This window comes from Peribacillus aracenensis, from assembly GCF_025175645.1.
Taxonomy (GTDB): Bacteria; Bacillota; Bacilli; order Bacillales; family DSM-1321; genus Peribacillus; species Peribacillus aracenensis.
Map to the genome: position 1 here is coordinate 1 of NZ_JANZMJ010000026.1, position 57,671 is coordinate 57,671.

General features: G+C 39.5%; 50 protein-coding genes. 39 read left to right on the forward strand and 11 right to left on the reverse strand.

Annotated elements, in window-relative coordinates:
- Window positions 1–337 precede the first annotated feature (337 nt).
- From N0M92_RS21020 to N0M92_RS21045, 6 genes are all read left to right on the forward strand, one after another.
- On the forward strand, window positions 338–1,291 hold the full coding sequence (locus N0M92_RS21020; RefSeq protein WP_260287656.1) for a 2-hydroxyacid dehydrogenase: 954 nt from the start codon (window positions 338–340) through the stop codon (window positions 1,289–1,291).
- Between the two features lie 23 nt (window positions 1,292–1,314).
- Window positions 1,315–2,481, forward strand: a complete 1,167-nt coding sequence (locus tag N0M92_RS21025) for a saccharopine dehydrogenase family protein (RefSeq protein WP_260287657.1) — start codon at window positions 1,315–1,317, stop codon at window positions 2,479–2,481.
- A 457-nt stretch (window positions 2,482–2,938) separates the two neighbouring features.
- Window positions 2,939–4,306 (forward strand): MFS transporter, encoded by a 1,368-nt coding sequence (locus tag N0M92_RS21030; protein ID WP_260287658.1) that lies wholly within the window; start codon window positions 2,939–2,941, stop codon window positions 4,304–4,306.
- A gap of 1,118 nt (window positions 4,307–5,424) precedes the next feature.
- Window positions 5,425–6,141 (forward strand): FadR/GntR family transcriptional regulator, encoded by a 717-nt coding sequence (locus N0M92_RS21035; RefSeq protein ID WP_192205259.1) that lies wholly within the window; start codon window positions 5,425–5,427, stop codon window positions 6,139–6,141.
- Between the two features lie 1,074 nt (window positions 6,142–7,215).
- Window positions 7,216–8,409 (forward strand): M14 family zinc carboxypeptidase, encoded by a 1,194-nt coding sequence (locus N0M92_RS21040; protein WP_260287659.1) that lies wholly within the window; start codon window positions 7,216–7,218, stop codon window positions 8,407–8,409.
- Between the two features lie 252 nt (window positions 8,410–8,661).
- Window positions 8,662–9,726, forward strand: coding sequence for a M14 family zinc carboxypeptidase (locus N0M92_RS21045; RefSeq protein WP_260287660.1), 1,065 nt, complete (start codon window positions 8,662–8,664; stop codon window positions 9,724–9,726).
- A gap of 191 nt (window positions 9,727–9,917) precedes the next feature.
- Here the strand turns inward: N0M92_RS21045 and speB are convergent, their stop codons facing one another.
- Window positions 9,918–10,886 (reverse strand): agmatinase, encoded by a 969-nt coding sequence (gene speB / locus N0M92_RS21050; RefSeq protein WP_260287661.1) that lies wholly within the window; start codon window positions 10,884–10,886, stop codon window positions 9,918–9,920.
- A 416-nt stretch (window positions 10,887–11,302) separates the two neighbouring features.
- On the opposite strand from speB, the gene N0M92_RS21055 reads away from it, so the two are divergent.
- Window positions 11,303–12,649: an APC family permease gene (locus N0M92_RS21055; protein ID WP_311202588.1), complete on the forward strand. Its 1,347-nt coding sequence runs from the start codon at window positions 11,303–11,305 to the stop codon at window positions 12,647–12,649.
- 75 nt (window positions 12,650–12,724) lie between these two features.
- Here N0M92_RS21055 and N0M92_RS21060 read toward each other — a convergent pair whose 3' ends face one another.
- Window positions 12,725–12,874 (reverse strand): hypothetical protein, encoded by a 150-nt coding sequence (locus tag N0M92_RS21060; protein WP_260287662.1) that lies wholly within the window; start codon window positions 12,872–12,874, stop codon window positions 12,725–12,727.
- Window positions 12,875–13,217: 343 nt separating this feature from the next.
- Here N0M92_RS21060 and N0M92_RS21065 point away from each other — a divergent pair, with 343 nt between their 5' ends.
- Genes N0M92_RS21065 through N0M92_RS21075 form a run of 3 tightly spaced genes read left to right on the forward strand, consistent with a single transcriptional unit; the run spans window position 13,218 to window position 15,086 of the window.
- Window positions 13,218–14,495 (forward strand): Glu/Leu/Phe/Val family dehydrogenase, encoded by a 1,278-nt coding sequence (locus N0M92_RS21065; RefSeq protein WP_260287663.1) that lies wholly within the window; start codon window positions 13,218–13,220, stop codon window positions 14,493–14,495.
- Between the two features lie 34 nt (window positions 14,496–14,529).
- A complete protein-coding gene (locus N0M92_RS21070) occupies window positions 14,530–14,820 on the forward strand; it encodes an SAV0927 family protein (RefSeq protein ID WP_076365856.1) in 291 nt (96 codons plus the stop codon).
- A 17-nt stretch (window positions 14,821–14,837) separates the two neighbouring features.
- Complete coding sequence (locus tag N0M92_RS21075; protein WP_260287664.1) at window positions 14,838–15,086, forward strand: hypothetical protein; 249 nt, start codon at window positions 14,838–14,840, stop codon at window positions 15,084–15,086.
- A 76-nt stretch (window positions 15,087–15,162) separates the two neighbouring features.
- Here the strand turns inward: N0M92_RS21075 and N0M92_RS21080 are convergent, their stop codons facing one another.
- A complete protein-coding gene (locus N0M92_RS21080; protein ID WP_260287665.1) occupies window positions 15,163–15,903 on the reverse strand; it encodes an IclR family transcriptional regulator in 741 nt (246 codons plus the stop codon).
- 175 nt (window positions 15,904–16,078) lie between these two features.
- Between N0M92_RS21080 and N0M92_RS21085 the strand changes: the two genes are divergently transcribed.
- From N0M92_RS21085 to N0M92_RS21115, 7 genes are all read left to right on the forward strand, one after another.
- Window positions 16,079–16,957 (forward strand): dimethylarginine dimethylaminohydrolase family protein, encoded by an 879-nt coding sequence (locus N0M92_RS21085; protein ID WP_260287713.1) that lies wholly within the window; start codon window positions 16,079–16,081, stop codon window positions 16,955–16,957.
- Window positions 16,954–18,570, forward strand: coding sequence for a M20/M25/M40 family metallo-hydrolase (locus N0M92_RS21090; protein WP_260287666.1), 1,617 nt, complete (start codon window positions 16,954–16,956; stop codon window positions 18,568–18,570). The genes N0M92_RS21085 and N0M92_RS21090 overlap by 4 nt, the downstream gene beginning before the upstream one ends.
- 166 nt (window positions 18,571–18,736) lie before the next feature.
- On the forward strand, window positions 18,737–20,080 hold the full coding sequence (locus tag N0M92_RS21095) for a YfcC family protein (protein WP_397443894.1): 1,344 nt from the start codon (window positions 18,737–18,739) through the stop codon (window positions 20,078–20,080).
- A gap of 51 nt (window positions 20,081–20,131) precedes the next feature.
- Window positions 20,132–21,310, forward strand: a complete 1,179-nt coding sequence (locus N0M92_RS21100) for an amidohydrolase (protein ID WP_397443893.1) — start codon at window positions 20,132–20,134, stop codon at window positions 21,308–21,310.
- Window positions 21,311–21,535: 225 nt separating this feature from the next.
- Window positions 21,536–22,297, forward strand: coding sequence for a dimethylarginine dimethylaminohydrolase family protein (locus N0M92_RS21105; protein ID WP_260287669.1), 762 nt, complete (start codon window positions 21,536–21,538; stop codon window positions 22,295–22,297).
- 50 nt (window positions 22,298–22,347) lie between these two features.
- Window positions 22,348–23,763, forward strand: coding sequence for an amino acid permease (locus tag N0M92_RS21110; RefSeq protein WP_260287670.1), 1,416 nt, complete (start codon window positions 22,348–22,350; stop codon window positions 23,761–23,763).
- Window positions 23,764–23,973: 210 nt separating this feature from the next.
- Window positions 23,974–24,312, forward strand: coding sequence for a VOC family protein (locus N0M92_RS21115; protein ID WP_260287671.1), 339 nt, complete (start codon window positions 23,974–23,976; stop codon window positions 24,310–24,312).
- 287 nt (window positions 24,313–24,599) lie between these two features.
- On the opposite strand, the gene N0M92_RS21120 is transcribed toward N0M92_RS21115, so the two are convergent.
- Entirely contained in the window at window positions 24,600–26,432 is a 1,833-nt protein-coding gene (locus N0M92_RS21120; RefSeq protein WP_260287672.1) for a sigma-54 interaction domain-containing protein, read from the reverse strand.
- 169 nt (window positions 26,433–26,601) lie between these two features.
- On the opposite strand from N0M92_RS21120, the gene N0M92_RS21125 reads away from it, so the two are divergent.
- The 10 genes from N0M92_RS21125 (at window position 26,602) to N0M92_RS21170 (ending at window position 38,844) form a co-directional block, all read left to right on the forward strand.
- On the forward strand, window positions 26,602–26,832 hold the full coding sequence (locus tag N0M92_RS21125; protein ID WP_260287673.1) for a hypothetical protein: 231 nt from the start codon (window positions 26,602–26,604) through the stop codon (window positions 26,830–26,832).
- 84 nt (window positions 26,833–26,916) lie between these two features.
- Window positions 26,917–28,329 (forward strand): purine-cytosine permease family protein, encoded by a 1,413-nt coding sequence (locus N0M92_RS21130; RefSeq protein WP_260287674.1) that lies wholly within the window; start codon window positions 26,917–26,919, stop codon window positions 28,327–28,329.
- 46 nt (window positions 28,330–28,375) lie between these two features.
- Window positions 28,376–29,362: a heme-dependent oxidative N-demethylase family protein gene (locus N0M92_RS21135; RefSeq protein WP_260287675.1), complete on the forward strand. Its 987-nt coding sequence runs from the start codon at window positions 28,376–28,378 to the stop codon at window positions 29,360–29,362.
- Between the two features lie 16 nt (window positions 29,363–29,378).
- On the forward strand, window positions 29,379–29,897 hold the full coding sequence (locus N0M92_RS21140; protein ID WP_260287676.1) for a hypothetical protein: 519 nt from the start codon (window positions 29,379–29,381) through the stop codon (window positions 29,895–29,897).
- A 5-nt stretch (window positions 29,898–29,902) separates the two neighbouring features.
- On the forward strand, window positions 29,903–30,868 hold the full coding sequence (locus tag N0M92_RS21145; RefSeq protein WP_260287677.1) for a PDR/VanB family oxidoreductase: 966 nt from the start codon (window positions 29,903–29,905) through the stop codon (window positions 30,866–30,868).
- A gap of 50 nt (window positions 30,869–30,918) precedes the next feature.
- Window positions 30,919–32,412 (forward strand): aldehyde dehydrogenase family protein, encoded by a 1,494-nt coding sequence (locus N0M92_RS21150; RefSeq protein WP_260287678.1) that lies wholly within the window; start codon window positions 30,919–30,921, stop codon window positions 32,410–32,412.
- A 706-nt stretch (window positions 32,413–33,118) separates the two neighbouring features.
- Entirely contained in the window at window positions 33,119–34,723 is a 1,605-nt protein-coding gene (locus tag N0M92_RS21155) for a sigma-54 interaction domain-containing protein (RefSeq protein WP_260287679.1), read from the forward strand.
- A 130-nt stretch (window positions 34,724–34,853) separates the two neighbouring features.
- A complete protein-coding gene (locus N0M92_RS21160; RefSeq protein ID WP_260287680.1) occupies window positions 34,854–36,005 on the forward strand; it encodes an iron-containing alcohol dehydrogenase in 1,152 nt (383 codons plus the stop codon).
- Between the two features lie 14 nt (window positions 36,006–36,019).
- Window positions 36,020–37,408: a hypothetical protein gene (locus tag N0M92_RS21165; RefSeq protein ID WP_260287681.1), complete on the forward strand. Its 1,389-nt coding sequence runs from the start codon at window positions 36,020–36,022 to the stop codon at window positions 37,406–37,408.
- Window positions 37,405–38,844: an NAD-dependent succinate-semialdehyde dehydrogenase gene (locus N0M92_RS21170; RefSeq protein WP_260287682.1), complete on the forward strand. Its 1,440-nt coding sequence runs from the start codon at window positions 37,405–37,407 to the stop codon at window positions 38,842–38,844. Before N0M92_RS21165 ends, N0M92_RS21170 begins: the two co-directional genes overlap by 4 nt.
- Before the next feature lie 332 nt (window positions 38,845–39,176).
- On the opposite strand, the gene anmK is transcribed toward N0M92_RS21170, so the two are convergent.
- Window positions 39,177–40,337: an anhydro-N-acetylmuramic acid kinase AnmK gene (gene anmK, locus N0M92_RS21175; RefSeq protein WP_260287683.1), complete on the reverse strand. Its 1,161-nt coding sequence runs from the start codon at window positions 40,335–40,337 to the stop codon at window positions 39,177–39,179.
- Window positions 40,338–40,498: 161 nt separating this feature from the next.
- The gene (locus N0M92_RS21180; RefSeq protein WP_260287714.1) at window positions 40,499–42,109 is read right to left on the reverse strand and encodes a glycoside hydrolase family 10 protein; all 1,611 of its coding nucleotides are present in this window, start codon (window positions 42,107–42,109) and stop codon (window positions 40,499–40,501) included.
- Between the two features lie 330 nt (window positions 42,110–42,439).
- Here N0M92_RS21180 and murQ point away from each other — a divergent pair, with 330 nt between their 5' ends.
- The 10 genes from murQ to N0M92_RS21230 all read left to right on the forward strand — a co-directional run bounded on the left by murQ (window position 42,440) and on the right by N0M92_RS21230 (window position 50,976).
- A complete protein-coding gene (gene murQ, locus N0M92_RS21185) occupies window positions 42,440–43,324 on the forward strand; it encodes an N-acetylmuramic acid 6-phosphate etherase (protein WP_192205235.1) in 885 nt (294 codons plus the stop codon).
- 41 nt (window positions 43,325–43,365) lie between these two features.
- The gene (locus N0M92_RS21190) at window positions 43,366–43,671 is read left to right on the forward strand and encodes a PTS sugar transporter subunit IIB (RefSeq protein WP_061463755.1); all 306 of its coding nucleotides are present in this window, start codon (window positions 43,366–43,368) and stop codon (window positions 43,669–43,671) included.
- A gap of 49 nt (window positions 43,672–43,720) precedes the next feature.
- Window positions 43,721–45,010: a PTS sugar transporter subunit IIC gene (locus N0M92_RS21195; protein ID WP_260287685.1), complete on the forward strand. Its 1,290-nt coding sequence runs from the start codon at window positions 43,721–43,723 to the stop codon at window positions 45,008–45,010.
- Window positions 45,011–45,080: 70 nt separating this feature from the next.
- Window positions 45,081–45,365 (forward strand): hypothetical protein, encoded by a 285-nt coding sequence (locus tag N0M92_RS21200; protein ID WP_192205233.1) that lies wholly within the window; start codon window positions 45,081–45,083, stop codon window positions 45,363–45,365.
- A 40-nt stretch (window positions 45,366–45,405) separates the two neighbouring features.
- Window positions 45,406–46,752: a 6-phospho-beta-glucosidase gene (locus tag N0M92_RS21205; RefSeq protein ID WP_311202589.1), complete on the forward strand. Its 1,347-nt coding sequence runs from the start codon at window positions 45,406–45,408 to the stop codon at window positions 46,750–46,752.
- 80 nt (window positions 46,753–46,832) lie between these two features.
- Window positions 46,833–47,162 carry a PTS lactose/cellobiose transporter subunit IIA gene (locus N0M92_RS21210; RefSeq protein WP_260287686.1) on the forward strand — a complete coding sequence of 110 codons (330 nt, stop codon included), beginning with the start codon at window positions 46,833–46,835 and terminating at the stop codon, window positions 47,160–47,162.
- A gap of 15 nt (window positions 47,163–47,177) precedes the next feature.
- The gene (locus N0M92_RS21215) at window positions 47,178–48,287 is read left to right on the forward strand and encodes a DUF871 domain-containing protein (RefSeq protein ID WP_260287687.1); all 1,110 of its coding nucleotides are present in this window, start codon (window positions 47,178–47,180) and stop codon (window positions 48,285–48,287) included.
- A gap of 34 nt (window positions 48,288–48,321) precedes the next feature.
- A complete protein-coding gene (locus N0M92_RS21220) occupies window positions 48,322–49,218 on the forward strand; it encodes an N-acetylglucosamine kinase (protein WP_260287688.1) in 897 nt (298 codons plus the stop codon).
- A gap of 25 nt (window positions 49,219–49,243) precedes the next feature.
- A complete protein-coding gene (locus N0M92_RS21225; protein ID WP_192205229.1) occupies window positions 49,244–50,110 on the forward strand; it encodes a MurR/RpiR family transcriptional regulator in 867 nt (288 codons plus the stop codon).
- Window positions 50,111–50,238: 128 nt separating this feature from the next.
- Window positions 50,239–50,976 carry a GntR family transcriptional regulator gene (locus N0M92_RS21230; RefSeq protein ID WP_260287689.1) on the forward strand — a complete coding sequence of 246 codons (738 nt, stop codon included), beginning with the start codon at window positions 50,239–50,241 and terminating at the stop codon, window positions 50,974–50,976.
- 177 nt (window positions 50,977–51,153) lie between these two features.
- On the opposite strand, the gene N0M92_RS21235 is transcribed toward N0M92_RS21230, so the two are convergent.
- Window positions 51,154–52,359, reverse strand: a complete 1,206-nt coding sequence (locus tag N0M92_RS21235) for an MFS transporter (RefSeq protein WP_260287690.1) — start codon at window positions 52,357–52,359, stop codon at window positions 51,154–51,156.
- Between the two features lie 25 nt (window positions 52,360–52,384).
- Window positions 52,385–52,966, reverse strand: coding sequence for a TetR/AcrR family transcriptional regulator (locus tag N0M92_RS21240; protein WP_260287691.1), 582 nt, complete (start codon window positions 52,964–52,966; stop codon window positions 52,385–52,387).
- A gap of 428 nt (window positions 52,967–53,394) precedes the next feature.
- On the opposite strand from N0M92_RS21240, the gene N0M92_RS21245 reads away from it, so the two are divergent.
- Window positions 53,395–54,135 (forward strand): VCBS repeat-containing protein, encoded by a 741-nt coding sequence (locus N0M92_RS21245; protein ID WP_260287716.1) that lies wholly within the window; start codon window positions 53,395–53,397, stop codon window positions 54,133–54,135.
- A 191-nt stretch (window positions 54,136–54,326) separates the two neighbouring features.
- Here N0M92_RS21245 and N0M92_RS21250 read toward each other — a convergent pair whose 3' ends face one another.
- Window positions 54,327–54,947 carry an NAD(P)-dependent oxidoreductase gene (locus N0M92_RS21250; protein ID WP_260287692.1) on the reverse strand — a complete coding sequence of 207 codons (621 nt, stop codon included), beginning with the start codon at window positions 54,945–54,947 and terminating at the stop codon, window positions 54,327–54,329.
- 225 nt (window positions 54,948–55,172) lie between these two features.
- Window positions 55,173–55,346, reverse strand: coding sequence for a hypothetical protein (locus N0M92_RS21255; protein WP_260287693.1), 174 nt, complete (start codon window positions 55,344–55,346; stop codon window positions 55,173–55,175).
- A 335-nt stretch (window positions 55,347–55,681) separates the two neighbouring features.
- Here N0M92_RS21255 and N0M92_RS29495 point away from each other — a divergent pair, with 335 nt between their 5' ends.
- Window positions 55,682–56,062: an MBL fold metallo-hydrolase gene (locus N0M92_RS29495; protein WP_397443895.1), complete on the forward strand. Its 381-nt coding sequence runs from the start codon at window positions 55,682–55,684 to the stop codon at window positions 56,060–56,062.
- Here N0M92_RS29495 and N0M92_RS21260 read toward each other — a convergent pair.
- Window positions 56,054–56,227, reverse strand: coding sequence for a hypothetical protein (locus N0M92_RS21260; protein ID WP_260287694.1), 174 nt, complete (start codon window positions 56,225–56,227; stop codon window positions 56,054–56,056). The two genes, N0M92_RS29495 and N0M92_RS21260, sit on opposite strands and share 9 nt — an antisense overlap.
- Window positions 56,228–57,671: the final 1,444 nt, after the last annotated feature.

Consider the following 57,671-nt stretch of genomic DNA (forward strand, 5'->3'; position numbering starts at 1 on the left):
ATTAAAAATATTTTGACTAATGGAATTTTCTGTTATATAATTATGGTATTCCATGGTCAGACCAACTTAACAGTGTAAATTACAGCTTTATGTAAACGTTCTCATTTTAAATTTTCACCTTGAGAGGGGTTGATATATTAAAGAAAACGGGAAAGTCCATTTTTTCACCTAATCAGGTTTCCCTTCTAATCTACGATGTAAAAAAAGAAGAAAAGGATATTTTACTATATCTAAAAAGAAAGCCTGAAAACATAGTACTTAAAGACTGCCATTTCAGTTATATCTGCTAATTAAAGTTTACTAAATTAGTAGAGAAGTTGGTAAGGGGGTGATAAAGGTGTTAATAGTATATCCAGATGCAGATCCGCAATTTAAAAAATTACTAACGGATGAACTTCTCGATCCATTACAACAATTTGCCGAAATTCGTGTTTATGAAGGAAGACCTGAAACTCAAGAAGAGTTTGTAAACAGGGTAAAGGATGCCGATGGGATACTTCTAGGATGGTCAATACCGAATGAGGTTATTGCTAAATGCCCTAAATTGAAAATCATTTCATTTACCGGGATTGGTGCTTCTAATTTCATTGATTTGAAATTTGCAGCGTCTCGAGGCGTTACAGTTACAAATACCCCTGGATATGCAGATAATTCAGTTGCAGAACATGCACTAGCATTAATGTTTTCGCTAGCAAAAAATATTAACCGAAATCACCAAAATGTAACAAGAGGGATTTGGGATCAGTCCAATATGATCATGGAGATAAAGGGAAAAACAATCGGTTTGATTGGATTGGGTGGAATAGGGCAGAGAATGGCTGAATTATGTAAGGTACTTGGCATGAATGTCATTTGTTGGACTTTTAACCCAAATAAAGAAAGAGCCCTAAAATTAGGTGTAACATTTACTAGCTTAGAAACGCTTCTAGAACAATCAGATTTTGTTTCACTCCATCTGCCGTTAACGGAACAAACGAGAAAACTATTAGGCGAAAGGGAACTTTCACTGATGAAACGAGAGTCATATCTAATTAACACATCAAGAGCAGAATTAATCGATACAATGTCATTAGTTGAATTTCTTTCTTCATCACGAATTGCAGGCGCTGGTATTGATGTTTTTGATGAAGAACCTATTTTGGAAAATAACCCTCTGCTATCAATATCAAATGTAGTTCTTACTCCGCATATTGCATTTAATACACCCGAGGCTTCAAAAGAAATTTTTATTATAGCAATAAATAATCTAGTTCAATTTTTTAATGGAATCAATCAAAATGTTGTTATTTAGTTTATTAAGAGAGGGGAATTAAGATGAAAATTATAGTTATTGGTGGAGCAGGAATCCAAGCATTAGGGACAATTTATGATTTGTTAGAAAATGATGAAGTTACAGAGGTTATGGTTGCTGACATTTTAATAGAAAAAGCAGAAGAAAGAGCTAAGCAAATCGGAGATCCACGTTTAACAGCCAAGCAGATTAATGTCCTTAACGAAGAAGAAACTGCCAATGTCATTAAAGACTTTGATGTTATTATCAATAGCGGTCCAGCTTTTCTATGTCCAAATGTAACCAGGGCAGCATTAAAGGCGGGAGTCAATTATGTAGACCTTGGTGCTTGGCCAAAAGAAACTGCAGAACAACTTGAATTGACAGAAGAATTTGAGGCAAACGGGATCACAGCCGTCCTTGGAATGGGAAGTGGCCCTGGAATTTCAAATATGATGGCATTAGCTGGGGTAGAACAGTTAGATACAGTATCTGATATTGATATTACAATTGCTATGAAGGATTTTACAGAATACTCTTCTCCGTTAGTTACACCATATATGCTAGATACTATTATCGACGAGTATACTTTAAATCCGGTTATTGTGAAAGATGGTGAAATAACTAAAATTGATCCACTTATTTCTAGGCCTGTTGAATTTAAGGAACCGATTGGCCTTGCAAATCCTGTATATACAATTCATCCTGAACCCGTTACACTCTATGATTCATTTAAAGACCAGGGTTGTAAAAATACTACCTTCAGCATTGCTCTTCCAAGGGAGTTCCATGAGAAAGTGGAGTTTTTAGTTCAGCTTGGATTTGGTAGTAAGGAACCTATTAATATGGGTGGGGTTGAGGTATCTCCAAGGCAAGCATTACTAACTGTTGCTAATCAACTTATACAACCAAAAGTGGATAAAGATCAGTATAGTGTAACTCGTGTTGACGTAACAGGTGAAAAAAATGGTCGGAAAGAGAAAGTTGTAGTTGAGGTTTATGTTGGGAGTGAAAAGAAATGGAATATTCCCGCAGGAGCATTGAAAACATCTGTACCTCCTTCCATTGTGGCTCAAATGCTTGCAACGGGCCAAGTTAAACGAAAAGGTGTATATCCCCCGGAAAAATGTATTGAAACCGCTACATTCTTTAAAGAATTAGCGTTAAGAGGTATGGAAGTATACTCGAATAAGGTTGAACATACTTTGTAAATAGAAAATATTTAATACAACATGGTTCTATTACGTTTTACGATATTAGTAAAAATGAGTTACTGGCAGATAACGTATTTAATTTGATGTACTGAAAATCGCTTTGCTTTGGTTCAATATCATTGGAAATAATTATTTATGGGGCTCTGTTTAGTATTTTACCAATAATTCGTTGATATTTTATGGGTTTTCGTTAAAAATGCGATTTTGTTTGTCAATTTAATAACGAAAATCCTTAATCCAGTAAAGCATTACTTTTCCTTCTTAGTTCTTCATAATGTATTTCTAAATCATACAAGCTATTGAGAGTGTTGTAATTCTTGACTATTTGCAAAATTCATTTTAACCATCTTTCATCCAGACAGATTTTTGAAAGACGGGAACAAAAAAAGAAATGAAGCCGCGCAAATTATTATGAAGAAAAAAAGAAACCTTTTATTCAAAGGGGGAAATAGTAATGTCAACCAAAGCGCGTAATATTGTTGATGATTCACCATTAACCAAATTCCACATGAAATTAACAATATTTACAGCAGGTGGTCCTTTTCTTGATGGTTATATACTTAGCATCGTTGCAATGGCTTTAATCCCATTAAATCAATCATTTGAAATCAACGGTTTATGGAACGGGCTACTGGGTTCTTCTGCTTTAATTGGAATATTCATTGGTGGAATAATATTCGGCTATCTAACGGATAGGATTGGTCGGGAAAGCATGTATCGTTTGGATCTAATAGCATTTCTTGTTTTATCCATACTTCAAATATTTGCAACAAATGTCGAACAGCTATTTATTATCCGAGTGTTGTTAGGCATAGCCATAGGGGCTGATTATCCAATTGCCACCTCGTTGTTAACGGAATTTGCACCTAAGAAATATCGAGGGAAAATGATCGGATTCCTTACTATATCTTGGTATTTGGGTGCAACTGTCGCTTACTTTGTAGGCTACTTTTTATTAAACTTAGGACCGGATGCTTGGAAATGGATGTTAGGATCAAGTGCTATACCTACATTAATTGTTATATTTATGCGTTTAAATACTCCTGAATCACCAAGATGGCTTTTAAGCAAAGGACAGAAAGAAAAGGCATTACGAATCATGAAAAATATCTATGGGGAATCCACGACACTAGAAGATATTCCTTCAGGGCCAGTTCAAAAACCAAGTCTCATGAAACTCTTTTCGCCCGCCTATCGAAAACGTACGATTTTTGTCATGCTATTCTGGAATTTTCAATTAATCCCGATGTTTGCGATTTATACATTTGCACCAACTTTGTTAGAAACCTTTAATTTAAATAAGGGGGATTTGTCCCATATTGGATCGGCATTAATTTCATTCATGTTTTTAATTGGGTGTACGGTCTCTATGTTCTTTATTGATCGCATTGGACGGAGATCTCTCTGTATCGGGGGCTTCTTTTTTACCACAATCGCCCTGCTAGGTCTGGGGTTAGCACCTGAAGCAAGCGGTTGGATCATCGTTAGTTTGTTCTTTATGTATGCATTTTTCGCAGGAGCTCCTGCTATTCTTGAATGGGCTTATCCAAATGAACTATTCCCGACAGAAATTAGAGGAACTGCAGTTGGCTTTGCTACAACAGTAACTAGAATCGGTGCCTCAGTCGGAACATTCGGTTTACCAATTGCTTTAGCAACATTTGGAGTTGGACCCACGATGCTATTAGCAGCAGGATTGAACGTTATCGGATTACTAGTATCCGTCTTTATGGCACCTGAAACAAAGAACCTTAGCTTAGAAGAAGCGAGCCATGATGAAGCGAGCAAAATGGATGATAAAGAGGATGTATCAAACTATTAAAAGAAACGTAACTTTTAAAAAATTTTGAAAGTAAAAAATGAAAAATGAAGTTACATGGCAGACTATAAAAGAAGTCTGCTTTCTCTCTTTTTATAAAGATAGATAACACTTTATCATTATTCAAAAAAATTAGGAGTCTTCTTAACATAGTAGCGATACAAAGCTATTTTATAAGTTTAGGATGACTCCTTTTTATATGAAAATTTTGATTCGGAAAGATACTCCCTAAAAGGGGGGAATCCTGGTTGTAAAGCACTAACTAAATCGGCATTCGTTACCGTGATATGCTCAAGTTCTGTTAAAAGGAGTACGTTATAACCCTCCCACTTAGGCTTTTTTCTAAAATAAGCAATTATTAATAATAAAACCAATGTTAACAACCAACGTGCGAAAGTGGTCCAGATTGGAGACATCCACGAAAAGATATAGGTTCCAGAAATAAAATTACCTGCCCAAAAATAGTTGGCCAGTAAATAAAAAGGGTACCTTTTTTATCCTTAGTATAAAAAACTCAGACAAGTTTCCTGTATCCATATAACTAATACTCCTATTATTGAGATGACCAACCCCAAAACTATTGAGATACTCCTCTTTATGTTAGGATGTGATACTTGTGTGGAATATTAGAGTTTGAATCTGCCTAATCAGTGGCAAAATAATTGGAATTAGCTATATGATTATTTTCCCGTGTGCATTTTCTTATTTATTACGGAATGTATCAGTTTGAGAAATCGGAATCGGACTAAATGAGTCAGGAGTTTCTTTTGATTTTAATTCCTACCTTTACTGCAATTTCTTGCTTTTTTTATTGATGGGTGAAATAACGAATGAGCAAATATTTGGCGGCTTATTTGTGCTTTTGGTGTTTATTTAACTGCAGGTTTATAATATAAAAGTTATGTCATAAAAAAAATCTAGAAATAGTTTGAATAATATGAAATACTTTGAAATATCACTAGATGTCTCGTATAATAATTGGGAATAACTCCCTGGTCTGACTGAAAGTTGAATTTGTTTATAGCTAAAAACTATAGAAAGATATTTTATTAAGAGAATAAAAGGGGGTACTGAAAATTAAACTAAGTAAAGAGTCTCCAGTAAAGTCTTACGTAAAAATAATGGAGGAAATTAGACACTTAATTCTTGAAGGTGGGTTATCACCAGGAGATAGATTGCTATCTGAACGCGAATTGTCTACACAGTTAAAGGTTAGCCGGACAGTAATAAGAGAAGCTTTAAAGTCATTAGAAATGCTTGGTATGGTTGAAGTGAAGGCTGGTGGTACCTTCATTAAGGAACCTGAGTTGAAAGGGATATATCATACCCTATCCTATACAATGGCTTTGGATAGTGTCACTATATTTGATTTGTTAGAAACTAGGAAAATCATTGAGGTTCAAGCAATAAAATTAGCATCAATCCGGAGAACAAGTAATGACCTGGCGATCATATCTGAAATATTAGAAGAAATGAAAAAGGCATTCATTGAAAATGATTTTCAGAAGAGTGTAGCTGCAGATCATAAATTTCATTCTTATATAGTAAAATCCAGTCAAAATAAGGTTCTCTCAATAATGATGGAAGCGGCATCCGATTTATTTAGAGAGGTCTTATTTATCACAAGAGAAAAATTAGGTCAATACAGTGGAATGGATAAGGCAATTTATGCCCAACATTTTTCAATCTTTAAAGCAATTAAAGATCAAGATGTTGAATATGCAGAGAAAATCATGACAGAACACTTAGATTCATTAGAAAGTGAATTGAAAATGATTTTCCAAGGTATCGAACCAGAACTTCCAAGAATAGATGAAGATGATTTAGATGATCTTTAAATCTTTATAAATAATTCTAATTTTGTGCTTTTCATAGTAAATATGCATTTTTACTGCTACTACCTTTCTGACCCGGTTGAGAATCATTGAGTAAGCGAGGAACGGGAAATTTTACTTTTAGATATTCCTAGCGGAAAGAAGAAATAAAGGGTGATAATTCTTGGCCAATCTTATTTAAGCATGTCAGAATATGAACTCTTTTATGTAGCAATTGGAACTATGTTTACTATCTTGACATTTTAGTCTAGTAGCCGGAAACACAGCCATAAAAAGGGTCTTTCTTGAATGATCAGATAAAAATAATAGCAATTAACCTTAGAAAGAGTAACCTAAATGGTTACTCTTTTTTTGGGAACATTAGGGAGTTAGGCGTTAAAAAGACGAACTTTAATGAAGCAATACGAAAGTAGTTTAAAATTAGTACTACTTACTAAAAGAAGAAACTCGTCAAAAAAGTATTCGGGTGAAAAATTATATTGTATAAATGGAATTTTTATTAATACCTATGGATACTTCAACCACTAAGACTCTTTTCCATTACATCTGCGTATAATTTTTGTTATAAAGTAGAACTATGTTTGATTAAACATATCGTGTGAATCAGCGTTTTACGGCATACAAAAAAACAAAGCATTCATTTTGAGCAAACTTTATTAATAACGGTTCAACTTTTTTATAAAGTTGCAAACATTATTGAAAAGGTACATTCATAACCCTTATTCAAAACTTCAAACTTTCATGGGCAGGATATTTTAGGTACAAAAAAGGCTAAACGTCATAGGGTAGTATAAGCCCCCTCTTGAAAATTATACTGGAAGCGAAAATAAAATATAGTATAGCCGAATTTTTTTGAATTTATTGATGGGTATCAAGGCGTTGAAATCAAGATTCCAATGTAATATATTCAGCACCCTGTTCTTTTGCCCAATTATGTATATAACTGAGCAGGCTATATCCAAGGCCACTAGGACGATCATTAAAATCCATAATACGACATCAAATTCCAACATATTTCTACTTTGCCCTTTTGTATAATGAGATAGAATAATATTTTTAGGGAGTGATTGTTGTAATATGAAAAACAGGAAAATTGTTTCAACTCTAGGAGTTGCTGTTTTATCGGCGAGTATTGCGGCACCAACATTTGCAGCTAATGAAACGTCCCCAGGAACACCCATTCAACAAACTTATTCGGTTTCAGGTTTTACAGATCATGATGAATTAGGGAAAAAGCTAAAACAAATTGCGAGTGCTAGCCAAGGTAAGGTGAAAGTGGATGTAGCTGGATATTCCAATAGAAATAGAGAAATCTATAAAGCAACCGTGGGAACAGGTAGCAAAGTCGTTTTAATTCAAAGCGAGATTCATGGAAATGAGAAAACTGGTACGGATGCCATCTTGAATGTCTTGAAGTTTTTGGGGACCAATTCTCCTGAAGCGGAGAAAATTCGTAAAGAAATTACCTTGGTGGCTTTGCCCAAAATGAATCCGGATGGTGCTGAATTGAACCGCCGGGGAAATGATATGACCTGGTCAGAGGTCGTGGAACAGTTTCCACAGTTAGCAGGAGTGAATCCATCTTGGAACTATTATACATACAAAAATGAATCATTCGATTATGAGTCCAATCCTGGTTTCGATGTCAATCGTGACTTTAATCCTGATTTAAATTATACTCCTCAAGCTAAAGACTTCCCTGGAAAATCATCCACCCCTGGTTGGTTCATAACACCTGAATCACAAACGACGCGTGATGTTTACAAGTCTCTCCTGAAGCAATATGGAAAGGTGGAGGTTTTTGTGGACTTGCACCACCAAGCTCCCTATTATGAAATTGATGGAACGGATGATTTAGTCACATACTCGCTTTCCGCTCAATTTGTTCCTGATCCAAGCTCGCCTTCAGGACAAGAGTATGCCAAATATGCCAAAAACTATAATTATGATTTTTCCAGACAATTGAATGTAGCGGTATATAAAGCTATGAAAGAACAAGGTAATTCTCCATATGGAAATATATCTTTATATCCGCAAAACCAAAATCTTCCTGGAACGGCTTTAGGAGCCTTTGCTTTAAACGGAAGTGGGACAGTGCTCTTTGAAGTTAGAGGGCAGACACAGTCTTTTGGCCAAAAGAAAAAAGGCATGCTTATTAAAGCAGTGGAAAGAGGGTTATATGGAATAATTGATGGAGTTACTGATGGCTCAGTATATAAAATCAATCCGGAACAATACGAGTCAATTCCACTGACGGAGGGCAGGCAATAATAAAAATTGATAGTTCCAACAACTTAGTAACCAGACGGGTACCCGCCTGGTTTTTCTTCCTGATCGGTTTCGGCAAACAGAAAATGCTTTTTTGGATATCTCCATTGTAGAAGTAATTCCTTTCTAGTTATATGGTGCAGAAGAAAACGATTTGAAACATAGTTATTTTACACTATTAACACAAAGTGTTAAAAATGTCAGAATATTAGTAATAGTTATTTTTTCGCAATTAAATTTTAAGGAGGGTTTTTATTGAATTTTAAAAAGAAAGTCCTATCAGTTTCATTATCTAGTTTAATGACATTAAGCGCAGTTACAGCTGTTGCGCTGCCAGTCGGAGCGGTTGGAAATGGTCCCAGTGCTGGAAATGGTCAAGTGACAACTTCAAAACTTCATACATATGAAAGCCTGGTAAGCTATCTTAAAACGCAGGATGCTAAACAAGAAAGGCTTGCACTGGAAGTAATCGGCAAAACGGTAAAAGGGAGGGATATTTACTTAGCGAAATACATTTCAAATCCTAAGAATCCTACTATACTATTTTTAACCCAACAGCACGGAAATGAACAACTGACTACAGAAGGTGCACTCGAATTCATTAAACATCTAGGCACGAATAAGACTAAAGGTTTATTGGAAAATGTTAATATACTGATCATTCCCATGCTAAATGCAGATGGGGCAATGGGTGATGTTAATTTCCCTCTTGATGACTATTTAGCAAAAGGAGATCGACATTTAACACGGGCAAATGCAAATGGGGTAGACTTAAACCGTGAGCATGATAAAAAAACTGAATCCATGCAAGTGGAGGTAAAGGCTTTACACGAAAATGTATTTGCGAAATACGATATAGATTACATGATAGATCTACATCATCAAGGGACGCTAAGCGAAACAGATGGTGAACTTGTTTCAGGTTCAATTCTTTATCCTACAAACGCTAAAGTAAAGCCTGAAGTATTAGAAGCGTCAAAAAAACTGGGTGCTGTTGTATATAACTCCATTGAACCAACTGGTTGGGGGCATATTGGTAAGTATGATGGCGGTTCTGGAGAAAATATAGGCCGTAATGGTGCAGCCGTTCGTTATGATATTGCCACACTGCTCTTTGAGATGCGAGGTATGTCGGACCACAATATCGAGTCAGTGGCGCTTGGACAAAAAAGTAATGGCTATCTAATAAAGCAAACAATAACCACTTTGGATGCAGCTGTCAGAGCTATCGCCGATGGTTCAATAGAAACTGTTGATTCTAGCTTTTGGAATACCCTGCCAACACAATCCAATCGTCCTGAGGCAGAATCGGACGAATAAAATGATGACACATCCCATTCTTTCAGAGGGGATGTGTTTTTTTATTTTTTCCACACCGATAGCTCGAACTTGTTCATCAGTTTATATGAAATGATTTATAGAGGAAATCTAGGACAAGATAAAAGGTGATAGAGAAAAAAGGCATCTGCTCTCACTACATGCAGATGCCTTTTCAACGATACTGTTTGCTTCTATAAACTTTTTTCGGCTGAATTTTCCTCTTTTTGTTCTTCTTTTAGCTGTAAGGCTACTAAACTGGCAAAGTCATGAATGATGGTGGCTGCCAATAGTGATGTAATTTGTGTTGGATCGTATGGCGGGAGGACTTCCACCAGGTCGAATCCAATAAAGTTGAATCCTTGCAGAGAGCGTATCATCTCTAGGGTTTCAAAGCTATTTAGACCGCCAACCTCCAAGGTGCCAGTTCCAGGAGCACATGATGGATCTACAAAATCAATATCAAAGGTCAAGAAACATGGTGTATCCCCTATGGTTTTCTTGACTTCCTTCACGACATCTTCGATTCCTCTTTTCTTCAGTTCAGGCGTAGTTATCACATTGTAACCTAGATCTGTACTTGAATCTATATCTCCTGGATGATTGAGCGTACCCCTGATGCCAATCTGGAAAACTTTATCCGTTTGGAGCAAGCCTTCCTCATATGCACGGATAAACGGGGAACCATGCCAGTATTTTTCATCATAATAAGTATCCCAGGTATCTGTATGTGAATCAAAATGAAGAAGAGCAACAGGACCGTGTATTTTGGCGGCAGCTCTTAGATTAGCCAATGTTACCGAATGATCTCCTCCGATGCCTATTGGAATGATACCGTTTTTCATCAAGTCTGCCATAGCCTTTTCAATTAACTCATAGCTTCGATGTATATTATGGGGAATCACCGAAACGTCCCCAATATCAATTGCATTACATTCGTCAAACGGAAATACCTTGTGAATCGGATGGTAAGGAAACAACGTCATGGATGCCTGGCGGACTGCCTGCGGAGCAAACCGGGCTCCTACCCTGAATGAAGCAGCTGTATCAAAAGGCATACCTACCACTGCCAATTTGGCATTTTCTCTTGTAGAAGGTAAGCGCATAAATGATCCGGTGGTACAAAACTCTGGTTTAACATCAGGGGATAAAGGATATTTCATTTTTCTATTCCTCCATTTTCTTATAACGATAATAGTTTTGAAACTCATATAATTGAATTCCTATGGATGATTAATTATGCAATTATCATGCCAGGTCACAGTAAGTGATTTAATAAGGATTTTTACGCATATCATTGGCTTGCGTTATGCAAAGGCGAATAATTTATGGGGAATTGAATCGCCGATGAAGAGATGCTCCAAGACTTCATTTCTTTAAATCAATCATGTGCAGGTAAGAATACAGGAATTAAGTAGCGTTTTAGGCGTTTTTCGTTTGTCGAGTAATCCGAAATCATGTGGCACAGAATTTGCATTAAGGTATACAGGTAAAACTTTTAAAAGAGGGAGGCATGAAGATTTATCTATTTTAAAAATTGACCCACTGATTTGAAAGCGGTTTCAAGGAGGAATGATAGGTGGAAAATGAGGTTACATTGAAAAGATCACTGAAATTATGGCAAATCGTTATGATGGGGTTAGCATATATGACCCCCATGGTCGTATTTGATACATTTGGAATTGTATCTGGGATTACGGGCGGCCATGTGCCGACTGCCTATATCTTTGCATTGGTGGGGATGCTTTTTACAGCTGCAAGCTACGGAAAACTTGTAAAGGTTTTTCCTGCTGCAGGTTCTGCCTATACTTATACCCAAAAGGCCATAAATCCGCATTTAGGATTCCTGGTGGGATGGTCTTCGTTGTTAGACTATTTGTTTTTGCCTATGGTCAATGCATTGTTGACCAAAATTTATCTCACAGCATTATTTCCAGGGGTTCCTACATGGATTTGGGTAGTATTATTCGTAGCAATCGTCACCATTCTCAATCTCCGGAGTGTCAATGTACTTGCTAACTTTAATGCGCTTTTTGTTTTAATTCAGATTGCCATCATGGCAGTGTTCATCATTCTTGTTATCAAGGGTTTAAATGATGGAGAAGGTACAGGAGAAGTGTTTACGATAAAGCCTTTCGTAAATGAAGGAATGGAAGTTTCGGCAATAATAACCGGGGCCACGATCCTTTGTTTTTCCTTTTTGGGATTCGATGCGGTAACGACACTATCTGAGGAAACGCCAGATCCGAAAAAAACGATTCCAAAAGCGATATTTTTAACTGCACTTTGGGGTGGAATCATCTTTATTACCGCATCTTTCTTTATTCAGCTCTTTTTTCCGGATATATCCCGTTTTAAGGAACCGGATGCTGCATTACCGGAAATCGCGCTTTATGTAGGTGGGAAGCTATTCCAATCCATTTTTCTTTGTACGACTTTCGTCAATACGCTAGCCTCGGGACTAGCATCGCATGCCAGCGTTTCCCGTCTTTTGTATGTTATGGGACGTGATAAAGTGTTTCCGGAAAAATGGATTGGGTTTATTCACCCTAAGTGGAAGACTCCAGCCATTAATGTACTCATAGTTGGAGTCATTTCATTGTCTGCTTTATTCTTCGATTTAGTGACAGCGACTTCACTGATCAACTTTGGTGCATTAATGGCATTTACCTTTGTAAACCTTTCAGTGATCAGCCATTTTATCATTCGGGAAAAGAAACATCGAACGATAAAGGGGTGTATTCAATACTTAATAATGCCTTTAATTGGAGCTATAGCAATTGGCATTCTTTGGATCAACCTTGAGATAAGTTCCTTAATAATGGGAATAAGTTGGTTCATTATTGGTTTTTGTTATCTATTATATATCACAAAGGCATTTCGGAAGGCTCCGCCTCAATACCATGTTGAAGAAATTCAGCTATGAGACTTTGCTAGTAAAAACTGATCCGATAAGGCAAAAGGTTTTGGAATAGATTCATTCCAAAACCTTTTTGGTTTTTTATTTGAATGAAGCATGTATAGAGAATAGTTGACCACAGCCCCCTTGCCAAGTCCAGGTGGCCTTCTTCTTTACATTCATCGCAGAGAAAGCAGGCATCGCAGCAATCAACAATATTTTACGCCTTCTTGTTGTCCGGGTTGAAGGCATTCCGAACCTCCAGGGGAGACCCAGCCGGCGCAAAGCGCAGAGGGCGGACCGCCCGCGGGTGCCTGGAGGCAACGTTCAGATTGTACAATCCCTTAAATGACAGTAAACAAACTTGATTGTCACCGACTGACACACCTTAATAAGGATGCGTTTTTTTATGTATTTAATCATCGCTGTTTAATATGCAAACCTGAATTGATTATGAATTCATACATATTTCCTGATGATGGTATGTGTGATAGTGATGATTGCAAATGGCGGTATATGGCTATCCACACTATATCTTCAAAGCTGGCATGAAAGTTGCTTAAGTAAGATATAAGAATAAAAGTGAGGTGCTAAAATGACAGGGGAAATTAAGGTGATTGAAAAACGGCAATTGGATAATCCATTGCAAGAATTCCAGGATATCTTAGAAGAAGCGATTCATGTTTTGGGCTATCCAGATCAGGTTTTTGATTTTTTGAAAGCGCCAATGCGTTTTCTGGAAGTCAGTATTCCTATTCAAATGGATAATGGGGAGACAAGGATGTTTCAAGGGTATCGGGCTCAACATAATGATGCAGCCGGTCCTACGAAAGGGGGGATTCGGTTTCACCCGGATGTCACTCCTGAAGAAGTTAAGGCATTGGCCGGATGGATGAGCTTGAAATGCGGAATAACCGATCTTCCATATGGAGGGGCAAAAGGTGGCATTGTGTGTGATCCCAGACAGATGAGTTCATCTGAGCTAGAACGCTTAAGCAGAGGGTATGTCAGGGCAGTAAGTCAAATAGTAGGCCCTACAAAAGATATTCCGGCACCTGATATGTATACGAATTCACAAATCATGGCCTGGATGCTGGATGAATACGATCACATCAGGGAATTCGATTCACCCGGATTCATTACGGGAAAGCCTCTGAGATTAGGAGGGTCGAAGGGCAGGGAAAAGGCCACTTCCAAGGGAGTATTATATACACTTCAAATGATATGTGATTTAAAGGGGATTCCTATTGAAGGCATGCGGGTAATCATTCAGGGATTCGGGAATGTTGGCAGTCATTTAGCGTTGTATTTACATGAAATGGGGGCTAAGGTAGTCGGAATTGCGGATGAGCTTGGAGGCTTATATAATCCGGATGGCTTGGATATTCCTTACCTTTTGGAGAACAGGGACTCTTTTGGGGTCGTTTCGAACTTATACAAAGATTCATTATCCAATCAAGAATTGTTGGAAAAAGAGTGTGATGTGCTGATTCCAGCAGCTATTAGCGGAGTGGTGAATAATGAAAATGCAAAACGATTAAAATGTGAAATCCTGATCGAAGCGGCAAATGGTCCGACCACAAAGGAAGCGATCAAGATTCTCGATGATAAAGGTATAGTGCTAGTCCCGGATATTTTGGCGAATTCAGGAGGGGTGATAGTCTCTTATTTTGAATGGTGCCAGAACAACCAAGGTTATTACTGGACGGAAGAGCTTGTGGATGAACGATTGAAGGAAAAGATAACGGCCAGCTTTTTGAATGTCTACCATACTTCACAAAAATATTCCGTGAACATGAAAGTGGCTGCATATATTGAAGGGATTCGCAAAATAGCAGAAGCATCCCAGCTTCGAGGTTGGGTCAGATTCTGAGCGAATTAGGGTTTACAAGAAAGGAGGCAATCCGTTGAATTTTGACATTCTTTCCGAAAATAAAGAAAACCAGGCTATTCATCATTATTGCTTATTGTCACAAGATTATAGATATGATGTGACCATTGTATATTCGGCCCAGTTTTTCGGTAAAGCAATGGTGACTTCCATGCAAAGCGGAAGAATGATCCTGCTTTGTGCCAATGATATTAATTTAGATCAATACTGGGCTCCTACCCTTGGGATTGAACAAGAAGATATACATGAGTTCCAAAACTTTCTCAAGTTGGTATTACAAACCCCATTTCATTTAGAAGAATACTGAAGGAAGGAATGATGTAAATGTACGTTGATGTGATTCTTAGCCCATGTGAAGGCAGGATTGAAAAAGTTTCAATATCCAAAAATTCGAGATTTTACGAATGGGAACAATTATTTCAGATTAAGAAGGCAGATGGACGTGTGGAAATCATAGATATTGGTGTCAGCGGGAAAATAGAATCATTGGAGGTATTGGAGGGTGAACCAGTGGTGGCCGGCGAGGTACTCGCCTATTTTAAAGAAGATTTATTTGTGACCGGCAGCGATTAATATAAAAACGAAAAAGAAGATGAAATGACTCATCTTCTTTTTCGGCTTATCCGATAATCCTTCACTGCTCTCTTATTCATATTCCCCTATACCCCAATTTTGCAGAAACCCGATTGCCAGTTTCCATAACATTCTTAATGAGGAAATCAAGTCTTTCATCTGTCAGGTTAAAGCTGACAAAACCTATGCTCACTGCACCGTGAACTTCCCCAAAATGGTTCAGTATCGGCACGGCAACAGAACATGTTCCCTCTGTTCTTTCACTGTGGCTGATTCCATGTCCCTTCATTTTAGTCTCTTGCAATATATCCCAAAAAGCTGCTCTTTCTTGAATTGGCACAAGAGCATCCACGATTTTTTTGGCTTGATTATATGGCATATAGGCAAGCATCACTTTATTGGCAGCCCCAATATGCATAGGAACTCGTGAGCCAAGCTGGTCATAAACCCGGATTTGGCTTTTTTCACTGTCGATTCGTTCGATAACGAGTGATTCCATTCCTATTGGCTGGCTAAGATAGACGCTTTCCTCGACTTTATTCATCAGCCTTTCCAGTTCAGGCCTTATTTGGCTGATGTAATCCATTTTGTCATACATACGTAAACCATATTCGAGCCAAATATTCCCTAAACCATATTGTTTGGATTGCCCGTCCTGTTGGATTAATCCATGCAAGGACATCGCTTTTAACAAACGATGCATGGAGCTGACAGGAAGATCACATTCTTGGGAAAGTTCCGTAATTGACAGCCAGTTTTCCGATGAATTGGAAACCAGCACCTTTATAACGTTCATGGCACGGTCGATCGATTGCATAAACAAAACCACCTATCTTTCATTACAAGTTGAATAAATTTTGAGTTATTTGAAAATTTAAAACATATTGACATTATACCAAAGTTGATTTTATAATAAAAGAAAAATTCCTATTAGCGGAAACGTTTTCCGTTATGCGGAAAAGGAGGGGGAGGCAGTGACATATTGTTCGTCCATGTACAATCCATTGGAACGTGTCATTGTAAAACATCCGAAAGAAGCTTTTATTAGTCAAGAGCATTTAAGCCAAGCATGGCGGAACTTCAATTATGCGGAAGAGCCAGATTTCAACGAAGCATTAAAAGAGTATGGTGACTTTATTTCCATTTTGGAGAAATATGTTCCAAACATCGATTATTTGCCAGCATCTTCGGAAGTCGGCATTGACTCCTTATATGCTCATGACCCGGTCAAATTCACTAGCCAAGGAGCCATTATTTTAAAGTCCGGGAAAGAATTGAGAAAGCCTGAAGCTAATGTATACAAAGAATTTTGTGAGGAAAAGAACATCCCGATTATTGGGTATTTAACGGGTGATGCGGTTGCGGATGGCGGTGATATCGTTTGGCTTGATGATAAGACCCTAGTAGTCGGACATGGTTATCGTACAAACGCTGAAGCCATTCGGCAATTAAAAGAAATGACCGCTCATCTTGTGGATGAATTCATCGTAGTTCAGCTTCCGCATGATCAAGGAGAGGGAGAGTGTCTCCATCTTATGTCTTTAATCAGTATGGTCGACCAGGATTTAGCAGTTGTTCACTCCCGACTTATGCCTGTCTTTTTCAGAAAAATGCTGATTGAACGAGGCATACAGCTTATCGAAGTGCCAGTTGATGAGTACTTGACCTTGGGCTGTAATGTTCTTGCCATTGCTCCGCGGGTTTGCGTGATATCTTCTGGTAACGCTTACACAAAACAAAAGCTTATTGATGCGGGAGCAACGGTTTATGAATACAAAGGAACTGAGATCAGTTTCAAAGGCACTGGCGGTCCAACTTGTTTAACCTGTCCGGTGGTGCGTACAAATATCAATGAAGGGGGATTGGAATGAGTCAATTACTATGGGGTACTCCAGAAACGCTCCGTGCTTTGTTATGTGAACTTGTTAGCTGGGATAGCCGTACTCTTACACAAGGAGAACAATTGTTTCCGTATAAAGTGCAAGAGAAATTGAGGGAGCTTGATTATTTTAAAAGGAATCCGGCGCATTTATCGCTTCACGAGGCTGATTTAGGGAGGAACTTTGTCAATGCCTTTTATAAACATCCCGATAGCAAGGAGACTGTGGTATTAATTAGCCATTTTGATACGGTTCATACTGAAGAATACGGTGATCTTGAGACTCTTGCATTTCAACCAGAGGAGCTCACGAAAAAACTTCATGAGAGAAAAGGTGAACTACCGGAAGAAGCGCGCATTGATCTTGAATCAGGAAAGTACTTGTTTGGCAGAGGAACGATGGATATGAAAATGGGTCTTGCCCTTCATATGGCTATCATCGAAAAGGCAAGCATCGAACAATGGCCGATCAATCTCCTGCTGTTAACGGTTCCTGATGAAGAAGTGAATTCCGCGGGAATGAGGGCTGCAGTTAAAGAACTTGTGACTTTACGTGATAAGTATGGCCTTTCCTATAAAATGTTTTTTAATAGTGAACCGTCCTTTTCACAGAAACCGGGCGATAATAGACATTATATTTATTCCGGAACTTTGGGGAAAATCATGCCCGCTGCACTTTTTTATGGGAAAGAAACTCATGTAGGTGAGCCATTAAAGGGCATGACGGCTAACTATATAGCCTCGTTCCTCACGCAGCTCATGGAGTGGAACACTCTTTTTCAAGAAAGTGATCTTGGTGAGGAAACACCTTTACCGGTATCGCTTCAGCAAAAAGATCTAAAACTACAATATTCAACACAGACACCTTATCGGGCAGCCGCGCTTTATAATGTGTTCATTATGAAAAGGACAGCTGCAGAAATAATGGACCTATTCGAACAGGTTGCTAACGAAGCAGCGATGAAATGCAATGAGTCTTATAAAGGGCTTTGCCTTCGTGAACAAATTGAAGGTGTAGGTGAAGTACAAGTATTGCGTTACGAAAAGTTACTTTCATATGCCGAGGGCAAATTTGGCGGGAGTTTTGTTGAGCAAATAAAGAGTGAAGTTAAAGGAAACATGGAATTGGATGAGCGGGAAAAATCAGTACGGATCGTTGAAAAATTGATGATACAATGTCAGGAGCTTTCACCCGCCATTGTATTGCTGTTTGCACCGCCATATTATCCAGCCGTCAATACGTCCGATGATCCGCTTATCATGGAATCTGTGAAATTAATGAAGGAAACTGCCAGCATGCTTGGTAAGGAAGTCAGCCAAATTCATTATTTCAATGGCCTTTGCGATTTAAGCTATGTTCAATATAATGATGAGTCTGATGGCTGGACAGCTTTTGAAAAAAATACACCAGTCTGGGGCGATACTTACAGCATTCCTTTCGCGGATATGCAAAAACTTCAGGCACCCGTACTTAATGTGGGTCCTTTCGGCAAGGATGCCCACCAGCGTACAGAGCGCCTTCACATCGATAGCGCCTTCGTCCATACGCCCGTCATGCTGGAGAAGTTAATTAAGAATATGTTTAAGTGTTTGGTTAAGAAGTGATGGTCCGTCAGGAGAACTTGATTAAAAGTATAAAACTTTAACTGGGGGAATTTAAATGAATGACCTGCCTAATGGTCAAATCACTTCCGAGCCGCTTAATCAGAAAAATAAGCCACTTAACCAACTGACGGAGCTACCGGAAAAAGGGATTAATCCTTTTGTATTAATGTTTATCGTAATTGTAATCGTAACGGTTTTAACCTATATCTTACCCGCGGGCCAATATGAAAGAATTGAAAAGGATGGCCGAAGTGTAGTCGATCCCACTTCTTTTGAATTCGTTGAATCAACACCAGTGGGATTATTGGAAATGTTCAGCAGCATTCACGCAGGGATGATTGAAGGAGCGTCAATTATCTTGTTCGTCTTTTTGTTTGGCGGAGCACTGGGAATCATGCAGGCAACAGGAGCACTGGATTCTTTCATTAAGTTTGTGGCTGTCCGATTCGGAAAAAAAGAGAGATTGCTTATTCCGTTGATGGTATTAATCTTCGCATCATTAGGGACACTGATCGGCTCTGCTGAAGATTCATTAGTTTATATCGCAATCATTGTTCCAATGACGATTGCATTGGGCTTTGATGCCCTTACAGGTTTTGCGATCGTCATCCTTGGAACATTGGCGACTGGATTCATCTCGGGCATTACGAACCCTTTTAATGTAGGGGTTGCCCAAAGCATTGCAGAACTGCCCATGTATTCGGGAATGGGATTGCGGATTGCTCTTCTTGCAGTGTTTTATGCCGTTACAGTATTGTACATCTATTTCCATGCAATGAAGGTTAAAAGAGATCCTGAACAGGGGGAGTATGGGAAATTCAGGCGTGAAGAACATGCACATCTTGATAAAAACTTTAGGATGAGTAAAAGACATAGCGCTGCTTTAATTATTTTATTGGTGAATTTCATCCTATTAGTATATGGAGTCATTAAATTAGGATGGTATATAAGTGAAATTGGCGGCTTGTTTTTATTAAGCGGGATCATAATGGGCCTGATTGGTGGCTTGACTCCATCCAAGATGGCTAATGGTTTTATTTCAGGAGCGGGCGATATGGTTTCCGGGGCATTGATAATAGGCATTGCGCAGACAATCTTGGTCATCATTACAAGTGGCGGAATGCTGGATACGATTTTATATTATGCTGCAGGATTGGTTGAGCAGCTTCCTCCCGCCATAAATGCAATCGGAATGTTCATTGTCCAATTGTTTCTTAACTTCATTGTTCCATCCGGAAGTGGACAAGCAGCATTGACGATGCCGATAATGGCTCCATTGGCGGATTTGATGGGCGTGACAAGACAAACGGCAGTGTTAGCTTTCCAATTAGGGGATGGGATTTCGAATATGATATTTCCGACTTCTGGAGTGCTATTGGCTGGACTGGCAGTGGCAGGCATATCATTTACGAAATGGGTAAAATGGGTGTTTCCGTATCTTTTGATTCAGGTTGCGGTAGCAATTATCTTTTTGATCATTGCTCAAAGCATACAGTATGGCCCTTTTTAAAGACTTTAAAAGTCTGAATATTGGCACTAAATGATCGAGGAGGCATTTATGATGAAGACAATACAGGAGACAGTTGTCGATGAAGTGATTTCATGGCGACGTCATTTTCACGAAAATCCGGAGCTCTCATATCAAGAGTACCAGACTTCTGAATTCATCTATAGGAAATTAAAAACCTTTACAGGATTAGAAGTGACGAGACCTACAGAAACGAGCGTTTTAGCGGTTCTCAAAGGAGCTAAAAAATCTGCCCGAAAATCGAATACCATCACCTTTCGTGCCGATATTGATGCACTCCCGATTCAAGAAGAAGCAGAAATTGATTATCAATCAAGAAACCCTGGGATTATGCATGCATGCGGACATGATGCACATGCTGCGATGTTATTAGGTGCTGCTAAAGTCCTCTCTGGGAAAAAAGATGCGATTGATGGAGAAATCAGGTTTATTTTCCAACACGCCGAAGAGGTTCTGCCAGGGGGAGCTCAGGAATTGGTGAAAAAATGGGTCATGGAAGGAGTGGATTATGCATTTGCACTGCATGTTACTCCTTATGAACGAACAGGGACGATATGTTTAAGGGAAGGGGTATTCTGTGCAGCAGCCGATGATTTTGAAATTAAAATCATTGGGCAGGGCGGTCATGCGTCGACTCCGGAATTAACGGTAGATCCGCTGCTCATTGGTGCAGAAATTACGACGAATCTTCAACATATCGTTTCGAGAAAAATTTCAGCTCTTAGGACACCCGTCATTTCAGTCACTCAGTTCCATTCCGGTAGTGCGCTCAATGTCATACCTGAATATGCGGAAATCGGTGGTACCATTCGTTCCTTAGACCCTGATAGCCGATTGAAAGCAAGGGAGTATCTAGAGCAAATCGTTAAGGGGATTTCAGAAACGCATGGGGCAAAATGTGAAATTACTTGGTACTTAGGGTATCCAGCCGTTGTAAATGATAAAGCAGCTGTCGATATTTCAAGAACGGTCATGGAAGGTATTTTTGAAGGAGATAATATCATCCAGGTTGATGATCCTATGTTCGGGACAGAAGATTTTTCGGCTTTTTCCGAAATCGTACCCTCTTCCATGCAATTTCTAGGCGTTCATAATGATGAGTTTGGAAAAGCTTACCCTTTACACCATCCTAAATTTAAAATCGATGAGAAGGCTTTAGGGTATGGAGTAAGATATTTTGTAGGTATAGCGGATAAATTATGCGGTCATTAAAATAATTGAGCAAGCATTGGGCTGGAATATACACCCGTTATAGTTTAAAAGAAAACTTACGGTGTCTTTTCTCCCTATCATGACTGGTTTTTCCATGGTTTCCGCTTCTGGAATAGTTAAGTGCAGCAAAGTGATGAAAAGAAATTTCATTTAAAGAACTTCTGGTTCAAAAAGGTTAATATCCTACATTTAAAAAAATAAACTACCTATTTAGGAGGAATATATATGTTTAAACACGCGATTGTAAGAAAGATTGGAAAAAGTTATGTAAATGGCTTAACAACATCGGATTTAGGAAACCCGGATTATGAAAAAGCTCTTATCCAACACGATGCTTATGTAGAAGCATTAAAACGCTGCGGTGTGAAAGTGACCGTTCTCGAACCGGATGAGAGATATCCTGATTCCACGTTTGTGGAAGATACAGCCGTGTTGACGCCAAAATGTGCCCTTGTAACCAATCCTGGTGCAGAAAGCCGGAATGGTGAGATTAATGAAATGAGAGAAGTTTTAAAGAACTTTTATGACACAATCGAATATATTCAATCTCCAGGTATGTTGGATGGCGGAGATGTAATGCAAGTTGAAGATCACTTCTATATTGGTCTTTCAACTAGAACAAATGAAACAGGTGCTCTTCAGTTTAAAGATATTATGGCTAAATATGGATATGATACGACGATCATTCCCCTTAAGAAGTTCTTTCATTTAAAAACGGGTGTCAATTACCTGGGAGACAATAATTTATTAGTGGCCGGGGAATTCATTAATCACGAAGCTTTTTCTGGCTTCAATCAAATAATCGTAAAACAGGAAGAGGAATATTCGGGTAACTGCGTAAGAATGAACGACTGCGTTATTGTCCCTAAAGGGTTTGAGGATACAAGGAAAAAAATTGAAGATTTGGGATACACTGTGATTGATGTGGAGGTGACTGAATTTCAAAAACAAGATGGCGGACTTAGTTGTCTCTCTTTGAGGTTCTAAGATAGTTTAGGAGAAGGATAGGCTAATAGATAAGATAAGGAAGTGATTATATGGGGCATGGACTGGAGAATAATGATCAGCTGCAGCGCTCAATGAAAAGACGCCATTTATTTATGCTTTCACTTGGCGGCGTAATCGGTACAGGCCTTTTTTTAAATGCAGGCTATACCATTAACCAAGCAGGGGCAGGAGGGGCTCTTGTCGGTTATCTAGCCGGCGGTCTTATTTTGTACATGGTAATGGTCTGCCTTGGCGAGCTGGCCGTTCATATGCCGGTTACAGGTTCATTCCAGAAATATGCTGCCGAATATATAGGGCCTTCCGCTGGTTTCTCTCTAGGATGGATGTATTTCGTAGGTTCAGCCGCCACTGCAGGAGTTGAGTTCACGGCTGCAGGAATATTGATGAAACAGTGGTTCCCCCATAGTCCTACCTGGATTTGGTGTGCTGTGTTCATAGTGCTTTTATTTACTTTGAATGCATTAACGACAAGAGGTTTTGCAGAGGCGGAATATTGGTTCGCTGGAATAAAAATCGTTGCAGTGATTTTGTTTATCTTGATTGGAATCGCTGGCATCTTTGGTTTTGTCTCTTTATCTGATCGTCCAACCCCATTCTTTGAGAATTTGGCTCCTTCTGGTCTATTTCCAGCAGGGGGGATTACCATTATCTTTGTGACAATGATGAATGTAATATTTTCTTATCAAGGCTCAGAACTAATAGGAATAGCGGCAGGGGAAAGTGAAAAACCCGAAGAGAATATCCCTAAAGCCATTCGAAACGTACTATTTAGAATCATTGTTTTCTACATTTCGTCCATCATCATCCTTTCCGCCATATTCCCTTCTTCGGAATTAGGCTTATTGGAAAGCCCTTTTGTAACTTTGATGAAGATAGCCGGGATTCCTTATGCAGCAGGTATCATGAATTTCATTATTTTGACAGCCATTCTTTCTGTGGGGAATTCATGTCTTTATGCATCCACAAGGTTGCTTTGGTCGATGGCTCATGACGGAATGGCACCCAAGGTGTTTGGTCTATTATCCAAGAGGAAAGTGCCATTGAATGCCCTTCTTTTTACAATCTGTTTTTCGCTTCTATCGCTATTGACTAGCTTCATTGCGGCCGATACAGTGTTCGTGATACTTATGTCCATAGCTGGTATTTCCGTCACGATTTCATGGATGGGAATCGCTTTATCGCAATATATGTTTAGAAGGAAATTTATAAAAGCGGGTGGTAAAACGGAAGATTTACAATACATAGTACCCTTTTACCCGTTTGTCCCGTTGTTTTGTTTAGGCTTTTGTTTGCTGATTCTAGTATTCCTTGCCTTTGATCCTACTCAACGAGTCGGGCTGTTTTATGGGATAGGATTTTTGATAGCCTGTATATTATTCTATAAATTTAAATTGGCTAAGAAAGTGGAGTCAAACACCAGCCTTGAAAATGAAAAAATATTGTAATTGAGTTGCACCGAAGGCTAGCCAGTTTTTACTGGTTGGCCTTTTTAAATCTTGTAAATGCGGTCGCTTGGATGATTATTCACTGAATCAAAAGGGAAATACTGACATTTTAATGAAAAAGAAGGAATACCTTACAATATAGGAAGGGAAAATTAACTTCTTTTACCGAGAGACCGAAAGAAAACAATAATATTAAAATGGGGGGAAGTAATGAAGTTCAATCATATAAATTTAACAGTTAATGATGTTACAGCATCAAGGGAGTTTTTAGAAAGATACTTTGGATTGTCATGTGCAGGAAGCAGGGGAGATGGGTTCGCTGCAATGAAAGATGATGATGGTTCCATATTGACTCTAATGAAAGGAAGCGATGTACAATACCCGAAGACTTTTCATGTTGGATTCATACAAGAAAATGAAGAGCAAGTTAACAGGATCAATCAACGGTTGAAGGATGATGGATTCATGGTGAAACCTCCACAACACCTACACAGATATACGTTCTATGTAGAAGCGCCTGGAGGATTTAACATAGAAGTACTATGTTAAAGAATTACTTGGAGTTAAATCGTAAAACTACTATAAAATAGGATAGTAGAAGAACAAGATATACTATTGCCTATAAGTGTGGCTCAATATGGAAAAACCAGTTAGATCCGAAAATGGGTGGCGTTAATGCCATTTTACCTCCTGTATAACATTCATGTTGTATATATGGTTTGATCATACCAAAAAAGCTGAATGCAAAAGCCTGTTCAAGAAGGCTCCTGTCATCAGCTTTTCTTTTTTTGCTTTATTCCCCAAACGTTTTGATCCTGCATGACTGCATCCTGAAATCAAACATGTATATTGAGTTGTTTACGGAGACGTTGCATTTCCGAATTGAAATAGGCTTTGCTGTAATCACAACCTACAATAGCAACGATATTGCCCTCATCATCAATAATAGGCGCAAAGCTTGTTTTCCACTCACCGTACCTGTCTTCATATATCGGAGTCACACCAGCCTTACCATTAAACGCCTGGTATGCGACATTAACCATTTCAGGGGGACCAATATATTCTTCCCCCGGTTCAATTACAAAGCCTTTGTCTGCAACGAGGTGAATCAGACGTCCATCCTCCGTCATGATAAATATAAAGACCCATTCAATTACGCCTTCCTTTTCTTGAATCATGGTAAGTTTTTGTTTCAATTTCTGGGAATAGGAAGTTTGCAGGTTCATATTTTTTTGCAGACTGATAACCTCTTCAGCTGGAATGATAGCTGCGGTTACAACGGCAATGGAACGAAGCCGTTGATTTATTTGTTCTTCTAAAATGGCCCGTTTATCCACTGGTGAAAAGCGTGCCTCCTCAATTTTATTACGTAATTTTTTATATTTCCTGCTCATCGTAGGCTGGCTGACTTCCAATACCTTCGCTGCTAGTTTTAATGATTTGTATTGTTCCATCGCCATATTGATGAGCTGTTCCTCCACAAGCTCGACTGCTTCCTGCATAGGCATCAGAAAATCGATAACAGGTATTGAAGTGGGTTTGGGCCCTTTAAAAGGAAGGACCTCTTTAACCAACGCAACATCTACTTCCGGCATTCCGCTAGTAATCACAAGCCTTTCAACTGTATTTTCAAGTTCGCGCACATTACCGGGCCATTGATAGATACATAGCAAGTCGATTGCATCCGGGGTGAATGCCACATTTCGATTGTATAGTGCATTGTACTTTTGTAGAAAAAACTGCACCAGGTGGGGGATTTCATCTACACGATTCCTAAGCGGCGGAAGATGGATAGGTACGACATGAAGGCGATAATATAAGTCTTCTCGAAATTCACCTTTTTTCACCATTTTTTCGAGCGATTTATTTGTTGCGGCAATCACCTGAATATCAACAGGGTGTGATGTCGTACTACCAATTGGTGTGACAACGCGTTCCTGAAGGACGCGAAGCAGTTTTACCTGTACGTTAAGCGGTAACTCGCCAACCTCATCCAAGAATAAGATACCTTTATGGGCGAGTGTGAATTTCCCTTTGGCGCCGTCTTTCCGTGCGCTGGTAAAAGCCCCTTCTACGTAGCCAAAAAGTTCGCTTTCAATCAGGTTTTCCGGGATTGCACCGCAATTGACAGGTATAAACGGACCGTCGCTTCTGTTACTCATATTATGTATGGCCCTGGCGGCCATTTCCTTTCCTACACCGGATTCCCCCAATAAAAGGACTGTTGCGCTAACATCGGAAACCATTTGCATTTTATGCAGAACATCAAGCATCGGTTTACTGCGGATCACAAATGGAAAAGATGGCTTCTTCGATTCCAACAATGGCCCCGATTGACCCCTTGATGTATCTGGATAAGAGTCTTTAATCTCTTTGTAGGCCCACACCCAGGCCCCAGTTTCAATCGGGTATGCCGTCATCAGCATTTCCGGACCCTGCCATGAGGATTGCATGGAAGATCTTTTTTCATTTTTGCCCATTATCTCTTCTGCCAAGCTTGTGGAAAACAAATCTTGTTCAACATCCTTGATGGAACCGCCGACATTAGCGGATTTGACTGTTTGGAATAAGGAGTTTCCTGTTCCGGTCGATTTCAGTATGGTGCCATTTTTATCTGTCACAATAAGCTGATCGTAAATAGACAAGAGTGCAGAGGTGAAGTGATCCATTTATGTCTACCTGCCTTTCATTTAACTTCCTAGCTTTTATATTACAGAAATTTCACAATTGTTCAATAGTTTCAAAAATGAATATTCTTCCTATTGGAAACCCAGTAAGCATGGTGTTTTCTGATTGGCATGTTTATTGCATTAAAGTAAAGAGAAGGGACTAGAAAGCATGATTGCAAAGGAGGGAGAAGCGATTTTGAATAAAGAGAATCAGTTCCAACAGAATATCAATTCTGAAGATCCCTTTATTAAAAATCTATATTCAGATTTGAATGAGCGGATCAATGCGTATGAGCAGGAAGATGCCGTGAAAATCGACAAAATGAAATGGAAGGATGCGACAGGTTCTATTTTTCTCATGATATTAATCATCTTTTACCTGGTCTATACACTTGTCTAAAGTAGTTTGTTTAGCTCACCCAAAACAATGACAGTCTTATTTCCAAGCGATACAATCATTATTTTATAGTTGGGAGAGAAGCGTGTGAGTAAAGAGAATGCCTCCATTTCAAAGGATGTGGCCTTTGGTTTTTTACCGGCAAGTAAAAGTGACCGGATTTTTAATCTTCGGGATTTAATTTTAGTTCAGGTTGTAATTGGCCTCTCATCTTTTGGGCTGTTAACTGGTGGATACACAGGTACAATGCTTGATGTGAAGCAGTCACTTGCAGCGATTTTATTCGGTAACGCCTTCCCTTTGCTGCTTATTGTTCCCATTACCCTTTATTTTGCGCGTTATGGCATAGATACTTTTGTAGGATTTCGAAGTTCACTAGGGTATCTAGGATCCAATATCTTTTTCTTTGTTTTTCTTATTTTAACTCTCGGCTACATTTCCATTGCGCTTTTCATGTCCGGCCAGGCGTTAGCAGAGGCTGCTAATTGGATGGGAATGCCCGCCATTTTCTCAAGCCAAGCAACTGGAGCGCCGTTTTTCTCGATTTTACTCTTCATCTGTGCATTTCTAGTAACGGTGAAGGGACCGATAGCGATTCAAAAATATACCGCAGTAGCCGTTCCGGTTTTTATGGTTCTCATGTTTGGTCTTCTCGCAATAGTCTTGTTTGGCCAGGGATTCACTAAAGTCGCTCATATACTTCCTTCCGAGCCATTTGAAACGAATTCTCGTTCATTCGCGACAGCCCTGGAATTAAATATCGGTCTCGGCTTCTCATGGCTGCCATACCTTGGCCAATACAGCCGTTTATCTAAAACAGAAGGAGGAGCATTTAAAGCAGGATTCTACAGCTATGGAATCATCGTTTGTATCGCAGCTTTAGTTGGGGCCATTGCTGCATTAGTCGCTGGTTCACTTAATCCTTCTGACTGGATGTTTTCCATCGCAGGAAGTTGGGGCGGCTTCATTGGCTTGATTTTACTTTCGGTTGGGAATGTCGGTGCAGCCATTTTCCTTATGTACTCACAAGCTGTCAGCTTTAAAACCGTATTCCCGAAAAAGTCATGGATGATTGCGATGGGTACAACCGTACCGACCATATTCTTACTTCTAAGCTCGACGTTCTACGATGCATTTGGTTCATTCATTGCTGTCATTTCCTTTATTATGGCTGTTCTTGGCGGAATTGTCGTTGCAGATTACTTTTTTGTAAAGCGACAACGCATTTCAATAAGGGATTTGTATGACACACAGGGCTCTTATACTTATTGGAAAGGCCTTAACCCGTCGGCAGTTCTAACGGTGGTCATTGGAACGATCGTTTACTGGGCACTTTATAATCCATTGACTTTTGAAGCAAGTGACTTTTTCCTTCATACAGCTGCCGGAATTCCAACATACTTTGTCGCTTTAGTCACCTACTATGTTTCATCGAAATACATTTTCCGTTTTGATGTTGACATGGAGCATCCATCCGTTGAATTAAAGGAAGTTAGATAGAAAAAACGCAATTTAAAGAATCTAGGGAACGAGAGGAGATTGTTCAATGTTTACACAAAGTTTAGATTTCAAAACAACTGATTTAGATACATTCCCATTTCCATTCTCTTCAGGTAACTATCGTTATTCAAACGATTTGAAAAGACTCTCAAACATTAACTGTATTGAAGTTACTCCAGAATACAGACTTCAAGTGGAAACGAAGCGTCGTCTCCTTCAAGAACAGCCGCATATAAGGTTTCAATCCTTTTCACATACAATGGAAATGCAATGGGAAGTATTGGAAATGCTCATCGACATGGCAACTGATCGCTATCCGGAGCATTTCGAGGTCATTAAAGATGGAGACAACTGGACTTTCAAGAACCACATTTTCGGGGAATCCGATTCATTCGTGTATGGCGATGCCAGCACGCTTCCATATGAGCCTCTAGATTATGTAGGGCGCCATTTCCACAATGATTTTGTTTTAATGGTTCATCGCGATAGTAATTTCTATTTGGAAGTGGGACAAGTTTCATACGCCGCACTCTTCTCAGCTAACTGGAATAAAGGCATGTCCTTTGATGAAATCCATGCTCCCGTTCCATTTGTATCGCGGAAAGGCGATGAACTGGCAGATCGCGTTCGTAAGTTTTTATTATCCATTGAGCCAGGAAAGCCATGGACACGCATCAACTGGAACCTGATGGCTGACCGTTGGGATGTCAACTATGAAACGATGGATGTCTGGGGACCGCAGCGTTCTGGGATAACACCGGAAAATGCAGGTAAACTTGTTCGTTTGCGTGTTGAAGAACAAAAATTTTATCGCATGCCACGAAGCAACGCCATTCTATTCGTATTGAATACGCAGTTCCTGCCACTGGAGGATTTGACATTGCGCCAGGAGTGGTTTGATCTGACATATAGCGTACTGCAGGATATTCCGGAACCTATGGCTGCATACAAAGGAATAGCCCCATTTCTTCCGCAATCGGTCGAATATTTGAGGCGTATTGATGAAAAACAAAAAATCGAAGATAAACAATAAGTAGGAGGATAGGGCCTTGTACAATAGTCCAGTATTGTTTGATAAATCAATTACGATCGTAAATCAATTTACTCCTCGGAATGAACGAAGAAAGTTTGTCGTCATTTCTGATCAAGCCGGATATGAAAAGGCGAAAAGTTTCACATCTGAGCTTGCAGGTACAGTGCATTTTGAATGTATTTCCATTAACGGAATGGAGGATAAAGAGGAGATTAAGAGATTCATCTTGTCACAAAAGATGGGCACCCAATTTTATATTGCGGCTGCATGGAACAATGCTGTTATGATCTTCTCGCTCGGGGTGGAAGCTGGTCTATCTGAAGCTGAGATCCAGACGGTGATTATCGGGCCTAAGCGGCGGTACGTATATTGCATGAAATGTTTTGAAGTGTCGGAAGTCGAAGAAGAAGCAGAGATTGCCGAATGTGGCCATTGCAGGGCAAGTCTTGAAATAGGACCTTTTTATTCCATAGTACGGGAAGGTTATATTGGTTACCCATTCATTCCAATCGGAAAAGAAGAAGTAGGGAGCTGATCATCATGCGGGTAGTAGGAAATATTCAAATGAAAGTAAACAAGATCATTCAAGAAACTCCATTCGTAAAACAGTTCGAATTGATTCCAATTGACGGAAACCCATTGCCTGCTTTTACAGGCGGTTCGCATTTGACCACATTCATGCCGGTCGGCGATACGATCATCGAAAGGGAATACTCCCTTATCAGCAACCCAAGGGACCGTAAAAAATATGCAATTTCCATTCGGCGTGATGAGGCGTCACGCGGAGGTTCCGCTTTCTGGCATGATCATGTACAGATAGATTCCAGGTTGGAAGTCAGTTTCCCTAAAAACAACTTCCCTCTCAGCTTTCGAGCAAAGCATCATGTTTTTTATGCAGCTGGAATCGGCATCACCCCATTTCTGGCAATGATGGAAGACATGGCTGCCGAAGGCCAAACCTTCGAACTCCATTATGCAGCGCGCACACCGGAATTATGTGCTTTTTATGATCTGTTGAAAGCCAAATACCCTGATCAATGCACCTTTTATTTTTCGCAGGCAGAAGACAAACGCAGAATGATGCCTGAGACGATGAAGGATCATCGCATTGGCACGCATGTATATTTTTGCGGACCAATCGAGATGGTTCAAGAGTATCGAAAAGCCGCAAGTTCCTATGGTTATCCGGAACATGCGATCCACTTCGAATTATTTGCGACAAAAAATGATGGGGCGCAAGATCCTTTCATTGTCGACCTTACAGACAGCGATCGTTCCATCCACGTTCATGAAGGTGAAACACTGCTTGACGCGCTATTAAGGGAAGGAATTGATGCACCTTATTCTTGTAAAGTGGGAGGGTGCGGAAGTTGTGAAGTAGATGTTGCAGAAGGTGAAGTGGATCACCGGGATTTCTTCCTTAGCGAACAAAATCGCCAATCACGTAAGTCAATCTTAACATGCTGCTCACGTGCGAAGGACGACAGACTTGTATTAAAACTTTAACGATTCCGTACAGGCTTACAAAAAAATAATGAAAACCGGAGGCAAAAAACATGACAATTTTAGAAACCGCAGTTTTAGAGCTTAAAAATTACATCGACGGTAATTGGAAGTCCTCATCTTCAAATGAAGTAATCCCGGTAATCAATCCTGCAACACAGGAAGTCATTGCAAGGGCTCCTCGTGCCACCAAGGAAGATACTGAAAAGGCAATCTCAGTTGCGAAAGCAGCTTTTGAAAGTGGAATCTGGTCAGGACTGACGGCACAGGAGCGAGCTTCCTACCTATATAAAATCGCTGATAAAATTGATGAACGTGCGGAAGAGTTAACGATTCTCGAAACAATGGATAACGGGAAACTTAAAGCAGAGGCAGGTTTCGATATTGCCGATGCCGCCGCGTGTTTCCGTTACTACGCTGGTTTGGTCCTTCATCCGGAAGGGGAAACTTATCAAGTTCCCGCTCCCGTGCAAGCGATGGTCGCTCGTGAGCCAGTAGGTGTAGCCGGTTTGATAGTACCTTGGAATTTCCCTCTTCTAATGAGTGTCTGGAAAATCGCACCGGCCCTTGCGGCGGGTAACACCATTGTATATAAACCGGCTGAAGTGACACCTGTAACAGCAATGAAATTATTTGAAATCCTAGAGGAAGTCGGCATCCCTAAAGGTGTGGCTAATATGGTAATGGGTCGCGGCACTGTTGTCGGTCAAACCATTGCAGAAAGCAAGGACGTTGACATTGTATCATTTACGGGAAGTACGGATGTTGGCCGCACTATCATGAAAGCGGCCGCGGGCAACTTAAAGAAAATTTCCCTTGAGCTTGGCGGTAAATCACCTAACATCGTTTTTGCCGATGCAGATATAGAGACAGCCATCGATTACGGATTATTTGGCATCTTCTTCGGTGCCGGCCAAGTATGTTCATCTGGTAGCCGCATCCTGGTTGAAGAAAGCATTTATGATGAATATGTAAAACGCTATGTGGAACGCGCGAATAAAATCAAAGTTGGACCTGGCCTTGCAGAAGACAGCAACATGGGGGCAATTGTCAGCGAAGCGCAAATGAATAGCATTTTAAATTATATTGAAATCGGCAAACAGGAAGGGGCGACACTTGCAGCAGGCGGTTACCGTCTTGTTGATGACGGCCTTGACAATGGATACTTCATTGCACCGACTGTCTTCACCGATGTAACACCTGACATGCGCATCGTACAAGAGGAAATCTTTGGTCCGGTCGTTGTCATTCAAAAGTTTAAAGATGAAGAAGAAGCTATTAAACTTGCAAATGATACAGACTACGGCCTTGCAGGCGGCGTCTTCACTAACGATGGTGCAAAAGGATTGCGTGTGATCAAGAAAGTGCGGGCGGGGATTACATGGGTGAATGATTATCATCCAACATATGTCGAGGCGCCATGGGGCGGTTACAAACAGAGCGGGATTGGACGCAGTTTAGGAAAATACGGATTGGATGAATACCAGGAAATTAAGCAAATCAACATTAATCTAGATGTAAAACCTGTAGGCTGGTTCCCAAATTAAGCATATGCTTGGAGATGAAGCAACTTACTTTCTTTAATCAAACCAAAAACCTAATCCAAATACGGATTAGGTTTTTGGTTTGTAACAAAAGGTGCGGAAATAAAAAATCCGACCCCCTTTATGTTAATCAATGGCCGCCTATGGTTCGCTTGCATTAGTTGGTCTCGCTGAAAAGAAATATGTAAAAAAAGCATTCTCATCATCTCAGGTCTTAATCCTTCTATTTTAAAAAGATTATAGTCTAAATAGTTCTGTCTGTTAAAACAAAGTTGATTGGAGAGGTAGGTACGAGACTCCTGCTTAGAAAAGCACGTCCAAGGGAGACCCACAGGCTCAAAAGCCCCGGACCGCCCGCAGAAAGCGAGCGCCTGGAGCGGAAATCAACGGACTAATTGTAAAAAAGCCATATGTGGAAAGAGGGTCGGAATACATATGAACACCTTCAACTCCTTAGATATGGTTTCTATCAAATAATGGAGAGGTGAGGATCCAAAGGACCTGGCTTTTTCGTACAACAAAAGGGGGATTTTTCCTTTGGTGATTGAAAATGGATTTGAGCATAAAAAACACCATTGGTATGATTAAAGTGTCATTCCGGTGCATATTTATCGCTTTTATCAGAAATAGCATATATGGATGGATTTGTTTTATCGGTTTAGCATTTATACATAGTATCATAAAGGGATCAGGTTAGGAGTGGATATTGATGACTAAGTTTTATTCGGATATGACAGTGGAGGAAGCAATATCATGTTTTCCCATAGGAAGCACAGAAGTGGAAGTTTTGGATGATTCAGAAGTTTTCATCGGATTTTTGACAATAGAGGCGTTATCTGCGGCAGTGCAGCAGAGTGATTTGACGAAGCCCATTTCCCATTTCATTACTGTGAATGCACCACTGCAAAATTTACGCAATTACTCCATACCTTATGAACAATTTCAAGCATTCTTTGAGAGTGATTTATGCAGGGTTGTATTTAATGCCCTGTATGATGGCGTATATATCACGGATGGTGCTGGAACGACATTATTTATCAATCAAGCTTATCAGCGTATTACCGGAATAAGAGAAGAGGAAATTATCGGAAAACCGATGAGCTATTTAATTGAACAGGGTATGATATCCGTTTCGGCTTCATTGGACTCTATCCTGACGAAGAATCAAGTTACTTTGACGCAAAGAATCCGAAATGGAAGAAAGATTATCGTATCGGCGACACCTATTCTATCGCCACAGAACGAAGTCATATTTGTCATAAATAGTGTAAGGGATATAACTGAATTAATCCGGATGAAGTACACGATCGACAGTCAAAAACTATCTTTCCAGCCTATTTCACAATTATTGCCTGGCTCGGAACAGGTCAATTTACAAGAAATAATCATTGGGCCTTCTACAACTCCCTTATTTAAACTGGCAGATAAAGTAGCTAAAACGGATGCGAAGATCTTGTTACAGGGGGAAACGGGAGTAGGGAAGAGTTTAATCGCCAAGTACATACATGCCAAAAGCTCCAGGAAGGAAAAAATTTTCCTTGAATTAAATTGCGGGGCGATCCCTGCGAGCTTGGTGGAATCTGAACTTTTTGGATATGAACCAGGGGCATTTACCGGATCCCTTAAGAATGGGAAAATGGGGATTTTCGAGAAAGTGAATGGTGGCACGTTATTTTTGGACGAAATTGGGGATTTACCTTTAGAGTTACAGGTAAAACTTTTGAAAGTGGTAGAAGAAAATAAGTTCATGAGAGTAGGTTCTACCGAAATGAAAGAGGTGGATGTCAGGTTGATTACAGCCACCCATCGGGATCTTGCCTCGCTCGTTCAAGAAGGGTCTTTCCGCGAAGATCTATATTACCGGCTTAATATCGTATCATTTGAAGTCCCGCCCTTACGCCAGCGAAAGGAAGAAACGATCCCGCTTTTAGAAATGTATTTGAAAAAATTCAATGAAAAATATAATGAAAAGAAAAAGATGACACCGGAATGCTATGAATGGCTGACGAACTATTCGTGGCCTGGTAATATACGTGAGCTCGCGAGCCTTGCAGAGCGACTGGTCGTCACGACTTATGACGATACGATTGATTTGCCTAATTTACCATCTTTCATCCAGCCGGTCATATCAAAAAAACCTACAAAACATTCATTGAAGGATGCCGTTTCCGAGCTGGAGCGATCCCTGATCCTGAATGCGATGAAAAAATATGGGACTACAAGGGCTGCGGCCATCTCGTTGGATATCAGTCAAAGCGCTTTAGTGCAAAAAATGAAAAAATTTCACATTCGATTAGAAAACGAATCGGATTAGTTTTTTTGATTTGATTTCTAATCGTAATTTCTATTGTTATCACGAAAAAAAGGCTATCCCCCTTATAAATTAAGCGTTTTCACTTTGGCATGATTCCTGCATTAGTAAATACATGAAAGGGGAGATGACCATGAATATTTCTATTTTTTCAATGGCTAACAAATTGGTGACAGGATCAGATTCTTTACAGCAGCTGACTGATGAGGTCACGCGATTAGGGATGAAGAATCCGTTGATAGTTACAGATAAAATTTTACTGGATGCCGGAGTAGTGCAAAAGGTTGAGGATTTACTTTCATCAGTATACGGTATTTTCTCGGATGTGAATCCTGAACCGGAAATTGAAATCGTTGAGCTATGTGTACGGTCTATCAGGGAGGGAAATCATGATGGATTGATTGCGGTAGGCGGGGGTAGTGCGATGGATATTGCGAAAGCCTCTTCCGTCATGGCTACAAATTCAGGTAGCATCGAGACATATTTCGGTACGAATTTGATTGAAGTTCCGGGTCTGCCTTTAATAGCCATACCGACGACGGCCGGTACCGGGTCAGAAGTGACGAATATTTCGATTTTATCGGACAAAAAAGAACAGGTGAAGAAGGGAATTGTTAGTTCATATCTTTTACCGGATGTAGCGATCGTATCGCCTGTCATGACGCTGACTTGCCCGCCAAGTGTGACGGCTGCGAGCGGAGTGGATGCACTTGTCCATGCGGTAGAGGCTTATATTTCCAAATTTGCTTCGCCCGTTACAGATGCTTTGGCAATTGGTGCCATGAAGTTAATCGCAAAAAATTTACCAAAGGCTTATGCTGCACCGGATAATCTGGAAGCACGTGAAGCCATGATCACGGGAAGCCTAATGGCAGGGTTAGCTTTTGGAAATGCAGGTGTTGGAGCTGTCCACGCCTTAGCTTATCCTCTTGGAGGCCGCTTCCATCTATCACATGGAGTCAGCAATTCATTATTACTGCCATTTGTCATGAAGTGGAATAAAATTGCATGTTTGGAAAGGTTCCGAGACATTGCTGAAGCACTTGGAGAGAAAGTCAATCATTTAAATGACGATGAGGCAGCGGATAAAGCTATAGAAGCGATGACCAGAATATGCCGTTACGTAGATATACCTGAGTCACTAAGAGAATTTGACATTCCTGAATCGGCTTTAAGTGAAATGGCTGCTGAGGCCATCAAACAAGTCCGTTTACTTCGCAATAATCCCCGTGCATTAAACGTTCGGGATATCGAAAAAATTTACCGTTCAGCCTATGGCTTTTAAGTGGAGGAAACAATATGAAATGGAAAAACCGTCGCTACGGAGATGAGACATCGTATATACCTGCGGGACCTTTTAAGATTAGATTTCCATTTGTCCATTATCGTTTCGAGTGGCCTGACTATGTTCAAGGGTTATTGATGTGTACAGTTGACCTTGGGGCGATTACACTGATTGCAGACCATCTGGGGATGCCTTTTGATGTAGCTCTGGCCGTCGTTGTCTTGAATGGATTATTATATTTAGCACATCATTTACTTGGGGACCCAGTTATACCAGGTTGGATTACACCTGCGGTTCCACTGCTTGTATTGTTCGTCGGGCAATTTCCGGAAGGACCTGATCGGGTCTATGCACTCGTTGCCTTTCAATTAACATTAGGTATTTTATCGATAGTGCTTGGAATGACCGGACTTGCCAGTAAGGTCGTACGATTAGTGCCGAATGCAATTAAATCAGGCATCATTTTAGGGGCAGGAATTGGTGCTGTCGTATCCATTTTCGAAGTGGGTGGAAAGTTCGATTTATTTCCATATACAATAAGCATTTGTATCGGATTTGCCTTTTACTTGCTTTTTTCGAAAAATTTCGGAAAGTTAAAAATGCGAAATAAAGTTTGGGTATTCATAGGCAATTTAGGGATATTGCCAGCAATCTTGCTTGCGGTCATTGTAGCCCCTATTTTTGGTGAAGCAAAATGGCCTGATATTCAATGGGGATTCAGCAGTCCCGACTTTGCTACGCTTTGGTCGGACTATACTGTGTTCGGTTTAGGTTTCCCTGCTTTGACCTTCTTTTTAAGTGCGATTCCAGCTGTTTTTGCCACTTATTTAGTTGTATTCGGGGATGTGCTGAAAACAAAAGCGTTGCTTTCTGAATCCGATGAGGTCAGGGAAGATGAAAAAGTGGACTATAATCCAAACAGAGCCCATTTAATTTTTGGCGGCCGAAATGTGATCATGAGTTTTATCGGACCTGATATAACGATGTGCGGTCCGTTGTGGGCAGCCATGCAGGTAGTGGTTGTGGAAAGGTTCAAGAATGGCAAGAAAGCCATGAATTCTTTCTTCGGCGGTGCTGGCTCGTTCCGTTGGGGTACGAATACAGGGTTATTCTTATTGCCGGTAGTCAGCTTGGTTGAACCAATTCTCGGTGTGGCCTTGGCCCTAACGCTTTTGGTTCAAGGATATGTTAGCGTACGCGTCGGTGTGATGCAGGCGAAGAGCCAACGCGACCTGGGAATTGCAGGGGTCGTTGCTGCCATCCTTGTAATAAAAGGTGCTGGAATGGCGTTTGCAGCGGGAATTTTATTATGTGTCCTTCTATATGGCAAGGACTTTTTCAAGGGCGAGAATGATAAGACTTTTACAGATCATGTAGAAGAAGAGGAGATTAAAGCAGGATGAAAAAAGTAGTGGAAAAATGGCCAATATATATAAAAGGAGAACCAGTTCAAACAGAGCGTCATTTTGTAGTGGAAAATCCAGCAACATTGGAGCCTGTGGGTTATGTTCCGGACGCTAACGAAAAAGAGGCAAAGGCTGCTGTGGATGCAGCTCAAGCTGCTTTTCTGACTTGGTCGAAAACCAGTACTTACCATAGGGCGGAATTACTTGAGAAGTGGTACACGATCATTGAGAACAGGCTGGATGAAATCGCAACGATCATGACACTGGAGCAAGGAAAGCCATTGGCCGAAGCAAAAGGTGAAATGAAGTATGCTTCAAGTTTCGTGAAATGGTTTGCTGAAGAGGCAAAGCGTAACTATGGGGAGATCATTCCAGCGTCTGTTGCTTCAAAACGTATTTTAGTGCAAAAGCAGGCAGTCGGTGTCGTCGCTGCCATTACCCCGTGGAACTTTCCTGCTGCCATGATCACGAGGAAAGTGGCGCCAGCCCTTGCTGCAGGATGTACCGTGGTCATCAAACCAGCGGAACAAACACCTTTGACCGCTTTGCTATTAGTTGAAAGTGCCCAGGAAGCAGGCATTCCGGCCGGTGTGATAAATATTGTGACAACACAAAAACCGGGAGATGTGTCAGACGTCTGGATGAATGATTCACGTGTTAAAAAAATCACATTTACTGGCTCCACTCCTGTAGGGAAACATTTAATGAAAAAGGCGGCAGAAACTGTAAAGAAAGTCTCGCTTGAACTCGGTGGATTGGCTCCGTTCATCATTGCTGAAGATGCGAATATCGAAGAAGCAGTAAACGGTTTGATTCAATCGAAATTCCGGAATGCGGGACAAACATGTATTTGTGCGAACCGAATATTCGTCCATGAGACAATTGAACAGCCGTTTTTACAAGCTTTTAAAGAAGCCATTTTAACTTTGAAGGTTGGAAATGGTATGGAAGGGACCGACCTTGGTCCATTGATAGATGGAGCCGCAGTTGAAAAAGTCCAACATCAATTAGAGGATGCTGCAAGTAAAGGGGCCATCATCTATAAAACCGCAAAAGTCGATGAAGAACAAGGCTATTTTATCGCACCAGCCATACTTTCCAATGTAACGGATGATATGCTGTGCATGCAGGAAGAAACGTTTGGGCCAATTGCACCGGTCAGTACATTCAAAACCGATCAAGAGGCGATTGATCGGGCCAATAACACGAATTTTGGCCTGGCAGCTTATGTGTATACAGAGTCATTAAATAAGGCAGTTACCTATTCGGATAATCTTGAATATGGAATCGTCGGTATTAATGACAGTGCCCCATCCACTGCCCAAGCACCATTTGGAGGCATGAAGGAAAGTGGTATAGGCAGGGAAGGGGGACACTACGGCATGGATGAATATTTAGAAGTGAAGTATGTCTCTATGCTGCTAGGCCAGTAAATAAATAGAATGGAATAGTCCACCCATGATTTTCAGGTATTCAAAAAGAGCAGAAGGCACATCAAATATTGATGTGCCTTCTGCTCTTTTCCAATGGTTAAAAAGCATACATACCTTCAATGGAAAATCCAATCGTGACGTTATTTTTTTCAAATAGCTGCTTTAGAATAAATAAACCAAGTGGGTGGTCCATTTACAGTTAAGTACGGGGGGCATCGCTATCATACTAGGTGATTGCCATAATAGTGAATTTATAACGGATCAAATGAAAAAACCCCCTAAGAAATCCAAGGAGGAAGGGAGGCTTTTATTAAACCTATTTTATCTTATGTTTATTTGCTAATCCGATGTAAAGGAGGGAAGGTCATGTTTCCAAGGATGACATTGAAGTCAGCCCCGGTAGCCTTGGGAACGTTACTTGTATTACCATGGAAGGTCTCATTTGCAAGTAATGCAAAGGCCACCGCTTCTTTCGCTTCGGAAGAGTATCCCAAATCTTCTTGAGTCAAGACTTGTATGGAATTTCCAAGCAGTGATTGAATCATATTTAATAACGTTTCGTTATAGCTTCCACCGCCGCCAATAATCACTTCTTCAATATTGGTTTTTGGAAAGATGAAATTTCGATAGTTCTCCACAATGGACTTTGCTGTAAACATCGTTACTGTTGCTAAAATATCTTGACTTGGAAGTGATTCAAACATCTTTAATAGTTTTACTACATATTCCTTGCCAAACAATTCCCTGCCAGTTGATTTTGGTGGACGGCTCATAATATAAGGATGACTGATGCAATAAGATAAAAGTTCTTCATTGACTTTTCCTTGTTTAGCTATGTTACCACCTTCGTCATAGCTTATATTGAACAATTGGCGGCATACTTCATCAATGATCATATTCCCAGGCCCTGTATCAAAAGCATACATGTCATCAAGAGATGCTTGCTTGGGTAAGACAGTAACATTCCCAATGCCCCCTATGTTTTGAAGTAATCTTCCCTTCCCTTCACTTCTATAAAGAATGTATTCGGTAAAAGGAACAAGAGGAGCTCCTTGTCCACCAGCTGCCATGTCCATCGTACGAAAATTTGAGATAACAAGTGTGTTTGTATCGTGAGCAATTACTGCGGCTTCCCCAATTTGCAAAGTGGAGGGTATATAATTTTGGTCCTTTAAAGGCTGATGGTAAATGGTTTGTCCATGGGATCCAATAAGATCCAGTTTATTAATGGGAAATCCAGCTTTATGACAAACTTCCTTTACCGCATTGGCAAATAATTTTCCTAATTTAAAATTCAAACTGCATATTAATTGAACATTGGATGTGTCTGCAGATAAAGACTGCATAATTTCTTTTTCAATATCTTTTGGAAAAGGGCATGTCATGAACTCAATCATTTCCATTTCAGTCACGAGTCCACAATTATTCACCTGAACAAGTGCGGCATCAATTCCATCCAGTGATGTTCCGGACATTAATCCAACTATGTACATCGTCATTCCACCTACTTCGATTCTTTTATATCCCAATTTAGCATCATATGAAACAGTAAATGGTACTAAGTTAAGACCATTTCTAACATATTGTTTAATATATAACTTATGTCCATTGTTAACTGACATGCTTCTTGAACCGTAAAGCTATTTCTTGAAGTTTATTTTACCTTTATATTAATCTGTTTAGTTTGTTTACTTTCATTGTGGGTTCGGTCTAAGGCAGTCACAACATATGTGTATGTCTTTCCTTTTTCTACACTGCCGTCAATATATAGTTGACGTTTATTTTCTTTATGCACTGTGGCAAGTAAGTTCGTTGAGTCTTCTATGTTTCCTTTTTTCTTCCCATCAAAACGATAAATGGCATAATAGGATGCATCTGATTGCTTGTGATCGTAAATTTCAAATTGTATTCCATCTCCTGCTTGTGTTGCCTTGCTCACCTTTGGAGCCTTTGGGGCATGATCATCGATCCAAGGCATGGCAGGAACCAATGCGGGATGCTTATAAATATCCTCACTTAAACGATCCGCAATCCCAAGGGGGTTTTTCCGTAAATCTTTGGCACTGAAATGCATGCTTCCATCAAATTCCTTATATGTTCGATTCAGTTTTAACTGGTTTGGCATTTCTTCGGGATTGAACCAGTTTTGGACACCATTGGACTCTGTATTAATTTTATAGTCTCCTTGTCCAATATAGAGTTGAACATTTTTACCTTCGACTTCTTTTGTCCACCAATCAAGAAGTTTGGCATAGTCAGCTACTGGCAATCCTATATTCCAATATAATTGAGGTGCAATATAATCAATGTATCCATTATTGATCCACGTCCTGGTATCCGCATATAAATCATCGTAATTCGTTTGTCCAGCGGCAGTGTCAGATCCTGTGGGATCAACTGCTTTGTTGCGCCAAACTCCAAATGGACTTATACCAAACTTCACATATGATTTTTCTGTCTTGATTTCTTCATTTATATTCTTAACAAGGTTATTTACATTATCCCTTCGCCAATCTTCCACATTTGTAAATCTATCTGCTCCATATTTTTGATAGGAAATTTCATCTGGGAAAGGTACTCCTGCAATCTTGTAAGGATAGAAATAATCGTCCATATGGACTGCATCAATATCATAATTCTTAACAACTTCCATTATTCCATCGATCACAAACCGTTGTACGCCAGGAATGCCTGGGTCAAAGTACAACTGTTGCCCATAAGGTATGACCCAATCAGGGTGCTTTCTAGCAGGATGAGATTCTGGAAGGTTATCAATATCCGATAATTCAGCTGTCTTACCTAAAGGCATAGTAATGCGATATGGATTAAACCATGCATGAAATTCCATATTACGATCATGTGCTGCTTCTACCATGAATGCAAGAGGGTCATACCCAGGATCTTTTCCTTGGATTCCTGTTAAATATTTTGACCAAAGACCGTATTCAGAAGGGTAAAAAGCATCTGCAGTTGGTTTGATTTGCATAACGACAGCATTCATCCCCATTGCTTTTTGTTCATCCAAATATTTTATGAATTCTTCTTTCTGTGCTGATATGGATAAACCTGGTTTGGACGGCCAGTCAATATTTAACACAGTTGCAATCCAAGTTGCGCGCAGTTCCTGTTTTACATAAGTAGTTTGCTGAGGGATCGTCCCCGTTTCTGCATGTGCAATCAAATCGGATGGAAGGAGAAGTGATCCTCCCACTAAAGCGGCTAGCGCCAGTGAACCAAATCTTGTCTTTGTAATTCTTTCATTCATCAATAGTAAAACCTCATTTCATTAAATAGTTATATTTAATTATTTGTAAGCGTTAACAAATAATGAATATATGAATTTGTTACATATGAATAGTGAGATATGATCTAAACAATAAAAAGAATCGGAGGTTTGGTTCATAAGATGGCTAGTCAGTTTACATTCCAATTTTAGTAGAAAGATAATAATCATTTAGCTATCTCCGTTTATTTTAAAATTAATTTTTAAAAATGTATACACAATATTGAAATTAATTTTTAATAATGATATATTTCTCTATAGTTAAAAAAAGTTTCACCACTTTCACCACTGAAATAAAAAAGGATGATATGTATGCTAGAGCATTTAACGACAGAGCGTCGTAATGAAAAGACCATGAGTTTGGATGAAATGGGAACACTTGAGTTTTTAGAGGTAATGAACGAAGAAGACATCAAAGTTGCCCATTGTGTAAAAAAAGAACTTCCGCAAATTTCTAAAGCCGTGGAGATGATCGTCGAAGCCATGAAAAAAAACGGCAGATTAATTTACATGGGTGCAGGAACAAGCGGGCGCATCGGATTATTGGATGCAGTAGAATGTCCCCCGACATTCAATACCGATCCTAGTGAAGTAGTGGGTCTTATAGCTGGTGGGGAGAAGGCTTTCATTAAGGCAGTGGAAGGTGCTGAAGACAGTTTTGAATTAGGTCCTGAAGATTTGAAGAAAATCGAATTAACAAACAGGGACGTCGTAGTGGGCATTGCAGCCAGTGGTCGCACTCCATATGTTATTGCTGGATTGGAATATGCCAATCAAGTTGGTGCAGGAACTGTGTCGATAAGCTGTAACAAAGGTTCTGAGATAGGTAAGATTGCAAAAGTTGCGATTGAAGTTGTAAACGGGCCTGAAGTCCTGACGGGTTCTACACGTTTAAAAGCTGGAACATCGCAAAAGTTAGTATGTAACATGCTTTCCACCGCTTCAATGGTTGGAGTTGGAAAAGTTTATGGAAATTTAATGGTAGATTTACAGTTAACTAATGAAAAGCTAGTTGAACGTGCAAAACGTATTATCATGGATGCTACTGACTGTAGCTATGAAATTGCAGGCGAATTTTTAGAAAAGGCACATGCCCAGCCTAAGATTGCAATTGTCATGATTTTAACGAATGTATCATATGAAGAAGCCTCAAATCGTTTAGTGAAGGCACAAGGATTCATAAGAAAAACGATTTAACGCTTTTTATAAAAAAAATAAAAAAATTGGAGGAAAAAAGAATGAAGGTATTATTCGTATGTTCAGGTGGAATGTCTAGTGCAATCGTTGTAAGCGCTTTAAAGAAGGAAGGGGAAAAACAGGGTGTAACCATAGAAGTATTGGCAGTCGGCACTCAAGAATTTGATGCGGAAGTACGAAATGGCTGGGATGTTGCAATGGTAGCTCCGCAAGTCAAACATCGTTTCGATGGCTTTAAGGCATCGGCAGATGAAGCGGGCGTCCCATGTGAAGCCATACCAGCCCAAGCTTACAGCCCTCTTGGCGGACCTAAACTACTAAAATTGGTAACGGAACTAGCAAAATAATAAACTAATTACTATTTCTTTTCACTAAACGTAAAAGGGGAAAACACGAATGGACAAGTTTGTAGCTTTTTTAGAAAATAATCTTTCAACACCTATGGCTAAATTGTCTGAGCAAAAACATTTACGCGCAATTCGGGATGGAGTGGTTTCTGCGTTACCTTTCATCATCTTTGGCAGTTTATTCTTGATCATCGCATTTCCGCCCGTTGCAGCAGATACTGCATTAGGTGAATGGTCTGCAAAACATATAGCTGAAATTTTAATACCATATCGATTAACGATGTTCATCATGACGCTATATATTACTTTTGGTATAGGCTACAGTTTATCTCAAAGCTATAAACTTGATCCGCTATCTGGAGGTTTACTATCATTAGCAGCCTTCTTGTTCACAATTGGTGTAAAGACGATGGATGATGTGGGATTTGTTCTGCCAATGACAAATCTAGGCGGCCATGGTCTTTTTGTAGGAATGATTGTATCCATTTTTGCTGTCGAAATTTTACGTCTTTGTAAGACAAAAAATATCACAATCAAAATGCCGGATTCTGTTCCAACTTCAGTGGCCCGTTCATTTGAAGCATTAATACCAGTTTCAATTGTACTGCTTGTTATGACTTTAATTACAGTCGTTTTTGCTGTTGATTTACACTCACTTGTCGATAAAGCGGTTGCACCACTCATCAGTGCAGGAGATACATTGCCAGGTGTATTAATTCCAGTATTTTTGATTACATTCTTTTGGTCATTTGGTATTCATGGCGTATCAGTCGTAGGTGCCGTAGCTCGTCCGGTTTGGGAAGTATACTTGGGGAATAACTCTGCTGCGGTTGCTGCTGGAAAGGCAATTCCCCACATCGCTCCTGAAACATTTTTCCAATGGTTTATTTGGATTGGCGGGTCTGGTGCAACATTGGGTTTAGTAATAGCCATGCTCTTAACGGCAAAGTCCACCTATAGTAAAGCAATGGGGAAAGCAACAATTGTACCAAGCATTTTTAACATCAATGAACCTGTCATCTTTGGGATGCCGATTGTACTCAACCCGGTACTGATTATTCCATTTATCATTACACCGCTAATTGGTGCAACACTTGCCTATATAGCAACGTCCATCGGACTGGTGAACCCGACTTATGTAATGGTTCCCTGGACACTGCCCGCTCCAATAGGTGCCTACCTTTCAACAGGCGGTGATTGGAGAGCCATTGTTCTAGTGGTGGTGAATTTAACCATTTCCGTTATTATTTATCTGCCATTCTTTAAGATGTACGATAAAAAGCTTTTAGCGCAGGAAAACATGGTAGAAACAACGGATCATAAAAATATCGCTTTATAAGGAATACCTAAAAGGGAGTTTGGGACTAAATGCTCCAAACTCCTTTTATGAATTGAGAGGGGGAAAGAACATGAATTCAACTTCCAGAATCCACTTTTTTAGTTACAAAAGTGCCTTTCTATTTTTTAGCTTCATTCTTGTTTTTAATTTTATCTTTAACAGATTAATGGATGCCTTTGAGATAAATGAACAATTATCACTATACATGGGAAATACCTTTGCCATAAGCGCAGGATTGACGATGGTTGTTTGTTTTGTTGAAGGTAAGTTTAAAAACAAGAAACAAGCAGCACTATTATTCTTGTCTTTATTAGCGGTAAGCGCATTGGTTTGTTATGCAATCATCTATAAATAAATGAAGAATTCAGATTAGCTTACAATGAGGTGTTAGGGGAATGGAAATGAAAAACGGGTTGAAGATTGCCACGATTGGTGGAGGCTCCAGTTATACACCAGAATTAATAGAAGGTTTTATTAAACGATATGAGGAGTTGCCTATTAGAGAACTGTGGTTAGTGGATATTGAGGCAGGAAAAGAAAAACTGGAGATTGTAGGAACATTAGCAAAGCGTATGGTTGAAAAAGCAGGACTTCCAATGGAAATACATCTAACGTTAGATCGCCGTCAAGCCTTGCAAAATGCCGATTTTGTCACAACGCAAATGAGAGTGGGTTTACTTGATGCACGAATCAAGGACGAGCGGATCCCATTGGAATTAGGCTTAATTGGTCAAGAAACAAATGGCGCAGGAGGATTGTCCAAAGCATTACGAACTATCCCCATTCTTCTGGAAATTGCAGAAGAAATGCAGGAGCTCTGCCCGGATGCATGGTTAATTAATTTCACAAATCCAGCTGGGATGGTAACGGAAGCCCTTCTCCGCTACAGCAAGCATAAAAAAGTCATTGGGGTATGTAATGTTCCATTTAATATGCATATGTCTATTTCCAACATGCTTGGTGTTGATATGAAGAGAGTGCACATGGATTTCGCCGGGTTAAACCATATGGTATTCGGGATGCATGTGTTCGTTGATGATCAAGAAGTCACGGATAAAGTGCTTGAAATGCTTGGCAATCCTGAAATTCAACTGACGATGAAGAATATTGCCCCATTGGCTTGGAACAGAAGATTTTTGAAATCATTAGGAGTGGTGCCTTGCCCGTACCATCGTTATTATTACAAAACAAAAACGATTTTAGAAGAAGAGTTGGAAGCATTCAAATCTGGGGAAACTCGAGCAGAAGTTGTGAAAAAACTGGAAGAAGGTTTGTTTGACCTATACAAGGATGAAACCCTTGACATCAAGCCTCCACAATTAGAGCAACGTGGTGGAGCTTACTATAGTGATGCAGCGTGTAACGTCATTTCTTCCATTTATAATGATAAAAAAGACATACAAGTGCTAAATGTACAAAACAAAGGATCGCTTACGGATATAGATTATGATTCAGCAGTCGAAGTAAGTTGTATCGTCACCAAAAATGGACCAATTCCTTTGTCTATGGGGAAATTACCCATACAAGTACTTGGCTTAATTCAACAAATCAAATCATTTGAAAGAATTGGTGCTGAGGCAGCCGTTACAGGTTCTTATGATAAAGCGTTATTAGCTTTAACGATTAACCCGCTTATTCCAAGTGATGACTTGGCGGAAATTGTTTTACAAAAACTTTTAAAAGCGCATCAAGAATATTTACCACGATTTTTCAGTGAAAATGCTATACCGAACATCAAGTGAATGGTGTTTTAAACAGTAAATTTGGATTACAGTATTCCAATGAACCTTCAAAATCTAACATAAAATAGGAGTGTAATGATATGTCAACTGAAATGAACAATAACGAAATGGAAATTTTTGAAATAATATCACATAGTGGAAATGCGAGAGGTTTAGCATTCGACGCACTGAAAGAAGCGGAAGAATTCAATTTTGAAAAGGCAGAGGATCTAATTAAACAGGGTCAGGAGGAATTGAACTTGGCCCATAAAACACAAACCAAACTGATTCAAGAAGAATTGAATGGAGTTCCAAGTGAGAAAACATTATTAATGATTCATGCTCAGGATCATTTGATGACGGCAATGAGTGAACAAAAGCTAATTGAACATATGATTCGCATTGTAAAAAAGCTAGCTCCACAACAGTAAAGAGGTGATTTAATAATGGGTAAACTCGGTATTTCTATCTATCCAGAGCATTCAACCGTTGAAAAAGACATGGAATACATTGCACTTGCACACAAATATGGATTCAAAAAGATCTTTACTTGCTTGCTATCCGTCGAAGGTGACAAAGAGAAGATTTTAAAAGAATTTAAAGAATCGATTCGTTATGCCAATCAATTGAATATGGAAGTGATGGTCGATATTGCTCCCCGAGTATTCGGTTCGCTAGGCATTTCTTATAATGACTTATCGTTTTTTGCAGAATTAGGTGCGTATGGAATCAGGCTGGACATGGGCTTTACAGGTAACGAAGAGTCGATTATGACACATAATCCATATGGTCTCAAAATTGAGATAAATATGAGCAATGCAACAAAATATTTAGAAAATATTATCGATTACAAACCAAATAAAGAGAATTTAATAGGTTCGCATAACTTCTATCCTCATCGCTATGCAGGGCTGAGCTATCCTCATTTTATAAAATGCTGTGAGTCATTCAAAATGTATAATATCCGCACGGCAGCTTTCATAAGCTCTCATGCAGCAACGTACGGACCTTGGCCTATAATGGAAGGATTATGTACATTGGAAATGCACCGGGAATTGCCCATTACGACACAAGCGAAACACTTGTATGCGACAGGGTTGATTGATGATGTAATTATTGCAAATGCCTACGCATCCGAAGATGAATTGGAGCAGCTTAGCCTGTTAAACAGCGGTCGGTTAACATTTAATGTTAACCTTCACGACACCATAACTGCTTTAGAGAAAAAAATAGTATTGGAAGAATTCCATTTTTACCGTGGTGATGTTTCCGATTACCTTATTCGCTCGACTCAATCACGCGTGAAATATAAGGGTGAAGAATTTAAACCAACATATACGCCTGATATTAGACGCGGTGATATTTTAATTGAAAATGAGCTCTATGGACAATATAAAGGGGAACTGCAGATTGCATTGAAGGAAATGAAGAATTCGGGGAAAACAAATGTAGTTGGCCGAATAGCGGAAGAGGAAATTTTTCTCCTCGATTATTTGGAACCATGGGGGAAATTCCAATTCAATGTTAATGGAGAATCTTCAGGGAAGGAAGGGTAATTTCCTTCCCTTTTTTACTGAATAGGAGAATGATATGAATTATATTATCGGTGTTGACGGCGGTGGCACTAAAACTGAAGCAGTGGCCTATGATTTAAAGGGAAATAAAATAAGTGTAGGCAAAGCGGGGTATGGTAACCTGCTTATAAATGAAAAACAAGCCATCGCTAACATTATACAGGCAATTGAACAATGCATAACCCCTATTGATAATGGAAGCTGCCATTACATTTGCTTAGGTTTAGCCGGGTATGGAGGAGTTGAAAATCCGCAGGGCATAAAACGTGCATTAAGCAAGGCATTTAATGTCCCGTTCACGATTGTAAATGATGGAATTATCGCACATGCTGCTTTACTAAAAGGAAATGATGGCATTTTGACCATATCCGGAACTGGATCTTTAAGTATCGGCATCCATAAAGGTATCGAGAAATCAGCTGGAGGCTGGGGACACATTCTTGGGGATGAAGGAAGTGGCTACTGGATCGCCATGCAGGCTTTTATAAAAATGACGAAAGAAGAGGATGAGGGATATGAATATAGCCATTTAACCGAGACAATACTTAAAAAACTTGGCTATCATCGTGTAATGCAACTGAAGAAATTCATTTATTTCGCCACGAAATCCGAGATTGCCGCGTTTGTTCCCCTAATTGTCCAACATGCGGAGAAGGGCGATGGTTTCTCGCAAAATATTCTGAATCAGGCCGGGTACCACCTTTCAAAACAAACGCTTGAGGTTATCAAGAAGTTAAAGTTAAGTGAGAATGTTACAATTGCAATAAAAGGTAGCATATTGACAAATATACCATTGGTGCAAAGCTCTTTCATCAATCATATTAAACTTGAAAAACCAAATGTGAAATTTGTTTTGGATGACGTATCAGCTACCTTGGGTGGTTACTACATAGCAATGAAGCAGTTAAAGTAAGTAAAGATCAAGGAGAGTAAACCATATGCCCGTTGAAAATATTTTATTGAGAATTGAAAGTTTATTGAACCAGTTGCCTAATTCAGAAAGGAAAATTGCCCAATATATCTTAGAAAATCCACAAGATATTATAAGAATGACGATACATGAATTAGCTGACCATGCCAATGCCAGCAGTTCTGCAGTAACGAGATTCTGTCATTCAATAAAAGTTAACAGTTTTTCAGAACTGAAGGTATCCCTATCATCACTGATTTCCCAACCGGAGAAAAAAGGTTTCCATGATATTGAGCCTAATGAAACAATAGCGTCCATCAAAAATAAAATAGTGTCCAACTCTGTCCAAGCTATACAGGAAACGGCACATTATTTGGATGAGACCGTTCTTGACAATATCATTGAAACCATGAGAAGTGCAGATGTGATTTATGTTTATGGATTAGGGGCATCATGGCTTGTTGCTGAAGATATTACACAGAAATGGTTACGGTTAGGAAAGATTGTAAGTGCTAATCAAGACCCGCATATTACGGCCACAGCACTCGCTGCATCATCAAAGAATACCGTTTTTTTCTGTATTTCCAATAGTGGCGAAACTGAAGAAGTTCTGGAACTCGTTGATATTGCTAAAGCATATGGAATTAAAACAATTGGTTTATCACGATTGGGGAACAATGGGCTAACTAAAAAAGTTGATATGTCCCTAAATCATGTACGTGCTCCTGAGGCAAAATTCCGAAGTGCTGCAACAAGTTCGCTTTTTGCACAATTTCTAACGGTCAGCATTATTTTCTATGCGTACGTTTCAAAATTCTATAATGAAAATAAAAATGAAATTGAACGTTCAAGGGAATCGGTATTGAAATTCACAAAAAGGAATTTGGATACTTAAATAAAAGTCTTGTCTTATCGTGTTTATTAGCATGGATAGGGATCATCGAACGGAATTTTAGCTTGAGATGTTTCCGAACAGGATGCCTTGTAAAATTTACATCACGATGAAAGGAAGATGTACGCTAAATGATCCAAAAGAATTCCCAGAGTCCCATTTATCATCAACTTGAAGAGGAGATTAAAGGAGCGATTCAATGTCTTGAATTGGTACCAGGAGAGATGATTCCTTCAGAAAAAGAATATACTGAAAAATATGGAATAAGCAGGATGACGGTGAGACAGGCGATTTCTAACCTCGTAAATGGCGGTTATTTATACAGGCAGCGCGGAAAAGGAACATTCGTTGCCCAACAAATATTGGAGCAGCCCTTGCAAGGATTAACAAACTTTTCAGAGGATATGATATCAAGAGGGCATAAACCAAGTACACGAGTCATCAGTTTTACAGAGGTCAATGCTGATCATGAACTTGCTGCAAAGCTTGAGGTTGAAGAAGGAACTCCAATTTTCGAACTGGAACGTGTAAGGCTTGCTGATCAGTTGCCGATGGCATTTGAAAGGCTATACATCTCAAAAGATATTGCCCCGGATCTAACGGAAGAAATGGCCGTGAGTTCCATACATGACTATGTTAAAAAAACCTTCGGCTTACAAATCCAGCATGGCAGACAGATAATTGAAGCCTCCATCGCTCAAAAAAAAGAGGCGGAAATGCTCGAGGTAATCGAAGGTTCCCCTATATTGCTGATAGAACGAAGAATTATCCTGAATACGAATCGACCCCTTGGGGTTGTCAGAACTGTCTACCGTGCAGATCGATATAAATTCAGAATTAATTTGGAGCGTATATCACCAGTAATATAAAACAGAATCCCACTTTTAAATAATAATAATAGCAAAAATGACTAATCTGGATAAGTTAAACCCCTTGCCCAATATGGACAAGGGGTTTTTTAGTAGAATATCATTTTTCAAGTTTGGGAGTTTTCCAGCCCAAAAAGGAAAGGTGCTTTTAAAATCTAAGAGATTCGATCCGGGACATTAATATTTCGCTAAGCTTTCTGTCAATCGGTTTTCTTTCCAAATGACTGTAATGCCAAGGCCAATGACGATAATGACAGCAGCAAAAAGATAAGGGTAGTGAATGTTTATGTCAAACAGCAATCCTCCCATGGATGGCCCGGCGATATTTCCTAAGCTCGTATAGGTGGAGTTCATTCCAGCAACGAATCCTTGTTCTTTCCCGGCAGCTTTTGATAAAAATGTCGTCAAAGCCGGACGAAGCAGGTCAAATGCAAGGAAGATGAAGCAAGTTACCACTAGAACTGCCAAAAAGCTGGAAATCATAGTGGACGCTACCGCAAAAATGGCACCGACAATTAAACATAATTGGATAAGCTTCTTTTCGCCGAGAATATCCACCAGTTTTCCAAACATGAATACTTGCACAATAACTCCGAAAATAGAGCTTATTGTAATGATTATTGCAATATCCTTCGGCGTGAAGCCGAATTTATGATCAGAAAATAGACTAAAAACAGTTTCATAGGCTGATAAACCAAAAGCGAGTACAAATACGATGATGAACGCAATAAAGTAAAGCGGGTTTAGTGATTTCTTTAAATCGCCTATAAAGTTTGTTTGGTTAATATTTGCAGAAACTTTTGCAAGCTGTTCCTTTGTCATCGGCTCTTTTAAAATGAATATTGATGAAAGGCATGCTAAAAAAGCAATGGCCGCCGCAAGGAAGAAGGGCAAGCGTATACCATATTCTGCAACAAAGCCACCGATCCCTGGTCCAATTATAAAGCCCAAGCTAATGGCGGCTGAAATATAGCCCATTGCTTTTGGCCTTTCCTGAACGGATGTAATATCCGCAACATATGCAGTAACACCTGGCATGATAAAGGCGGCACTTATTCCCCCTAGGACCCTTGATAAATAAAACACCGATACGTTTGTCCCTACACCGAAGATAAGTTCTGAAACACCAAAAAGGAATAAGCCGATGATGATGATTTTCTTTCTCCCATAACGGTCAACCCAACGACCTGCGAATGGAGACATAACAAGCTGTGAAACCGCAAATACGGCAACAAGATAGCCCATCGTACTTCCTGATAAATGCATGATATTCATAAATGACGGCATGACGGGGATGATGAGTCCAATTCCCAGAAAAGCAATGAATATATTGCTTAGAAGAATAATTAATACCGCCTTTTGTTCTTTAATTGGTTTATTCATTTGTTAACACCACTTTCTTTGTGAATCATTCTTGTGAAATACCTCTCCAAAACACTTTCCAAGAGGCTGCCAATTTATCCTTCAGCCGTTTCTCATCATTGCCGTATACAAGCTCAAGCAAAATGGAATCCACTACTCCCAAGAAAGCATAGGTCGGAGTTATGGCTGCATCTTCGACGATTAATTTGTCATTGATCCAATCCTGGAATTTACATTCCAGAATTGCCTGCACCTTTTCCTCGATATCTATGACTTCCTGCTCGATTTCTTTTTCAAGATGCGCTGGCGGAAAAAAGGACATACGCAGCCAAAACTTAATATGCTCATTTTTTTGGAAAAGATCGATGACCAATTGCAGGAATCCGTATAAATCTTTTTCAGGATTTTTTGAATCGACTTTACTGAAATATTGGAGTTTCGAAGATAGTTCCGTCTCTTTCGCATCACGTAAAACTTGCAGAAAAAGATCATCCTTGCCTTTAAAATGGGCGTAAATGGATTGCTTTTTCATGCCGACTTCTTCAGCTATTAGAGAAAGGGACGCTCCTTCATAACCATGAATCGTGAAAAATTTTAGAGCGGCTTCCTTAATTTCATTACTTTTCAATAATATCACCTCATATTTTAACGAACGTTCGTCAGTTATAATAGCAAATTAAATAAATATACGCAAGCAAAAAAAGTTCATAAAAAGGTATTAGGCAACAGAAATCATTCATAATAAGGGCGCTAAATTTGAAAAGGACAATATTGTTGTTACCAGCAATAGATATGTACTCAAGATTATTCACTAAATTCTCGCATATAATTCATGGATATTAAAGTGAGACAGGTGGGATGAAGTTGAATACGTATGACATCAGAAAAGTGATTCATTACTATTACGCAAAAATACAAGAATCGAATGATCCCTATTTTTGGTACTGTTTGGCTGAGACTCAAAGAAGAGCCGGTTTAACAAGTGAAGCGATGCAAACGATCGATAACGCCTTGTCGTTTCCAAATCCTTATCCTTCAAAGCAGGAACTGCTAGACATGAAATTGAGCCTCCAATCTGCCCTTTCAAGGGAAATGAACTTGTACAGAACAGTTACGATGACCTCAAAGCAAGGCGATATTGATGGGGATGGGATAAAGGACAATGTTTTTCTTACCGCAAACAAAAACCCTGATAGCCCCTTTTGGAGGAATGTAACTTTGGTTATCCAAAATGGAAGGACTAATCAATATGAACATGTTCCCATGAAAAATAACGCAGGATATAATCCGACCCTTTTTCTTGGTGATTTTACAGGTAACAAAGGGGATGACATTTTAGTGGTCATTGATACGGGAGGAAGCGGTGGTTCCATCTATGCGTATGTTTTTTCATATCTTAACAGTCAACTCATGACCATTTTTAATTCAGACGCATTCAATGAAACCTATAAATACGCTGTTAATTATGAAAACCAATACAAAGCAAAGTTGAACAGTTATTATCTAAAAGAAAGGTACATGCTTGACCTTACATATAAGGGTAAGGAATATTTATCTGAAATTTATAACAAGGAGGGTGTATTGAAGTCGCCGATAGAAGGGTGGATCAATCCTTTATCTGGTTTATATCCGGTTGATTACAACAGGGATGGCATATATGAGCTCGAAGCATATCAAAGGATCGCGGGGAGGTACAATGCCGACTCACTAGGATTTGTACAGACTGTATTGATATGGAACGGGCTAGCGTTTACGCCCGACAGGCAGAATGTGGCTATTTTTGGAGGGCAAATATAGCACATTGGCATAGAATGTTCATGAACTTGGTGCAGGCGAATTTTTCTTTCGTCCAAAAGTAACCGGTAAATATTCTTGGCAATTGTTCAGCGATTGTGTACATTTACGAAGATAATTGAACCGGCTAAGCGGACGTAATGGTTCCTGCACTTCATCTACGATTCCAAGTGGAGTAATGCAAGTAGGAATGTTTAGTAGGCAATACCTACTCGTGATTTTAAATAAGCACTACTTTTTATTTGGCTAAATGCAAATTCCGCTGTATCCGGCACGGATATTTCAACCCCATTCTCCGGTAAAAAGTCACCTTCCACACGATATGTACCAAAACTTTCTCCATCCGGCAAATATGTAGGACAGACAATGGTCCATTGAAGTGTTGATTGTTTCAGCATTTCGTAAACTTGATGATGTTCTTTCGCTGCGCGGGTAGACTTCTGCTTAGATTCACGTGACTGATAACGCAAAATATTTGGGGTTGTTCTACTTTGCAGGATACCTGCTGTTCCAATGGTAATAATTCGTTTGATACCTTCGTTTTCCATTGCTTCAATAATTAGTGGCATACTCTTTGATAAAGTGGTTGTCCCTTCAGTATTCAGTGCACTAAAAACTACATCAATCCCCTGCATGGCACGTACGATATCATCTTTATTTAAAACATTACCTTGAATAATGGTTAAATTGGCATCGTTCATGCCAATCTTCTCAGGAGTGCGAACCAAAACTGTAACATGATGTCTGTCTTGGAGACTATAAGTAACTAATTGCCCCCCAACCCGGCCAGTTGCACCCAAAATTAAAATATTCAAGAAACGAACCTCCTTTTGCGAATACAATCATTCCACTAACATTATATCGTCATTTTCAACAAATAGGAGCTTTAGTGCATGAAGACATCATAATTTAGCGCCTGCTGGCGGTACCCCAAGAAGAAAAACGTTCGGTGATAAGAAACAAAATGGGCCGCTCAAAAGCTTCCTGAGGGCCCATTTGAATTGGAAAAATACAAAAACGTTTAAGGACAATTCCTCCTACTATTCCTGTCCTTCTTTCAATTTTAGAAAAGAATCAACTGATTCATCTAATAATTTTTCGCGAATGGGATCTTCATTGACATCAGTATCCACTTCCATTCCATTGTAATGTAATTTACTAACCTGACTTTTATGTTGAGCTGGATTATGATTTTTATTTTTTTTGTTTGGCATATAAACTCCTTCTTTAACAGATAGTTTTCTTTAGTATGAACAATTGATCCAATATGAAATCCAATAATGTGTAAGATTATTTCAGCTTCTTTCCCGGATTGAGTCCAGGTATCCTGATGGAAGGTTAAAACAATATACTGGTTTAATTTAGAAATATTGACTGAATATTAAAATATTATAATATTTAGTTTGCGTTAAAGTTTTTTGAATCGGAGTTTTATATTCGAAACAAAGGTTTTTGCTTGGTTAAAGTCAAATAATCTGACAGGAGGTTTTTATTATGAAGAAAAAGAATAAGGAATACTTCTTTTGTTTTTTGGTTAATAGTTTCAATAATTCTATCATTAACATTTTTACTTCCTTCTCTCGGCCAAACTGCTGTAAAGCAAACGGACTTTAAAGTAACCCAATTAGGAACAGGTTCTCCACTTTTAAGTACATCCCGCTCCGGTCCGGCTACTCTTGTAGAAGTTGGTAATGAAAAACTCCTCTTTGATGCTGGACGTGGAACAGCTTTACAATTAAATAAAGCGAATCTGTTACCAGGCAGTGTAGATAAGTTGTTTCTTACTCATTTGCATTCGGATCATACAATCGGCATACCGGACGTATGGCTTACAGGTTCTTTACCAACAGGAGGGAAAAGAGAGCAAGCATTTAACATTTGGGGACCTAAGGGAACAGAGAAAATGATGTTACATAGAACGTTACATTAAGAACCAAGACTGTTGAACTTCTTGAAGTTGTTGTTGAGCTTTTTCAAGCTGTTGCTGTGCTTGTTGGAATAATTGTGGATTTTCATTAGCTAGTGCAGATTGAATAGCCTGTTGGGCTTGTTGTGACGCATTGATAGCTTGCTGATATTGTTGTTTTTGTGTCATTTTAAAAGTCTCCTTCATTATTTTTATTAAAGGCTAAACCTTTAACTTTTTTTTATATTTTGTATTTAAATTTTGATATTATTCATGTATAGGTAGATCCATTTCTCCTTAAGTAGGTTAGAAGGCATGAACGGAAAAAATTTGATTTTCGTCAAGTCAATAAACGGTTAAAGCCCATTGAAAAATAAGATGAAAGGTGAACCATACCAACTTATGGTTATTCCCTACTTCAAATGAAATCCGTTATAAATCACCACTGGATATTATTTCAGCATAGAAACAACAAAAGAAAATGATGTCGGAACCATAGTTTAGTCGCTCATCGTTTTCATCTTCATCAATTTATTAGACCTGTCATATTAAAAAAACTCCCGAAGTTTTGAGAATACTAAGTCTATCCAACAATTGATCTGATTAACCGTGCTTTCATTAGGGGCGTTTCATAATTACATCGCATTGGCTTGACATACGAAGCTTTCGAACATAATCAGATATCCAGTTGATAAAGGTTATATCAACTATTACTAATGTATCCTATACATCGCCTTTGTATTGAGGTAAAGTCGCGATTTCCTTGTTTCATTTAAGGATTCGATAGTTGCCGATTATTTTAATAGTGGCGTAAGGGGAGAACCTTGGATCGATAAGACTTTATTTGTCATGAAACCTCTTAATAAAGAGAAGGGACTATCCGTAAGGAATGGTATCATAAATTATTCAATTAAAGGGGGCAGGATAGCGTAATAGCTTGCATGCAGATATAATGTTCAAAGAAGGAATTTAATGCTATGGTCCTTACTCTGATGTTTACCAGTGATTTGTGTCGAAATATTCGAAAAAGGGAGCCGAGGTGTATAATGAAGGATCCTGATAAGATTTACAACAATGCGGTTGAGACAATTTTGATAGTTTTTGGATGAAAATGGAATCTTGTGATGAGAGAGACGTAACAATGAATTGAAAAAAGTTTGATACCCGCAATTACTCAAAGAAATGTTCTAGCAAACCTGCAGCTTGATAACGTACAAAATATATAAGAAGCCGACCTAATACAAGGCCGGCTTTTGTTTTATGGGATGACTTTGCGTTTGCGAAAGTCGCAGAAGATGTTCATAAACATGGCTTCGGTATCTACATAATCGTGAAAACCTAAGCGACGGGCATAGTTCCATGGCACAACGCTCTGTTGCATTCACGAGAAGTCCCGCATCTGTCATCTCCAAGAGACTATCGTAAGCACCCGGCTTGCCAGGAAACTGCAACGGAATTCCAAGATCCTTCGAAATTGGGGTCTAAGACGCATTAACCAAGGAGAAGTTCATCGCACTTCCAAGCAAAAAGCCACAGACTATAGAAGGACGAAACGCCGATTAAGTCCAATTTTCCGCATTTTGAACGGGCCGATGTGCTCATTTACCTTGTATCCCTTCATCAAACTACATAT

What these genes read in the sequence shown, in the direction of transcription:
- N0M92_RS21025 (WP_260287657.1), top strand. Translation starts at nt 1,315, where the DNA reads ATGAAAATTATAGTTATTGGTGGAGCAGGAATCCAAGCATTAGGGACA.
- N0M92_RS21030 (WP_260287658.1), top strand. Translation starts at nt 2,939, where the DNA reads ATGTCAACCAAAGCGCGTAATATTGTTGATGATTCACCATTAACCAAA.
- N0M92_RS21035 (WP_192205259.1), top strand. Translation starts at nt 5,425, where the DNA reads ATGGAGGAAATTAGACACTTAATTCTTGAAGGTGGGTTATCACCAGGA.
- N0M92_RS21040 (WP_260287659.1), top strand. Translation starts at nt 7,216, where the DNA reads ATGAAAAACAGGAAAATTGTTTCAACTCTAGGAGTTGCTGTTTTATCG.
- speB (WP_260287661.1), bottom strand. Translation starts at nt 10,886, where the DNA reads ATGAAATATCCTTTATCCCCTGATGTTAAACCAGAGTTTTGTACCACC.
- N0M92_RS21060 (WP_260287662.1), bottom strand. Translation starts at nt 12,874, where the DNA reads ATGCCTTCAACCCGGACAACAAGAAGGCGTAAAATATTGTTGATTGCT.
- N0M92_RS21065 (WP_260287663.1), top strand. Translation starts at nt 13,218, where the DNA reads ATGACAGGGGAAATTAAGGTGATTGAAAAACGGCAATTGGATAATCCA.
- N0M92_RS21075 (WP_260287664.1), top strand. Translation starts at nt 14,838, where the DNA reads ATGTACGTTGATGTGATTCTTAGCCCATGTGAAGGCAGGATTGAAAAA.
- N0M92_RS21080 (WP_260287665.1), bottom strand. Translation starts at nt 15,903, where the DNA reads ATGCAATCGATCGACCGTGCCATGAACGTTATAAAGGTGCTGGTTTCC.
- N0M92_RS21085 (WP_260287713.1), top strand. Translation starts at nt 16,079, where the DNA reads ATGTACAATCCATTGGAACGTGTCATTGTAAAACATCCGAAAGAAGCT.
- N0M92_RS21090 (WP_260287666.1), top strand. Translation starts at nt 16,954, where the DNA reads ATGAGTCAATTACTATGGGGTACTCCAGAAACGCTCCGTGCTTTGTTA.
- N0M92_RS21095 (WP_397443894.1), top strand. Translation starts at nt 18,737, where the DNA reads ATGTTTATCGTAATTGTAATCGTAACGGTTTTAACCTATATCTTACCC.
- N0M92_RS21100 (WP_397443893.1), top strand. Translation starts at nt 20,132, where the DNA reads ATGAAGACAATACAGGAGACAGTTGTCGATGAAGTGATTTCATGGCGA.
- N0M92_RS21105 (WP_260287669.1), top strand. Translation starts at nt 21,536, where the DNA reads ATGTTTAAACACGCGATTGTAAGAAAGATTGGAAAAAGTTATGTAAAT.
- N0M92_RS21110 (WP_260287670.1), top strand. Translation starts at nt 22,348, where the DNA reads ATGGGGCATGGACTGGAGAATAATGATCAGCTGCAGCGCTCAATGAAA.
- N0M92_RS21115 (WP_260287671.1), top strand. Translation starts at nt 23,974, where the DNA reads ATGAAGTTCAATCATATAAATTTAACAGTTAATGATGTTACAGCATCA.
- N0M92_RS21120 (WP_260287672.1), bottom strand. Translation starts at nt 26,432, where the DNA reads ATGGATCACTTCACCTCTGCACTCTTGTCTATTTACGATCAGCTTATT.
- N0M92_RS21125 (WP_260287673.1), top strand. Translation starts at nt 26,602, where the DNA reads ATGATTGCAAAGGAGGGAGAAGCGATTTTGAATAAAGAGAATCAGTTC.
- N0M92_RS21135 (WP_260287675.1), top strand. Translation starts at nt 28,376, where the DNA reads ATGTTTACACAAAGTTTAGATTTCAAAACAACTGATTTAGATACATTC.
- N0M92_RS21145 (WP_260287677.1), top strand. Translation starts at nt 29,903, where the DNA reads ATGCGGGTAGTAGGAAATATTCAAATGAAAGTAAACAAGATCATTCAA.
- N0M92_RS21150 (WP_260287678.1), top strand. Translation starts at nt 30,919, where the DNA reads ATGACAATTTTAGAAACCGCAGTTTTAGAGCTTAAAAATTACATCGAC.
- N0M92_RS21155 (WP_260287679.1), top strand. Translation starts at nt 33,119, where the DNA reads ATGACTAAGTTTTATTCGGATATGACAGTGGAGGAAGCAATATCATGT.
- N0M92_RS21160 (WP_260287680.1), top strand. Translation starts at nt 34,854, where the DNA reads ATGAATATTTCTATTTTTTCAATGGCTAACAAATTGGTGACAGGATCA.
- N0M92_RS21165 (WP_260287681.1), top strand. Translation starts at nt 36,020, where the DNA reads ATGAAATGGAAAAACCGTCGCTACGGAGATGAGACATCGTATATACCT.
- N0M92_RS21170 (WP_260287682.1), top strand. Translation starts at nt 37,405, where the DNA reads ATGAAAAAAGTAGTGGAAAAATGGCCAATATATATAAAAGGAGAACCA.
- anmK (WP_260287683.1), bottom strand. Translation starts at nt 40,337, where the DNA reads ATGTACATAGTTGGATTAATGTCCGGAACATCACTGGATGGAATTGAT.
- N0M92_RS21180 (WP_260287714.1), bottom strand. Translation starts at nt 42,109, where the DNA reads ATGAATGAAAGAATTACAAAGACAAGATTTGGTTCACTGGCGCTAGCC.
- murQ (WP_192205235.1), top strand. Translation starts at nt 42,440, where the DNA reads ATGCTAGAGCATTTAACGACAGAGCGTCGTAATGAAAAGACCATGAGT.
- N0M92_RS21190 (WP_061463755.1), top strand. Translation starts at nt 43,366, where the DNA reads ATGAAGGTATTATTCGTATGTTCAGGTGGAATGTCTAGTGCAATCGTT.
- N0M92_RS21195 (WP_260287685.1), top strand. Translation starts at nt 43,721, where the DNA reads ATGGACAAGTTTGTAGCTTTTTTAGAAAATAATCTTTCAACACCTATG.
- N0M92_RS21200 (WP_192205233.1), top strand. Translation starts at nt 45,081, where the DNA reads ATGAATTCAACTTCCAGAATCCACTTTTTTAGTTACAAAAGTGCCTTT.
- N0M92_RS21205 (WP_311202589.1), top strand. Translation starts at nt 45,406, where the DNA reads ATGGAAATGAAAAACGGGTTGAAGATTGCCACGATTGGTGGAGGCTCC.
- N0M92_RS21210 (WP_260287686.1), top strand. Translation starts at nt 46,833, where the DNA reads ATGTCAACTGAAATGAACAATAACGAAATGGAAATTTTTGAAATAATA.
- N0M92_RS21215 (WP_260287687.1), top strand. Translation starts at nt 47,178, where the DNA reads ATGGGTAAACTCGGTATTTCTATCTATCCAGAGCATTCAACCGTTGAA.
- N0M92_RS21220 (WP_260287688.1), top strand. Translation starts at nt 48,322, where the DNA reads ATGAATTATATTATCGGTGTTGACGGCGGTGGCACTAAAACTGAAGCA.
- N0M92_RS21225 (WP_192205229.1), top strand. Translation starts at nt 49,244, where the DNA reads ATGCCCGTTGAAAATATTTTATTGAGAATTGAAAGTTTATTGAACCAG.
- N0M92_RS21230 (WP_260287689.1), top strand. Translation starts at nt 50,239, where the DNA reads ATGATCCAAAAGAATTCCCAGAGTCCCATTTATCATCAACTTGAAGAG.
- N0M92_RS21235 (WP_260287690.1), bottom strand. Translation starts at nt 52,359, where the DNA reads ATGAATAAACCAATTAAAGAACAAAAGGCGGTATTAATTATTCTTCTA.
- N0M92_RS21245 (WP_260287716.1), top strand. Translation starts at nt 53,395, where the DNA reads ATGAAATTGAGCCTCCAATCTGCCCTTTCAAGGGAAATGAACTTGTAC.
- N0M92_RS21255 (WP_260287693.1), bottom strand. Translation starts at nt 55,346, where the DNA reads ATGCCAAACAAAAAAAATAAAAATCATAATCCAGCTCAACATAAAAGT.
- N0M92_RS21260 (WP_260287694.1), bottom strand. Translation starts at nt 56,227, where the DNA reads ATGACACAAAAACAACAATATCAGCAAGCTATCAATGCGTCACAACAA.